Raw genomic sequence first — 57,671 nt, forward strand, 5'->3', positions numbered from 1 at the left:
GCTGGAACCGTCTGATCGTGGCGCCGATCTGGATGAAGGACCGTTTCCTGAAAATGATCGAAAGAGAAGCGGAGCATGCCAAGAAGGGAATGCCTGCCCTGATCGTGGCGAAGATGAACTCCCTTTGTGATCCCAAGATCATTGCGGCACTGTATCATGCATCCTCCTGCGGCGTGCAGATCTATCTTCTGATCCGTGGAATCTGCTGTTTGCGAGTGGGAATTCCAGGAGTCAGCGAGAACATTCACGTGCGCTCCATTGTAGGAAATTTCCTGGAACACAGCCGTATTTTCTACTTCAAAAACGGCGAGAGTGATGAGATTTACATGGGAAGTGCAGACTGGATGCCCCGTAACCTGGACCGTCGTGTGGAGATTGTTTTCCCGGTTGAGGACGAGCGGATCAAGGACGAGATCAAGCATGTTCTGGATCTGGAGTTCAGGGATAATGTGAAGGCTCATATTCTGCAGCCAGATGGAACTTATGAGAAGACAGACAGACGCGGAAAGGTGCAGATCAATTCCCAGATGGAATTTTGCAGGGAGGCCACAGAAAAAGCACGTGCCCTGAAGAAAAAGGAGAAGCATGAGAACTCCAGAGTGTTTATTCCGGCAGAGCCTGCAGAGGATATTGAGGAGTAAAAAATAGGTGGCTGCCGCGGAAAAATGAGCGGCAGCTAAGAATGTGAAACAGGGAGCAACGGTGAAGTGCGGGGATGATTTTTCAAACACGCTCTAATGACGGTTGTTCCCTTGTTTTGTTTCTAGGAAAATATTCGCAGAGCAAGAAACTGTCCGATGGAGCGTAAGTACGGCGTCCGCATATCTTTTTATACAACAAAAAAACTTCCGAATCACTTCGGAAGTTCCTAGCAGCCAGTACGAGAATCGAACTCGTGTTTTCGCCGTGAGAGGGCGACGTCTTAACCCCTTGACCAACTGGCCATGTAAGCAGTTTGCTTAACATCTGTATTCAATTTGTAGGAAAATGGAGCAGCCAGTACGAGAATCGAACTCGTGTTTTCGCCGTGAGAGGGCGACGTCTTAACCCCTTGACCAACTGGCCATGTAAGCGGTTTGCTTAACATCTGTATCAATTTGTCGGAAAATAAAGCAGCCAGTACGAGAATCGAACTCGTGTTTTCGCCGTGAGAGGGCGACGTCTTAACCCCTTGACCAACTGGCCTTGTCAACCGACTTGCATAGTATAGCCTACTTTCCGGAAGAATGCAAGTACTTTTTTCAAATTTTTTTAAATTTTTTCAAAAACTACGAAAAAACCCGGGAAACATGCGGGTTTCCGGGCACAAAAATTTTTCAAAAATTTCTTTCAAAAGACAAAAAAGCACTGTGGGCGGCCTGGAAAATTTTCTGCTTGCAAAATTACCATAAAGTGGGGTATTATATAGAACGAATGTTTGAACATAAGATAAGACCAGAAGAAGCGGACAGTTGTGTCCGCTTTTCATAACCATTGAAATGATGATGATATCAGGGGCCAAAGGTCTTTTGTCCCTAATTTGAAATCTATGCTGTCAAAGCAAAGAAAGGAAATAACACCATGGCAAAGAAAGACACTTACGACGCGGGGAGTATTTCCGTCCTGGAAGGACTGGAGGCTGTCCGGAAACGTCCGGGAATGTACATCGGAAGTGTATCCCGGAAGGGTCTGAACCATCTGATTTATGAGATTGTGGACAATGCGGTAGATGAGCATCTGGCTGGTTACTGCTCCAATATAGAAGTAACCCTGGAGAAGGACGGCTCCTGTACCGTAAAGGATAACGGACGAGGAATCCCTGTTGATATGCATGCAAAAGGCGTATCCGCAGAGCGTCTTGTATTTACCACGCTTCACGCTGGAGGCAAATTCGACAATTCTGCATACAAGACAAGCGGCGGTCTTCACGGCGTTGGATCTTCTGTTGTAAACGCCCTGTCTACCTATCTTGACATTAAGATCAGCCGTGACGGCTATGTGCATCACGACCACTATGAGAGAGGCGTTCCGACCATCGAGCTGGAGGAGGGACTTCTCCCCAAGCTTTCCAGAACCAGACAGACCGGAACCTGCGTCAATTTCCTTCCGGACCCGGAGATTTTTGAGAAAACAAGATTTTCCTCCACAGAGGTAAAAAGCCGTCTTCATGAGACTGCTTACCTGAACCCGGAGCTGACCATCCATTTTATGGATCTTCGCGGGAACACGCCGGAGGACATTACTTATCATGAGCCGGATGGAATCGTAGGCTATATTAAAGATCTGAACCATAATTCAGAAGCTCTTCACGAGCCAGTGTACCTGAAAGGGGAAGCGGACGGAATCCAGGTGGAAGCTGCATTTCAGTACACCAATGAATTCCGTGAGAATGTACTGGGCTTTTGCAACAATATTTACAATGCAGAGGGCGGCACCCATCTTACTGGATTTAAGACAACCTTTACCACCGTTATGAACAGCTACGCCCGTGAGATCGGCGTCCTGAAGGAAAAAGATGCCAACTTTACAGGTGCGGATATCCGTAACGGGATGACTGCCGTAGTTTCCATCAAGCACCCGGAACCCCGCTTTGAGGGACAGACCAAGACCAAGCTTGACAACCAGGACGCTGCCCGTGCAACAGGAAAAGTGATGTCAGAGCAGCTGGTGCTTTATTTCGACCGTAATCTGGAAACCCTTAAGACCATTTTGTCCTGCGCAGAGAAGGCTGCCAAGATCCGCAAAACAGAGGAGCGTGCCAAGACCAATCTTCTCACCAAGCAGAAATATTCTTTCGACTCCAACGGCAAGCTGGCCAACTGTGAGAAAAAGGATCCTTCCCTTTGCGAGATTTTCATTGTAGAGGGAGATTCCGCAGGCGGCTCCGCCAAAACAGCCAGAGACCGTAACTACCAGGCCATTCTTCCCATTAGGGGAAAAATCCTGAATGTTGAGAAGGCAACCATTGACAAGGTGCTGGCCAATGCGGAGATCAAGACCATGATCAATGCCTTTGGATGCGGATTTTCCGAAGGATACGGAAATGACTTTGATATCACCAAGCTTCGCTATGACAAGATCGTGATCATGGCAGATGCGGACGTGGACGGTGCCCATATTTCCACCCTTCTTCTGACTTTGTTCTACCGGTTTATGCCGGAGCTGATCTATGAGGGACATGTCTATATTGCTATGCCGCCTCTTTACAAGGTTATGCCAAAGAAGGGCGCGGAGGAGTACCTGTACGATGACAAGGCGCTGGAAAAATACCGCCGCAGCCACAAGCCGGGAAGCTTTACCCTTCAGAGATACAAAGGTCTTGGAGAGATGGATGCCCAGCAGCTCTGGGAGACCACACTGAACCCAGAGACCAGAAGAATGAAGCGTGTGGAAATTGAGGATGCCCGTATGGCATCCAGCGTTACAGAGATTCTTATGGGAAGCGATGTACCGCCGCGAAAAGCATTTATTTATGAGCATGCCACAGACGCAGAACTGGATATATAAAGAAGCGCACGCCTGGGAGGCCCAAAATGCCTGCAGGCTGCATCAGAGAGGAATATAAGCGATGGAAACAAAACAGGAAAATGTAATTGCCACGGACTATGCGGACGTGATGCAGAAATCCTATATTGATTATGCCATGAGCGTTATCATTTCCAGGGCACTTCCGGATGTGCGGGACGGCCTGAAGCCGGTACAGAGAAGAACCCTGTATGATATGTATGAGCTTGGAATCCGTTATGACCGACCCTACCGTAAATGCGCCCGTATTGTGGGAGATACCATGGGTAAATATCATCCACACGGCGACAGCTCTATTTACGAGGCACTGGTGGTGATGGCCCAGGATTTTAAGAAAGGCAAGATCCTGGTAGACGGCCACGGAAACTTCGGCTCTATTGAAGGCGACGGTGCCGCTGCCATGCGATATACAGAAGCAAGGCTGGAGAAGCTGACCCAGGAGGTTTTTTTGACTGATCTGGACAAAAACGTGGTAGACTTTATGCCAAACTTCGATGAGACAGAGAAGGAGCCTGTGGTGCTTCCGGTAAAGGTTCCCAATCTTCTGGTAAACGGAGCAGACGGCATTGCAGTTGGTATGGCAACCAGCATTCCCCCTCACAATCTGGGAGAGGTTGTGGATGCGGTGAAAGCTTACATCAAGAATAATGACATCAGCGTCAAAGGCTTGATGCGTTATCTGAAGGGACCGGATTTCCCAACAGGAGGCCTTGTGGTTAATAAGGACGACCTTCTGAATATTTACGAGACCGGTTCCGGCAAGCTCCGTCTTCGCGGAAAAGTAGAAGTGGAGAAATTAAAGGGCGGCCGCCAGCAGCTGGTGATCACCGAGATCCCTTATACCATGATCGGAGCCAACATTGGAAAATTCTTAAATGATGTGGCATCCCTTGTGGAGACTAAGAAAACTACAGATATTGTGGATATTTCCAACCAGTCCTCCAAAGAGGGAATCCGCATTGTGCTGGAACTGAAAAGGGACGCAGATGTAGAGAACCTTACCAACATGCTCTACAAGAAAACCAGACTTGAGGATACCTTCGGGGTAAACATGCTGGCTGTTGCAAACGGCCGGCCGGAGACATTAAGCCTGAAGCAGATCATCGAGCATCATGTGGATTTTGTGTTTGAGGTAACCACCCGCAAATACAAAACCCTTCTTGGGAAAGAACTGGAGAAAAAAGAGATTCAGGAAGGTCTGATCAAGGCCTGCGATGTGATCGACCTGATCATCGAAATCCTTCGTGGAAGCAAGAACCGGGAGCAGGTAAAGAAATGCCTGGTGGAGGGCATCACAGAGGGAATCAAATTCAAGTCCAAGGCAAGCGAGAAGGCTGCGAAGAATCTGAAATTTACAGAGAACCAGGCAACTGCCATTCTGGAGATGCGTCTGTACCGTCTTATCGGACTGGAGATTGAAGCGCTTCAGGCGGAGTATGATCAGACCATGAAGAACATTGCTTCTTATGAAGATATTCTGAACAACTATGATTCCATGTGCAATGTGATCATCGAGGAACTGGATGGAATCAAAAAAGAGTATGGCACAAAGAGACGCACCGTTATTGAGAACGCAGAGGAAGCTGTATACGAAGAGAAGAAAATGGAAGAGACAGAAGTCTGCTTCCTTATGGACCGCTTCGGCTATATGCGTGTTATTGACAGGAATGCCTATGAGCGCAACAAAGAGGCAGCCCATGCAGAGAACAAATTCGTATTCACCTGCATGAATACAGATAAGATCTGTATTTTCACAGATATGGGTCGGATGCATTCCATTAAGGTTGTGGATATTCCGCTGGTACGCTTCCGGGATAAGGGAACTCCGGTTGATAATCTGAGCAACTATGACAGCACCCAGGAGCAGATCCTTTATGTGGTCCCTGTGGGACAGGTGAAGCTTTCCAGCCTTCTGTTTGTCACAAAGACTTCCATGTGCAAGCTTGTGGCTGGAAGCGAGTTTGATGTTTCCAAGAGAACCATTGCTTCCACAAAGCTTGGGGAAGAGGATGCGCTGATCTTTGTAGGACCTGCAGATGAGATGGAGCAGATCGTTTTCCAGAGCCAGGGCGGCTATTTCCTTCGCATTCTGAAAAACGATGTATCTGCAATGAAGAAAACCTCCGTGGGTGTAAGAGGCATGAAGCTTGCAGAAGGGGATGTGCTGGAGCACGCTTACCTCATCGAGCCCCGCCAGGAATACACCATCACCTATCACGACAAGCCTTACTCTCTGAATAAGGTAAAGCTTGCCAAGCGTGACACCAAGGGCACAAAACCCAGAATTTGAAAATAGCCCTTGCAATTTGGATATAAAGGTGTTAGAATGAAGAAAATCAGAACTTGTTGACAGAGGAGTGGGCGTGAGCCCACTCCTTTTGCTGATAAGGATCGCTGTGCGGCACGAAAAGCGTTACTGGTCAGGAGTGAACAGTAATGTTTGCTGCGGGCTACAGCCACTGACATGGAAAGGCAGGTGGGAAAAATGAGCAGAAAAGAAGAGTACGAACAGAAAGCAGAAGCAATGCTGGCACCCATCGTTGAGAGCAACGGATTCGAGTTGGTCGATGTAGAATATGTGAAGGAAGCAGGAACCTGGTACCTGCGAGGCTACATTGACAAACCCGGCGGAATCACAGTGAATGACTGCGAGACAGTAAGCAGAGCTTTCAGCGACAAGCTGGACGAGGATGATTTCATCGAAGACAGCTACATTATGGAGATCAGCTCTCCGGGACTTGACAGACCGCTGAAGAAAGAAAAGGATTTTGCCAGAAGCATTGGCAAACTGGTAGAAATCAGAACCTACCGGCCAATCGAAAAGCAAAAAGAATTTTGCGGTGAACTAGCAGCATATGATAATAACAGTGTGACCATCGACGAGGAAGGAACTCCCCGCACCTTTGACAAGAAGGACATTGCACTGGTACGTCTGGCAATTGATTTCTAAAAGGACCTGTCGCTTTTGCGGCAGTCTGATGAGCGATTAAACTGGAAAGCAAAAAGGAGGAAATAAGAAAAATGAACAAGGAGTTAATGGGTGCTCTGGATGAACTGGAACGCGACAAAAACATCAGCAAGGAAACTCTGCTGGATGCCATTGAGCAGTCCCTGATCCAGGCATACAAGAATCATTTTGGAAAAGCTGACAATGTACACGTAACCATCAACAGAGAGACCGGTGATTTCAGCGTATTTGCAGACCGTACCGTTGTGGAGTTTGTAGACGATCCTGCAGAAGAGATTTCCCTGGTGGAAGCACAGAAGCAGAACACCAATGCTGAGATCGGCGACATTATTAAGGTTCCGATCCATTCTGACAAATTCGGCCGTATCGCCACACAGAATGCGAAGAACGTTATCCTTCAGAAGATCCGCGAGGAAGAGCGCAAGGTTCTCTTTGACCAGTACCACGGCAATGAGAAAGAGGTTGTAACCGGTATCGTGCAGCGTGTGGTTGGACACAATGTGAGCGTAAACCTTGGAAAAGCAGACGCTATCCTTGGTGAGAACGAGCAGGTAAAGGGTGAGACCTTCAAGCCTACTGAGAGAATCAAAGTGTACATTCTGGAAGTGAAGGATACCCCGAAAGGACCGCGCATCCTGGTATCCAGAACACATCCGGGCCTTGTAAAACGTCTTTTTGAATCCGAAGTAGCAGAGGTAAAGGACGGAACTGTTGAGATCAAGAGCATTGCACGTGAGGCTGGATCCCGTACCAAGCTTGCTGTATGGAGCAACGATCCTGACGTAGATCCGGTTGGAGCATGCGTTGGTGTAAACGGAGCCCGTGTCAGCGCCATCGTAAACGAGCTTCGCGGCGAGAAGATCGACATCATCAACTGGGATGAGAACCCGGCCATTCTCATTGAGAACGCATTAAGCCCGGCGAAGGTAATCGCTGTTATGGCGGATCCGGATGAGAAGACTGCACTGGTTGTAGTACCGGATTACCAGCTTTCCCTTGCAATCGGCAAGGAAGGACAGAATGCCCGCCTTGCAGCCCGCCTGACAGGCTTTAAGATTGATATCAAGAGTGAGACTCAGGCAAGAGAATCCGGCGACTTCTATGATTATGATGAGGAAGATGACGAGTACTACGATGAGGATGAGTACGAGGAAGCCTCCGAAGAAGCAGCTGCAGATGAGGAGGCAGAAGCTCCTGCCCAGGATGAGTCTGAGGTAACTGAGGACGCAGCAGAGAATGAAGACGAAGAATAAGATTCCCATGCGCCAGTGTACTGGCTGCAGAGAAATGAAAAATAAAAAAGAAATGATCAGGGTATTAAAAACCGCTGAGGATGAGATCGTTCTGGATGTTACAGGCAAGAAAAACGGTCGGGGAGCCTACATCTGCTTTTCCCGGGAATGCCTGGAAAAAGCAAGAAAGAACCACGGACTGGAGCGTTCTTTGAAGGCGTCTATTCCGGAAGAGGTTTATGAAAGCCTTGAGAAGGAGTTTGATAGTATTGGAGAACAATAAAGCATTATCCCTGATCGGACTGGCAACGAAGGCGGGGAAAACCGTCAGCGGAGAATTTTCCACCGAGAAATCCGTGAAGACAGGCAAAGGATACCTGGCCATTGTAGCAGGGGATTCTTCCGAGAATACAAAGAAGAAGTTCCGGAATATGTGTACCTACTACGAAGTGCCTTTATACATCCTTTCTGACAAAGAGGCCCTTGGCCATGCCATGGGCAAAGAATTTCGTGCCAGCCTTGCCGTGCAGGATGCCAATTTTGCACAGGCTATCATGAAAGTTCTGGGAAAAGAAGGCAGAGAGTGCTGAAAACCTGACACCAAAGAGGAAAAAGTATTCCCGGGAATGCTTTTAAGAGTTCCTGGTGAATAGTTTGGATTCTGGTGAAAGGGAGGCATGGCAGATGACCATCAAAAGGAGCATGTCTGCACAGGACGAAAGACCATTAAAACGAGTAGATAAGAAAAACAGACCTAAAAAAGAGATAGATACGGGAAAGGAGAAAGGAATAACATTGGAGACTCCTAAGACAGAAGAGCAGAAAGTATCAGTAAAGAAAGAAGGCGACGGTGCAGAGGCACCGAAGAAGAAAAAGAATATTATCCGCGTATACCATGCACAGAATGCAAGTGACGGCGGAAAGAACAGAAAGAAACCGGCAGGAGAGAAGAAGGCCCGTCCACAGGGCGCCCGTCCTGCAGCACAGGCAGGCACACCAGCCAAAGCTGAAGCACCTGCAAAGCCAGTGGCACAGACAAGCGCACCAAAGGCAGAGCAGCCTGTAAAGGCCCAGAGTGCACCAGCTAAGACTGAGGCTCCAAAAGCTGTAGCACAGGCAAGCGCACCAAAGGCAGAGCAGCCTGCAAAGACTCAGAATGCACAGCCGGCCAAAGCGCAGAATGAAGCATCTGCAAAACCGGCAGGCCAGCAGAACAGAAATGAGAATGGATCACGCCAGGGCGGCCAGAATTCTGATAACAGAAACGGCCAGCAGGGCGGACGAGGTTTCCGTCAGGGAGAGAACCGCGACAACAACCGTGACAACCGAGGCGGAAACGGCGGCAGATTCGGTCAGGGAAGATCCCAGGGCGGCCAGGGACAGTTCCGCGGAAACAGAAACGGTGACGGCCAGGGAAGACCTGCAAGACAGGGCGATTCCCAGAACAGAGGCCCGCGTCAGGGTGATGGAAACGGACGTAATTTCCGTCAGGGAGATAATCGTGACAACCGTAATGGAAATGGCGGCAGATTTGGCCAGGGAAGGCCACAGGGCGGCCAGGGACGTTTCGGAGGCAAGGACGAAGGACGCAGTGAGGGACGCTTCGGCGGACAGAACCACCAGGGCGGCCAGCGTTCCGGCGGCGCAAGAAGAAGCGGAGGATCCGATGCCATCTTCACACCGGAGCTGACCAAGACATCCAAGGACAGCAAGCGTGAGCGCGACAGAGAGAATAAGAACAAGAAGAAAGATTTTGATAAGACCTCAGGCGGCGGACACAGACCGAACCAGGGCGGAAGAAATCAGATGTCCAGAATTCCGAAAGCCCTTCAGAAGCCAGCTCCGCAGCCAAAGCAGGAAGAGAAGAAGCCGGAGATCAAGGAGATCACAATTCCGGAGAAGCTTACCATCCGCGAGCTTGCTGAGGCTATGAAGATGCAGCCATCTGCAATCGTGAAGAAGTTGTTTATGGAAGGCCAGATGGTAACTGTAAACCATGAGATCGATTTCGAGCAGGCAGAGGAGATCGCTCTTGGATTTGATATTATTGCAGAGAAAGAGGAGAAGGTAGACGTTATCGAGGAGCTTCTGAAAGAGGAAGAGGAAGATGAGTCCACAATGGTTTCCAGACCGCCTGTAGTCTGCGTTATGGGTCATGTTGACCATGGTAAAACCTCCCTTCTGGATGCAATCCGTAAGACAAATGTAACAAGAGGCGAGGCCGGCGGAATCACACAGCACATCGGTGCTTATGTAGTTGACATCAACGGCCAGAAGATCACCTTCCTTGATACACCTGGACATGAGGCATTTACTGCCATGCGTATGCGTGGAGCAAACTCCACAGATATCGCAGTCCTTGTAGTAGCAGCAGACGATGGTGTCATGCCTCAGACTGTAGAGGCGATCAGCCATGCAAAGGCAGCTGGCGTAGAGATCATCGTTGCCATCAACAAGATCGATAAGCCAAGCGCAAACATCGAGCGTGTAAAACAGGAGCTTTCCGAGTATGAGCTGATTCCGGAAGACTGGGGCGGAACTACCCCGTTCGTACCGGTATCTGCAAAGACTGGTGAGGGAATCGATGACCTTCTTGAGATGATCCTGTTAACTGCAGAGGTTTCCGAGCTGAAAGCCAACCCGAACCGTGCAGCAAGAGGTCTTGTCATTGAGGCTCAGCTGGATAAGGGTAAAGGACCGGTTGCCACCATCCTTGTACAGAAGGGTACCCTTCATGTAGGAGATTTTATTGCAGCAGGCGCATGCAGCGGTAAAGTACGTGCCATGATGGATGATAAGGGACGCCGTGTAAAACAGGCTGGCCCGTCTACTCCGGTAGAGATCCTTGGCCTTGGCGATGTGCCAAACGCAGGTGAGGTTCTCATGTCCTTTGAGAACGATAAAGAAGCAAAGAACTTTGCAGCAGCATTTGTTTCCGAGAACAAGAACCGTCTTCTTGAGGAAACCAAAGGCAAGCTTTCCCTGGATAATCTGTTTGACCAGATCCAGGCAAGCGATCTGAAAGAGCTTCCGATCATTGTCAAAGCCGATGTTCAGGGTTCTGTAGAGGCTGTTAAGCAGAGTCTTGTGAAGCTTTCCAATGAGGAAGTTGTAGTAAGAGTGATCCATGGCGGTGTTGGTGCCATCAATGAGTCCGATGTCAGCCTTGCTGCTACCTCAAATGCCATCATCATCGGATTTAACGTACGTCCGGATACCACAGCGAAGCAGCTTGCTGAGCAGGAGGGCGTAGACCTTCGTCTGTACAAGGTTATCTACCAGGCAATCGAGGATGTGGAAGCTGCCATGAAGGGTATGCTGGATCCGGTATTCGAGGAGAAGGTAATCGGCCATGCAGAGGTTCGTCAGCTGTTCAAGGCTTCCGGTGTCGGAACCATCGCAGGAAGCTATGTGCTTGACGGTACCTTCCAGAGAGGCTGCAAGGTCCGCATCAGCAGAGGAGAGGACCAGATTTACGAAGGCGAGCTGGCTTCCCTTAAGAGATTTAAAGATGATGTCAAGGAAGTTCGTGCGGGATATGAGTGCGGTCTTGTATTCCAGGATTTCAACGACGTAAAAGAAGAAGACAAAGTAGAAGCATATATTATGGTTGAGGTGCCGCGCTAGAGCCTGTTTGAAAAATAAAAATTGGGGGCAATGGGTATTTGCTCCCAATTTTTCATATGCTACGGGCGCACCTGTATAGGAGAGACCAATCATGAGAAAAAACAGTATCAAAAATACCAGGATCAATGCAGAGGTTCAAAAAGAACTGAGCAATATCATCCGCGGTGAGATCAAGGACCCGCGCATCCATCCCATGACATCTGTGATGGCTGTGGAGGTTGCACCGGACCTTAAGACCTGCAAGGCTTTTATCAGCGTGCTTGGCAGTGAGGAATCCAAGAAATCCACCATCAGCGGCCTGAAAAGCGCAGAAGGCTACATCCGCCGTCAGCTTGCAAAGAACCTGAATCTTCGCAACACTCCGGAGATCCGTTTTATCCTGGACGAGTCCATTGAGTACGGCGTAAATATGTCCAAGCTGATCGATGATGTGATTGAGCATGATCACTTAAGAAGCGGCGAGGAAGAAGCAGCAGACGCAAACGAGGAATAGTTCAGCAGAAGAGTGTGAAACTACAGTGTGCATGATTTTTGTGCATCGTGAAACGGCGGCCAGCGGTCAAGTGGCTGGCCGCCGCGATGAGAATAATGAGGTGAAGGAATGGAAAGAATCGAAGAAATCCTGGATGGTGTGAAGACTATGGGAATCGGCGGACATGTGCGCCCGGACGGCGACTGCGTAGGTTCCTGCATGGCACTTTATCTGTATATCAAAAAGTGGTATCCGAAGATTCACGCAGACATTTATCTGGAGAAGCCAAAGCCGGTATTCGGACATATTGCCTGCATGGATGAAGTGAAATATGAGGCAGGGGAAGAGAAGGAATATGATCTTTTTGTAACCTGCGACGTAAGTGCACTGGACCGTCTGGCTGTGGCAAGGGAGCATTTTGCCCATGCGAAAAAGACAGTCTGCATTGACCATCATATCAGCAATCCGGGCTTTGCAGATACCAATCATGTAAAGGGCGAGATCAGCTCCGCAAGTGAGGTACTGTACAGCCTTCTGGACAAAGAGAAGATCGACCTGGACATTGCAACTGCCATCTATACGGGAATGATCCACGACACAGGCGTGTTCCAGTATTCTTCCACATCCCCGGACACCATGCGCATTGCAGGTGACCTGATGGCAAAAGGTGTGGATTTCTCCAACATTATCGACCAGTCCTTTTACCAGAAGAGCTATATCCAGAACCAGGTTATGGGACGTGTGCTGGCAGAGAGCATTATGCTTCTGGACGGCAAATGCATTGTGGGCTACATGAAAATGCGTGATATGGAGTTCTACGGCGTACAGCCTGCTGACCTGGACGGAATCGTAAGCCAGCTTCGCCTGACAAAGGGCGTGGAAGTGGCAATGTTTATCTATGAGCATGCAAGCCAGCTGTTCAAGGTGTCACTTCGTTCCAATGGAAAAGTGGATGTAAGCAAGATCGCATCCTACTTTGGCGGCGGCGGCCATATCAGGGCTGCAGGCTGCGACCTGGCTGGCTCCATGTATGATGTAATCAACAATATTTCAGAACAGATCGAAAAACAGCTTTTAGGACAGGATGAGTAATGGCAGAATTTCAGGGAATTATTGTAATTCATAAAGAAAAAGGCTTCACCTCTCACGACGTGGTTGCCAAGCTTCGGGGAATCCTCCATATGAAGAAGATCGGCCATACAGGCACTCTGGACCCGGATGCAACAGGAGTGCTTCCGGTGGCTCTTGGAAAAGGAACCAAGCTGGTGGATCTTCTTACAGACAAGGAGAAAACCTATGAGGCTGTGCTTCATCTTGGCATCACCACAGACACCCAGGACATGTCGGGGGCAGTCCTGAAGGAAAGGGAGGTGTCTGTCACAGAGGAAGAAGTAAAAGAAGTGCTGAGAAGCTTTGTAGGGGAGCAGATGCAGGTTCCGCCTATGTATTCCGCCCTGAAGGTGGATGGAAAGAAGCTTTATGAGCTGGCAAGAGAAGGCAAAACCGTAGAGAGAAAGGCACGTCCGGTGTGCTTTTATGAGATAGAGCCGCTGGAAATCCATCTTCCCCTGGTGAAAATCCGGGTAACCTGCAGCAAAGGAACCTACATCCGCACCCTGTGCCATGATGTGGGGGAGAAGCTTGGCTGCGGCGGCTGCATGGAAGAGCTGCTCCGCACAAAGGTGGGCAGATTTTCCCTGGAAGAGAGCCACACCCTTTCAGAGGTACAGGCAGCTATGGAAGAAGGAACCATCCAGGATCAGATCTATCCGGTGGAACAGGTTCTGGCGGATTATCCCGCAGTTTATGCGGATTCCTACGGGGACAGGCTTTTGTTAAACGGCAATCCGCTGTCTGAGAATCTGGTAAGTCCCCAGCACAAAGAGGGCTGGGTGCGCATGTATGCCAGTGACAAAACATTTACAGGTATTTTTCAGTGGGATAAGGGGAAAAAGAAATATTATCCGGTAAAGATGTTTTGACAGGAGGATATATGGAATACCTGAAGATAGAGGGTGAGTTTCCGAAACTTGCCAACTGTGCAGTAACAATGGGAAAATTTGACGGGATCCACCGCGGGCACCGCAAGCTGGTAGAGAAGATCAAGGAGCGAAAGGCACTTGGGGAGCAGGCAGTCCTGTTTGCCATCGATGCTTCCAGCAACATGATCCTGACCAGTGCGGAGCGGGCTTCCCTTCTTGAAAAGCTTGGCGTGGATGTGCTGGTGGAATGTCAGCTGGATGACAGGATCCGGCATATGAAGGCTGAGAATTTTATAAAAGAGATTTTGATGGGAGATCTGGGGGCTTCCTATGTGGTAGTCGGGGAAGACAACCGTTTCGGCTTTGAGCGCAAAGGCACCCCAAAGCTTCTGGAAGAATTTGGAAGCAAATATGGCTTCCAGGTGGAAATCCTCTCCAAGGAGATGGACGGCCGCCGGAAAATCAGCAGTACCTTTATCAGGGAAGAACTGAAAAAGGGAAATATGGAAAAAGTAAGCTCTCTGATGGGAGCGGATTATTTTGTGGAGGGCCAGGTAGTCCACGGGCGTGGGATGGGGCATAAAGTCCTTCTTCCCACCACCAATCTTGTTCCCCCAAAGAGTAAGATCCTGCCGCCAAACGGCGTGTACGTGACAAGCTCCTATTTCGGGGAAAAGGTTTACCACGGAATCACCAACATTGGCTATAAGCCTACGGTAGGTGAGAGCTTTGTTGGTGTGGAGACTTATCTTTTTGACTGCGAGGAAGACCTCTACGGAGAAAACTGCCGTGTTGATTTTAAAAAGTTCCTGCGTCCTGAGAGGAAATTTTCCTCTCTCGAGGCGTTAAAAGCCAGACTTCTGGCAGATGCCGAAGATGGCAGGGCTTATTTTAATGAGGGAGATCATAATTAATGGCAGAAATCATACTTGGATTAATGGGCGGACTGGGACTTTTCCTGTATGGAATGCGCCTGATGAGCGACAGCCTGGAAAAGGCCGCAGGAGCCAAAATGCGAAGTATTCTGGAATTTTTTACCAAGACTCCCCTTCGTGGGATCCTGGTAGGAACCTTTTTTACCGCAATTATCCAGTCCTCAAGTGCAGCCACGGTTATGGCAGTGAGCTTCGTCAACTCGGGGCTTATGAACCTGTATCAGGCTGCGGGCGTGATTATGGGAGCCAACATCGGTACGACCATTACCTCCCAGCTGATCGCCTTTAACTTATCGGAGCTGGCGCCTGTGATCATTATGGCAGGAATCTTCATGCTGATGTTTTCCAGGAAGACCAGGGTTCAGAGAGCCGGCGAGGTGCTGGTGGGCTTTGGCATTTTGTTCATGGGGCTTACCTCCATGTCCTCTGCCATGAGTGTTCTGAAGGAATCCCCGCAGGTGGTAAATGCCATGGGTTCCCTGAACAGCCATTCCCTGGCACTTGTTACAGGCATGGCAGTAACTGCAGTACTGCAGAGCTCTTCTGCAACTGTGGGAATTATCCTGCTGCTTGCTAACCAGGGACTTCTGGATATGCGGATCTGCTTCTTTATTATCCTGGGCTGCAACATTGGAGCCTGCGTGTCTGCCTTGATCGCGGGACTTAGCGGGAAACGGGATGCCAAGAGGGCAGCTCTGATCCATCTGTTTTTTAATATCATCGGCACTGCCATCATGTATGTGGTGATTTCCATTGGGCTGGAGCCCATCACTCATTTCATAGAAACCATTTCCGGACACAATCCGGGACGTGAGGTGGCAAATGCCCATACCTTGATCAAGATCGTGGAGGTGCTGATGCTGGCACCCTTTACCAGACAGATCGTAAAGCTTACCGGCTTCTTTGTAAAAAAGGAAGAGACAAAGAACCAGGATGGCTTCTGCCTGCAGTATATTGGGGAAAAATCCGTTTATTCTCCCACAACGGCAGTGTTTGATGCTATTCAGGAGATGAGCCGCATGGGACAGCTGGCCGTTACCAATCTGGAACGCGCTATGAATGCCCTGATCACCCTGGACGAGGCGGATATCGGGGAAGTTTATGTGGTGGAAAAGCAGATTGATTTTCTCAACCATGAGATTACCAGCTATCTGGTCAAGGTGAACCAGACCACCCTTCCGGCAGAGGATGCCAAAAGCATTGGCGGCCTGTTTCATATTGTAAATGATATTGAGCGCATCGGAGACCATGCGGAAAACGTTGCAGATGCGGCAAAAGTGAGGCTGAATCAGAAAATTGAGTTCAGTCCCCAGGCAAGGGCAGAGCTTTCCGCCATGCTGGATCTGGTTATTAAGGTCACGACTTATTCACTGGATATGTTTGCACATAACAATCTGACCCATATGCAGGATATTCTGGATCTGGAGGATCAGGTGGACCAGATGGAAAAGGATCTGCAGGAGTCCCATGTTCTGCGTCTGACAAGGGGAGAATGCACGGCAGAGGCGGGAATGATCTTTTCGGATATTATTTCCGGCCTGGAAAGAGTCTCAGACCATGCCACAAATATTGCCTTTTACCTTTTGGATGAGGATCATGTGGAACGGCAGAAGGAGAAGCGGGAAGACCGCTGGAAAGATTTCTGAGTAATTTTGTGAAAAAGTGGTTTACAGAAGTTTTTTGGTATGCTATACTAGGCAAGGTGTGAACAGGAATTTTTTTGTTCACCATACAAGAGAACAGCCCATATTCAGGGGTTGGAGACTCCGACCGTCTCTTAATATGCGGCGATTACGTCCCCGCAGGAATACCTGCATGGGAGACCACTAAAATATAAGGAGGAAATCAAAATGATTTCAAAAGAAAAGAAAGCAGCAATCATGAAAGAGTATGCAAGATGTGAGGGAGATACTGGTTCACCAGAGGTACAGGTAGCTGTTCTTACTGCAAGAATCCAGGAGCTTACTGAGCATTTACAGAACAACCACAAGGATCATCATTCCAGACGTGGTCTGCTGAAAATGGTAGGTCAGAGACGTGGACTGTTAGCTTACTTAAAGAAAACAGACATCGAAAGATACCGTGCACTGATTGAGAAATTAGGCTTAAGAAAATAATTAGTATGCGGAAGGGGCGGATTTCCATCCGCCCCATTTTAAGATGTAAAGCCAGAATTTCCGAGACTTCTGAAAAGGACATTTGGTCTGAAGTGTGTTTTTCAGTCGTTTCGGACTTGTGTTCTGGCAGATGAAGATTTTATATTGAAAAGGAGAGAAGACATGTACAAAAGTTATTCCATGGAATTAGCTGGAAGAACACTTACCGTAGATATCGGACGTGTTGCGAAACAGGCCAATGGCGCAGCACTGATGCATTATGGTGATACCACCGTACTTGCTACAGCAACTGCTTCCAAGGAGCCAAGAGAGGGAATCGACTTTTTCCCGTTAAGCGTTGAATATGAAGAGAAAATGTACGCCGTAGGAAAGATCCCGGGCGGTTTCAATAAGAGAGAGGGAAAGGCAAGCGAGCATGCGATCCTTACCTCTCGTGTTATCGACAGACCGATGCGTCCTCTGTTCCCGAAGGATTACAGAAATGACGTCACACTGGTAGACATGGTTATGTCCGTTGATCCGGAGTGCAATCCGGAGATCCCGGCTATGCTTGGTTCTTCCCTTGCAACCTGCATTTCCGATATTCCGTTTGATGGTCCATGCGCAACTACACAGATCGGTCTTATTAATGGAGAGTTCATTGTGAACCCTACACTGGCACAGAAGGATGTTTCTGACCTTCAGCTGACCGTTGCTTCCACAAGAGACAAGGTTATCATGATCGAGGCTGGTGCCAATGAGGTTCCGGAGGATCAGATGATCGAAGCCATCTATAAGGCACACGAAGTAAACCAGGAAATCATCAAATTCTTCGACCAGATCATTGCTGAGTGCGGCAAAGAGAAGCACAGCTATGAGTCCTGCGCAGTTCCGCAGGAGCTGTTTGACGCCATCAAAGAGATTGTTCCTCCGGAAGAGATGGAGGTTGCGGTATTCTCCGATGACAAGCAGACAAGAGAGAACAACATCGCACAGATCACAGACAAGCTGAAAGAGGCTTTCGCAGAAAAAGAAGAGTGGCTTGCAGTTCTTGGCGAGGCGGTTTACCAGTATCAGAAAAAGACCGTTCGCAAGATGATCCTCAAGGATCACAAGCGTCCGGACGGCCGTGCCATCACACAGATCCGTCCTCTGGCTGCAGAGGTTGACATCATTCCGAGAGTACATGGCTCTGCTATGTTTACCCGTGGACAGACTCAAATCTGCACCATCACGACTCTGGCACCTCTTGCAGAGGCTCAGAGACTTGACGGACTTGACGAGTTCGAGACAACCAAGAGATATATGCATCATTACAACTTCCCGTCCTACTCTGTAGGTGAGACCAAGCCGTCCAGAGGACCGGGACGCCGTGAGATCGGACATGGAGCACTGGCTGAGAGAGCACTTGTTCCGGTACTTCCAAGCGTAGAGGAATTCCCATATGCGATTCGTACAGTATCCGAGACTTTTGAGTCCAACGGATCTACTTCCCAGGCAAGTATCTGTGCGTCCACTATGTCCCTTGAGGCAGCCGGCGTACCGATCAAGAAACCGGTTGCAGGTATTTCCTGCGGTCTGGTTACAGGTGATACAGATGATGACTATATCGTTCTTACCGATATCCAGGGTCTTGAGGACTTCTTCGGCGACATGGACTTCAAGGTAGCCGGAACTCATGACGGTATCACTGCAATCCAGATGGATATTAAGATCCACGGTCTTACAAGACAGATCGTAGAGGAAGCAATCAGACGTACCAAGGAAGCAAGAGAGTATATCCTCAATGAGGTTATTGAGAAATGCATTCCTGCACCTCGTACTTCTGTTGGCAAATTTGCTCCGAAGATCATCCAGATCCAGATCGATCCTCAGAAGATCGGTGATGTGGTTGGTCAGAGAGGAAAGACAATCAACACCATTATCGAGCGCACAGGCGTGAAGATCGACATCACAGACGAGGGTGCTGTATCTATCTGCGGTGTAGACGATAAGAATATGCAGGAAGCAAAGCGCATGGTTGAGATCATCGCTTCTGACTTCGAGCAGGGACAGATCCTTACCGGACAGGTTGTAAGCATCAAAGAGTTCGGTGCATTTGTTGAGTTTGCACCTGGCAAAGAGGGAATGGTTCACATTTCCAAGATCTGCAAGGAGAGAATCAACCGTGTAGAGGATGTTCTCACACTTGGTGATAAAGTGACTGTAATCTGCCTTGGAAAAGACAAGATGGGAAGAATGAGCTTCAGCATCAAGGATGTTCCGGCAGATGCCAAATAAGAATAAGATTTCACATTGCTGAGAGAATTTTAAGCAGCGATAATTTTAGAATGCCGGACAAAATGCCCGGCATTCTTTATATCTTGTAGGCATCATCCTGATACGAGAGATAAAAACGCGTTTAGGGCATGCACTGAATGAAATAAGGTAGGTGCAGCATAGGGCCTGCACAGCATGAATTATGTGATTTACAGGAGGAATTATGAAGAGAATCGGGAAATTTCATAAAGTAAGTAAAGAGCGCTTCGTGGCAGACTGGATGGATGCTTTTGAGGGTGCCACTGTGGAGGAAGCAGAGAAGATTTACGAGGGAATCCGTCTGCCAAGACGTGCCACAGCAGGAAGTGCGGGTTATGATTTCTTTTCCCCGGTGGATTTTACTATCAAGCCGGGTGAGACAGTCAAGTTCCCAACAGGAATCCGTGTGGAGATGGATCAGGAGTGGGTGCTGAAATGCTATCCAAGAAGCGGTCTTGGATTCAAATACCGCCTGCAGCTGAACAATACCGTTGGAATTATTGACAGCGATTATTTCTATTCTGACAACGAAGGCCATATTTTCGCCAAGCTGACCAATGACACCAATGAGAATAAGGTGGTGGAGTTAAAGGCGGACACCGGATTCATGCAGGGAATCTTTGTGGAGTATGGAATCACAGTGGATGATGATGTGACAGATGTGAGAAACGGCGGATTCGGAAGTACTACGAAGTAAGAAAAATCAGTGAGCAAAGTCCGCGGGAAATGTGAGTAAATCAGCGGATTTCGAATATTATAAACCATAAAAGCAGGCAATGTGAAAGAGTTATCAATCACAGAGCCTGCTTTTTGATTGCTTAAAAATTTTTGAAAAAGAAAATCCGGGAAATTACTCTAACGGTATTCCGGCAGCCTCTGCCTCTTTCGCATTCTGCAGTACTGTGTCAAATGCGATGGCAGCCTTATTGTACTCCTCGTCGCTCTCGATATTGGAAAGCATAGGAGCGCCTGTCTCGGTGCGGGCGAAGGAATACAGATAAACCTCGCCGTCGTGGTTCTGTCCGTTCTCATCAAGTGGAAGAAGGGCAATATACTCCTTGGCATCTACCGGGAAAATGGTCAGGATGGCGCATTCTACCTCGGTGTCGTCCTCCATGGTCAGGGTAATGGTGCTGTGCTGGTTCGGATCTGTGCTGCAGCCGCCGCAGGTGGAGCAGTCAGAACCGCCGCAGGATGCGCTGCTTCCACAGCTTCCGCAGGAATTATTCACATCTAAATCACTCATTTGAAATACCTCGCTTTATTTTTGATCAAACTGCCCAAGGCGCCTTAGAGCCTGTTTGAAAAATCATTCCTGCAGAAAGCCTTTTTCAAACACGCTCTAGGGCAGGGCAATTCGTGAATATTAAGATTGTACCAGAAAAATAAGGTTTTGTGAATAGGGAAAACTGTGTTATAATGAAGAAAGTGTTAGAATATAATTATTGTTCACAGACAATAACGGACAAAGAGTGTGATTGTGAAATATGTGAGCAATAACCATAATTTTTACAGATTGGAGAATAACATGAAGCTTGTATCATGGAACGTAAATGGAATCCGCGCATGTATCACCAAGGGCTTTGAGGAGAGCTTTGCAAAGCTGGACGCAGATATTTTCTGTCTGCAGGAGACCAAATGCCAGGAGAATCAGGTGAAGCTGGAACTTCCGGGCTATCATCAGTACTGGAACTATGCCAACCGCAAAGGCTATTCCGGAACCGCCGTATTCACGAAGAAGGAGCCGCTGTCCGTGACCTACGGACTTGGAATAGAAGAGCATGACAAGGAAGGCCGTGTGATCACCGCCGAGATGGAGGATTTTTATCTGGTGACCGTGTACACGCCCAATTCCCAGTCCGAGCTTCGCAGGCTGGAATACCGCATGGAATGGGAGCGGGATTTCCTTGCCTATCTTCTGAAGCTGCAGGAGAAGAAGCCTGTGATCTGCTGCGGGGACATGAATGTGGCACACCAGGAAATCGACCTGAAGAACCCCAAGACCAATCGGATGAATGCCGGCTTCACAGACGAGGAGCGTGCCTGCTTTACCAAAGTGCTGGAAGCTGGATTTATCGATACCTTCCGCTATTTTTACCCGGATCTGGAGGGCGCGTATTCCTGGTGGTCTTATCGTTTCAAGGCTAGGGAGAAGAACGCCGGATGGAGAATCGACTATTTTATTACGTCTCCATCGCTGAAAGAAAAGCTGGAAGATGCGAAGATCCACAGCGACATTATGGGATCTGATCATTGCCCGGTGGAACTGGATCTGAAATTTTAGATTCAAACAAGCTCTGGCAGGAAAAAAGCCTGAAACATTTAGCCGGGACGGGACATCAGACAAAGACAGGAGGGCATTAAAAGTGGCAATACCGGGAAATAAGAGCGTGGTTGTAACATCCGGTTCTCCCCTTTTACTTGGGGCAAGCCAGATGATCGATGGATATAATTTTGCAGTGGAAGCAGATGAGGACGCCAAGGTCTTTTTGCTTCTTTACAGAAAGAATGGAAAGGAGCCATTTTACGAGCTTCTTCTGGATGAGAAATACCGGACAGGACGTATTTTTTCTGTCTTTATGAAAAAATTAAATGTAAACAGCCTGGAATACAATTTTAGGATCAACGGGGAAATCTGCCTGGATCCCTGTGCCAGCAGAATCAGCGGAAGAGAGCACTTCGGGGCTCCCTGGGATACCGATCCCCACAAGGTACGCTGCGGATTCTGGTCCGGGGAAGGGTACGACTGGGAGGATGAGAAATCACCGGAAACGGATTTCGGGGACATGATCCTTTACAAGGTCCACGTCCGGGGTTATACCAAGCAGTCCAAGCTTCCTGCGAAGCTTCGGGGAACCTTTGAAGGCCTGATCCAGATGATCCCATACTGGCAGGAACTTGGAATTAACACCGTAGAGCTGATGCCTGCCTATGAATTTATGGAAATCAGCCGGCAAAAGGAGCCGGAGGGGCTGGTTTCCACAAAGGGCAAGAAGGATGAAGTAAACTACTGGGGCTATGGAAATGGACTCTATTTTGCGCCAAAGCGCTCTTACTGCGCAACGAAAGATCCCCACAGGGAATTCTGCGATATGATCAAGGCTTTCCATAAGGCGGGAATCAGCTGTATGATGGAAATGTATTTCCCGGCGGAGGCCAATCCTCTGATGGCTCTTCGGGCGCTGCAGTTCTGGAAACAGAATTACCATGTGGACGGCTTCCATGTGTTAGGCGCGGGGGCACCGCTTGCTCTGATCATGAAGGATGGCCTGCTTGCAGGAACCAAAATTCTGGCAGACGGAATGGACACAGCTACTCTTTATAAGAACCAGAAACAGAAGAAACGCTGCTTTGCAGAGTACAATCTGGGCTTTTTGCAGGATATGAGAAGATTCCTAAAAAGCGATGAGGATATGGTCCCGGCGGTGCAGTACCGGATCCGTCACAATCCGGATGACCACGGGGTGATCAATTACATTACCTGCCAGGACGGTTTTACTTTGAATGACCTTGTTTCCTATAATTACAAGCACAATGAGGCAAACGGAGAGGGCAATAACGACGGCTGCAGCTATAATTATTCCTGGAACTGCGGCATAGAAGGGCCAAGCCGGAAGCAGTGGATCCGTCAGATGCGGGAGCGCCAGATGCGGGCTGCCTTTGCAATGCTGCTGTTTTCCCAGGGGGTTCCCATGATTTACGGCGGCGACGAGATCGGCAATTCCCAGGAGGGCAATAACAATGCCTACTGCCAGGACAATCCCATTGGCTGGATCGACTGGCGGGGCCTTCGGAAAAATGCCAGCATGCTTGCCTTTGTGAAAAAGACAGTGGCTCTTCGAAAAGCCCATCCGGTTCTCCATATGAACGAGAGCATGAAAGAGGCAGATTATCTGGGCAAAGGTTTCCCGGACCTGTCCTTCCACGGTGAGCGGGCATGGTTCTGCAATATGGAAAACACCAGCCGCATGATCGGCATGATGCTGTGCGGGGAGTATGCACGGCAGGCAGATGGAACTGGAGATGACTTCCTCTATGTAGGCTTTAATTTCCACTGGGAGACAAGAAGCATGGCCCTTCCCAATCTTCCGGAGGGAATGGAGTGGAAGAAAGTAATGGATACCGGAGATCTGACCTGCGATGGCTTTTACGGGGAAAATGGCCAGGTTTATGAAAGAAGCGTGGAAATTGGCCCCCGTACTGTGGTGGTGCTTCAGGGCGTGAAGAAACCGGAACCGGAGAAGAAACATAAGGGAAAAGGAAAGAAAAGCGAAAATCCGGTATTATCAGATGCTGGAAAAGGAGCGCTGCCTGGGAATTTCGTGAAAGAAGAAAGTGTGGAAATCCCGGCAGCAGATGAGGCGAAACCAGAAAAGCCTGCAGATTCAGCTGAAAATGTAAATGGAAAGGAGGCTGGATGAGGATGCATCCGTGGCTTCACTTTAAAACAATTACCAAGCATAAGCTTATGGTCATGAGATACTGCTTCCGCATCGGGCTTTACAAGCAGGGACTGCTTCACGACCTTTCCAAGTATTCCCCGGCAGAGTTCCTGGTGGGCTGCAAATATTATCAGGGGACAAGAAGCCCAAATAACGCGGAGCGGGAGGACATCGGCGTGTCCACTGCGTGGCTGCATCATAAGGGCCGTAACAAGCACCACTATGAGCATTGGGTGGACTATGCCATAAACGATCCGGAGCACGTGATCATGGGGGCCAGGATGCCCCGCAGATATGTGGCAGAGATGGTGATGGACCGGATCAGCGCCTCCAGAACTTATCTTGGAGATGCCTATGACAATCACCAGCCGCTTGAATATTTCCTCAAAAGCAAGCCTAAGCTGTGGTTCGTCCATCCCCAGACAAAGAAGGAATTAGAAGGGCTTCTTCGCATCCTTTCTGACAAGGGCGAAGACAAGGCTCTGTGGTACATCAAAAATGTGTATCTCAAAAAAGGAAAAAAATAAATAATATAGCTTGCGCTTTTATACTCTTCTGTGGTAAAGTAGTAAATATGTAATTTGGCTGTCTGCAGACAGCAGCAACAGAGGAGGAGAAAAAGTGGTTACTACAACAGCAATAATTTTGACAGCTTTTGTGTTTTACCTGGCAATGATGATCGTCATTGGCGCGGTTTACATGAAAAAGACCTCCAGCTCAGAGGATTATTTCCTTGGAGGAAGAGGACTGAACGGATGGGTGGCAGCACTTTCCGCACAGGCCTCTGATATGAGCGGGTGGCTTCTGATGGGGCTTCCGGGAGCAATTTATTCTCTGGGATCCGGGCAGATCTGGATTGCGGTGGGACTGTTTATCGGCACCGTTCTGAACTGGGTATGCATTTCAGGAAGACTTCGTAAATACACCATCGTGGCTAATAATTCCATGACTATCCCGGCATTTTTTGAGAATCGGTACCGTGATAAGAAAAAGATTCTGCTTCTGATCTCATCTATTGTTATCGTAGTCTTTTTTCTGGTATATACAGCATCTGCCCTGGCAGCAGGCGGAAAACTGTTTAACACCGTATTCGGACTGGATTACCATGTGGCACTTGCCATTGGAGCAGCAGTTATCCTCTGCTACACCTTTATGGGAGGATTTATGGCAGTGTGCGTCACAGACTTTGTACAGGGTACTCTGATGCTTATTGGCCTTCTGGTCGTACCATTGGTAGCATATTTCCTGCTTCCTGGCAATCTGACAGATCTGATCACACAAAGTGGTGTCACTGGGGGCGCAAATGCTTACCTGAATCCTTTTATAAATGGAGACAGACCATATACCTTTGTGGAAATCTTTTCCCAGCTGGCATGGGGCTTCGGATACTGCGGAATGCCTCATGTTCTGGTAAGATTTATGGCAGTCAGAAGTGAGAAAGAGCTGAAGAAGTCTTGGGTGATCGCCATTATATGGGATTTACTTTCTCTGACAGCTGCATTTGCCATTGCGGTCATCGGCAGAGCTTACCTGCTTCCAACCATTCTTGGTGAAAATGGAGCTGCTTCTTCTGAAAGCGTATTTATTGAAATGATTCGCAAGGTATTTACTTCTCAGCTGGCACTGCCATTTATCGGCGGACTGTTCCTTTGCGGAATTCTGGCAGCAATTATGTCTACCGCAGATTCCCAGCTTCTGGTAACGGCGTCTGCAGTGTCTGAGGATCTGTATCATAACTTTATCAAGAAGGATGCAGATTCTAAGGAGATTTTAAGGGTAAGCCGTATTACGGTTATTGTGATCGCAATAATTGCTTTTGCAATCGCATGGGATCCTAACAGCAGCATTATGGGACTGGTGTCCAATGCATGGGCAGGTCTTGGAGCCGCATTTGGACCGATTGTGGTAATGTCTCTGTTCTGGAGAAGAACCAACCTTCAGGGTGCCATTGCAGGAATGGTGACAGGCGGTCTTACCGTTATCATCTGGGACTATATCCCGCTGGTGGGTGGACAGACACTTGGAACCTATACAGGGCTTTATTCTCTGGCAGTAGGTTTCCTTCTTAGCCTTGTGGTGATCGTGATAGTCAGTCTTCTTACAAAAGCGCCTTCCAAAGAAATTACAGATGAGTTTGATAAGGTTGCTGCGAAATAATAAAGTTCAAATCTAAAACTTTTATAAAAAAAGGTAGTCCTGACAGTAAAGGGCTACCTTTTTTTCTGAAAATTTGTTATAATGATATTATCTTTAGTCGGAAAGGGGCAACACAAGATGAAAAAATATGACTATTTGATCGTAGGAGCCGGACTGTTTGGAGCTGTATTTGCCCATGAGGCCACCAAAAAGGGAAAGACCTGTCTGGTAATCGACAAGCGTGATCATATCGGAGGCAACATTTACACAGAGGATGTGGAGGGAATCCAGGTGCACAGATACGGCGCACATATTTTCCACACCTCCAAGAAGGAAATCTGGGACTATGTGAACCAGTTTACAGAGTTTAACCATTTCGTGAATTCACCTATCGCAGTGTATAAGGACGAGCTGTATAACCTTCCGTTTAACATGAACACCTTCCATCAGCTGTGGGGTGTGAAGACACCTGCACAGGCCAAGGCGAAGATCCAGGAGCAGATCAGCCGCATGCACATCACGCATCCGAAGAACCTGGAGGAGCAGGCTCTGGCGCTGGTAGGACAGGATGTGTATGAGAAGCTGGTAGAGGGCTACACAAGAAAGCAGTGGGGAAGAGAGTGCAAGGATCTTCCTGCATTTATCATTAAGAGACTGCCGCTTCGCTACACCTATGACAACAACTATTTCAAAGATCCTTACCAGGGTATCCCCAAGGGCGGATACACACGCATTATCAAGAAGCTTCTTGAGGGCGTACAGGTATGCTTAAAGACCGATTTCTTTGACAACAGGGAAGAGCTTAGCGCACAGGCAGACAAGATCCTGTTTACCGGAATGATCGATGAGTTCTACAACTACTGCTATGGCGAGCTGGAATACCGTTCCCTGCGCTTTGAGACCGAGGTTCTGGATATGGGCAATTATCAGGGCAATGCGGTTGTGAATTATACCGATTATGAGGTGCCGTACACCAGAATTATTGAGCACAAGCACTTTGAGTTCGGCACACAGCCGAAGACCGTGATCACCAGAGAATATCCGGCAGCATGGGAGAAGGGCAAGGAGCCTTATTATCCGATCAACGACCCCAAGAATGACGAGCTGTTTGATAAATATGAGCGCCTGGCACTGGAAGAGAAGAATGTGCTGTTTGGCGGACGCCTTGGCATGTACCGCTATATGGACATGGATAAGGTCATTGAGGAGGCTCTGAATATGGCTGAGACAGAGCTGACCTACGAAGAGGCATAAAGGAGAGAATTATGGATACCCCAACTATCACACAATATTACAGAGAAGCAGACCCGGCGAAGCGTCTGGCGCTTTTAAATATGTCCATTGAGGCAGGAGAGGAGCCAGAGCTGAATAAGATCCGCAGGGAGCTTTGGGACATCCGTTATCAGGACAAATCCGAGCTTGGAGGGGATACCCGTGCAGACGGCCTGATCGCGCTGTGGATGCTTATGGAGTTTAACCGGGACAGCGCCAAGCGTTTTATGGGCGTGCGCGGCGGCCGCAAGGAGATCTTAAAGCAGATGGATAAGATGAAATTTCAGGAGATCCGCGCCAAAGGCAAGGATTACGAGGATATGCTTTACCGGGAGTGCTGCCATATGGTGAAGACTTATATGGAGTTAAGTGAGTCTGACAAGGCATACAACAGCACGTTGTTCGGTATTCTCAAGATGAGCAGCGAGCAGGCGAAGGACAAGCTGAAAGCTGACATTTACCACACCGCAGTGGAGCTTCCCCAGACACTGAAGCTGGAGGAAGAATTGGGTATGATTACACGGGCTGCCCGTGAGATGTATGAGCTTCATTTCCCGGGAGAGGGAAGCCTGAGAGCCTGAAAGATTCCTGCATCTGTATGCCGCAGGAATCTGAATATGAATAAGTATCTGATTAATACCGCAGCAGTCTCCGGATCTGGAGCTGGCTGCGGTATTTATTATGCAGTTCCAGGCCAAGGCTGGCTTCGCAGGCTGCAAGAAGAGAATCATAGTAGGTGAACTGATAAATGTTGCCGGCGATCTGCATGCAGTTGTAGTTCAGAAGGGACGATATGATCTGATCCCTGGAAAAGGTGAAATCCAACTTTGCCTCAAGGAGGCGCAGAATGGTAAAGGCAGTAAAGCTGATGATAACCTGGGCGCTGACTGCCTGTCCAACCTCTTCAGAAGAAGCTGCCGGCATAGTGCTTTTGGAAATGGCAAGGGCAGATTCCATGTATGTATAAAATTCTGAGGCGGTATCTTCCACGGATGGCCGGAAGACAAATTCCTCAGGGCTCTGCCCACTTAGATGATCCCGGCTGATGCGCCTTGCCGCGTTGGAAATCGACTGGTTCAACATAGTACCACGGATAGAAAGGTCATATGCAAGAGGAATTCCCTGCTGATCTGTGAGAAACTCCATGTGGATGGCAGAGGCACTTTGCCGGGAAACTGATTTTCTCGCAGAAGCACTGCCGGTTTGGCGTGAAAATGCATAATCTGCTTCTTCATGGTGTATTCTGCTGAAATTACGGGAAATTACATTGGCAGAATGGTCATACAGCCATTTCTGAATGTCTCTTTGGTATTTCTGGATGAGCTGGAGTGCCTTTAAGAGGTCTTCCTCCTGAAATGGCGTCAGATTCTCGAAATAAGGCACCTGATTTATGGCGTCCTTCCATGGAAGCTGCGGATAGAGGATCTGGGAAATGATCAGCAGGCGGAAGATTTCTTCTATATTGTAGGAAAGGGAGAGATTCCATGTTTTGGTGCGCCAGAAAATATCAAGCTGCAGTTCCTTGTAAATGTGCTCCAAAACGCCGTAGCCTGCATTTTTCAAAGTGCGCTCGCCTGGGGAGAGGGCAGCAGTAAGGTCTACGTAAACCACAGAATTCTTCTTCTCTTCCCGTTCCTGGTTCATGTCTGCCACAACCTTTTCAAAGTGGGCAATGGGATCTGGAAATTCCTTCCGAAGCTCCTCCAGATAACCAAGGCCCATAATGGTTTTTTGTCTGGTGGCTTTTTTCTCTTTATCATAATAGGACTCTGTGATGGCCAGATAAGTGCCTTTTGGCTTTGGGGTTTTCTTTAGAAACATATGTGCGGCCTCCTTTTTTCTTTTATTTTACCATGAATTCGAAAATACAACAAGATACATCATAGAAAATGCAATAATTTTTTAGAAAAAGGCATTTCCAGGCAGGCAAGGTAAATTTAAGGGATTTGCTATTTAACATATTCTGTGAAAAAAGTCGATTGACAACCAGCTATTTGTATGTTATACATAATGTACTGACGTTAGGAAAGACTAATCAAATGGAAGCAAAAAGAGGGGATTCGTTCCCCCCTTTTTTTACTGCCTGTATTAGAATTAGCTAACTAAAGTTGCAGAACAAGAAAAAGAGTTCGGGGGAACAAGTATGATTGATAAAGACTTGCTAAGACTTCTGGGTGATAAGAAGAAGTACATTGTATATACGGTCATCAGTATGGTGATCGGGCTATGTGCCAATCTGGGAATCACCATGTGTATCTGCCAGGCAATCCGTCTGATGCTGGAACACGCAGCACCGGGGGACTATGTGCCGACGCTGCTGATCGGCATCGCGGCTTTGGTAATCCGCTATGTCTGCACCAGATGCACAGCCCGTCTGAAGGATAGTATCGGACGTGAGGTAAAACGGGATCTGCGTGCCAGCACCTACAACAAAATAATCTGTCTGGGTATGAAAAGCACCAGTGAAATGAGTATGGCAGGTCTGACCCAGGTAAGTATGGAAGGCATCGAGCAGTTGGATCTGTATTTTTCCAATTACATTCCTCAATTTTTTTATGCCATGCTGGCCCCGGTAATCTTATTTATTGTAACCGTAAGGCTGGATGCAAAAGTAGCTATTGTGCTGCTGTGCTGCGTGCCGTTGATTCCGGTGTCTATTATTGCGGTGTCCAAGTGGGCAAAGAAAATCTTTGCCAAATACTGGGACAAGTATACTGCCATGGGAGATTACTTCCTGGACAGCGTACAGGGCTTAAAAGAACTGAAGATTTTTAAGGCAGATGCCAGACAGCATGAAAAAATGAATCAGAATGCAGAAGAGTTCCGTGAGATTACCATGAAGGTTCTTACCATGCAGCTAGCCAGCACCACCATTATGGATCTGGTGGCTTACGGCGGAGCGGGAACCGGAATTGCATTTGCAGTAAGAGACCTGGCAGACGGAAAGATCACCGTGATGTCTGCAGTATTTCTGATGCTGGTAGCTGTAGACTTTTTCCTTCCCCTTCGTGCCTTCGGAAGTGCCTTCCATGTGGCCATGAACGGTGTAAGTGCAGGGAAGAAGATTATTTCCCTGTTGGAAATGGAAGAACCCAAGTGGGGAAGCGAATCCGTAACCGGAAATGAGGTTGTGCTGGATCACGTAAGCTTTTCTTATGATGGAAAAAGAGAAGTATTAAAAGATGTGAACATGACTTTCCCGGAAAAAGGAATGACTGCGATCGTAGGTGAGTCCGGTTGCGGCAAATCCACCATTGTAGGATTGATGAATGAAAACCTGATACCGCAAAAAGGCTCTGTATCAGTGGGAAACACAAAACTTGGCCAGCTGTCACGGGCAGACTATTATAGCCATCTGGCTGTGGTCAGCTGTAATACCTATATTTTTAATGATACTGTGCGAAACAACTTCTGTCTGGCATCTCCATGGGCTACGGACGAGCAGATGGAAGCTGCCTTAAAGAAAGTGAATCTGTGGAAATTCATAGAAGAAAACGGTGGGCTGGACAAGAGCATTTCCGAGGATGCAGCCAATATCTCCGGCGGACAGAAGCAAAGACTGGCACTGGCTGTAAATCTTGTGGCAGATAAAGACATTTACATCTTCGATGAAGCCACCAGCAACATCGACATCGAAAGTGAAGAGATCATTATGAAAAACATCAAGGCACTTTCCAAAGAAAAGAATGTGATCGTCATTTCCCACCGTCTGGAAAATATCGTACCTGCTGACCGGATCTATTATCTGGAAAGCGGAAAAGTAAAAGAATGTGGAAATCACCAGTCCCTGATGGAGGCAAAGGGTGGCTATGCAGTGCTTTACCGCAGACAGAAAGAACTGGAAAAGGGATATGTGGAGGTGAGCGCATGAATCAGGTAAAACAGACACTTCGAAGAAGTGGAATCAGTATTATGGCCCATCTGATCAGTCTTCTGGGAAGCTTTGCGGCAGTCCTGATCCTGGCTGTCATAAACGGAAGCATCGGTTATCTTTGCGCCATGAGCGTAACACTGTTCGGCGCACTGGGCGTAGCCAAGGCACTGGGGGAACCTATCTGGCTTTCTTATGAATGGATCATCGCTCTTGCAGTAGGATGCGGAATTCTTCGCGGACTGCTTCGCTATATTGAGCAGTACAGCAACCATTACATTGCCTTTCATCTGCTGGCCATTTTGAGAGACAAAATTTTCGGCGTACTTCGAAAGCTCTGTCCGGCCAAGCTGGAAAGCAAGCAAAAGGGAAGCATCATTGCCATGCTCACATCTGATATTGAAACACTGGAAGTATTTTATGCCCATACCCTGTCACCAATCTGCATTGCCATTCTTGTATCTTTTAGCGTATGTTTGTTTACCTGGCTTGCGGCAAGCCCGTGGCTGGCACTGGTGGCATTGATTGGTTATCTGGTGATCGGCATTGTGGTGCCTATGATTTCTTCCGCAGCATTAAAAGAGCCTGGTGTTACCTATCGAAGAGAGTTTGCTTCTTTTAATGCCTATTATCTGGATAGTATTAAGGGAATTAAAGATATTTTATTCCACAATGCAGGAGAAAATAGAGAGCAGGAAGTTAACCGCAGATCAGAATGCCTTCTGGAAGAGACAAGAAAAATGAAAGAGGAAACCGGAAAAGCGTCAGCAATCACAGAACTGGCTGTTTCCGTTTTTGTAATGCTCACATTGATCGCAGGAATCGTTCTGGTCTATACCGGCAATTTGACTTCTGGAAAAATGATCATTGGCGTGGTTGCCATATTTGGAAGCTTCGGACCGGTAGTGGCCATCTCCGCTCTGCCTGGTAATCTGACCCAGACCTTTGCCAGTGGCGACCGTGTCCTGAATCTTCTGGAGGAGGCACCTGCTGTAGAAGAAATCACAGATGGAAAAAATATTACATACGAAAATCTGGAAGTGAGGAAGCTTTCCTTTGCCTACCAGAAAAATGAACCTGTCTTAAAAGATGTGTGTATGCAGGCACAAAAAGGCGAGATCGTAGGAATCATCGGAGAAAGCGGCTGCGGAAAATCCACACTGTTAAAGCTTTTGCTTCGTTTCTGGTCAAAAGACAGCGGGGAAATCCTGTTTAACGGAACCGACATCGAAAAGATCAACAGTGACAATCTTCTGGACAATGTGACCATGGTAAGCCAGGTGACCTATCTGTTTGACGATACCATCGAAGAAAACTTAAGGATTGCAAAGCCGGATGCTACCCAGGTGGAAATGGAACAGGCCTGCCGTCTGGCATCGGTGCATGACTTTGTTATGAGTCTTCCAAATGGCTATCAGACGAGAGTGGGAGCCATGGGAGATGCCTTATCCTCCGGTGAAAAACAAAGACTGGGACTGGCAAGAGCATTCCTTAGCGGACGGCAGCTGATTCTGCTGGACGAGCCAACCAGCAACGTGGACAGTATCAATGAGGGAATCATTCTCAAGGCACTGGCACAGCAGAAGAGCAAAAAGAGCATTATTCTGGTTTCACACCGGGAATCCACAATGGCTATTGCAGACCGGATTTATAAAGTGGAAAACGGTTATATGACAGAAGCTACAAAATAAAAAAGAGAGGAACCTAAAATGAAGAACAGCGCATTTAGAACCATGATAGTAACAGGAGTACTGTGATGTCCGGCGGAAGCGGCCAGACAATGGAAGGAAAGATCACAGGCGTTCAGGCAGTATCTGTAACACGTAAGGTGTGCGGAATGGCAATGTCCAATGTAGAACTGTCCTTAACCTATGGCCTTACCCCAGCTGTACAGATGGACGCTGCAGCAGAAGAAGCAAAAGTGGAAACAGAAGAAGCTACAGAAGAAGCTACAGAAGAAGCTGCAGAAGAAAAAGCTGAGCCAGAAACAACCTCTGCAGAAAAAGAGCAGTAAAGAAATTTAACCAACCATATGGCGGCTGTCCGATTACATCGTGCAGCCTGCCATACTTTTTATTCTTGCGCCTGAAATTTTAAATATAAGATGGAAGAAAACAGGAAAGTATGATATATTAGTAGAAAAGGAGAAATATGTGACATTGAGGTTTGAATGGGACGAAGAAAAGAATCAGATTAATCAGAAAAAACATAAGATATCCTTTGAAACAGCAGCATACGTATTTGAAGATGAAAATTACATTGAAATGTACGATTTCGAACATAGTATAGAGGAAGACCGTTATATAGCAATTGGGTGTGTCGGTGATGTATTATTTGTTGTTTTTACTGAGAGAAAAGACAATATCCGGCTAATATCCGCAAGGCTTGCGACAGAGACTGAAAGGAGGCTTTATTATGACCAGAACATTTACTATTGAAAAAGGACAGAAACCAACACAGGAACAGCTGAAAGAGGTTATGGAAGCCAAAAAGTATCCAATCGTAGCAGATGAAGATGCCCCGGAATTATCTCCTGCAATGTATAAAGCTTTAAAAAGCTGTGTGATACAACGCAACAGAAAGAAAAATGCATAGCCAAAATGACAGGGATCCGGCATTGCCGGGTCCCCAATTATTTATATTGCGCTTATCAGCGCGAAGATGGTATAATATACCTTATGAATAAAGTCCGGGCATAGTTTTTGCAGGCCTGGATAAGATATGATAGAAAATAAAACCGATCTGGCGGCATTGTCTCCAGACTGGACTTTCGGAGGAAAAAATGAAAACAGAAAACATTCCTGCATACGAAGTTGTAAAACAAGAAAATCTTACAGACATCCATTCCACAGGCTATCTGCTCCGCCACAAGAAAACCGGAGCAAGACTGATCCTGATCGAGAACGATGATGAGAACAAGGTATTTTCTATTGCGTTCCGCACCCCTCCTGCCAACAGCACGGGAGTTCCCCACATTCTGGAGCACAGCGTACTCTGCGGTTCCCGCGAGTTCCCGCTGAAGGATCCATTTGTAGAATTGGTAAAGGGTTCTTTGAACACCTTTTTAAATGCCATGACCTACCCGGACAAGACCTGCTATCCGGTAGCAAGCTGCAATGACCAGGATTTCCAGAACCTGATGCATGTGTATCTGGATGCTGTTTTTTATCCCAATATCTATAAGAAAGAAGAAATCTTCCGTCAGGAAGGCTGGAGCTATCATCTTGAGAATAAAGAAGGTCCTTTGACCTACAATGGCGTTGTATACAATGAGATGAAGGGAGCATTTTCTTCCCCTGACGAGGTTCTGGACAGGCAGATTAAGAGCAGCCTTTTCCCGGATAATACTTATGGCGTGGAATCCGGAGGCGACCCGGAGAATATTCCAGAGCTTTCCTATGAGGAGTTCCTGAATTTCCACCGCACGTATTATCATCCTTCCAACAGCTATATATATCTTTACGGAAATATGGATATGGAGGAGAAGCTGCGTTTTATCGATGAAAAATATCTTTCCGCTTTTGATGCCCTTGCTGTGGATTCCCGCATTTTGGAGCAGGCTCCATTTTCTCAGGTGAAGGATCTTGAGGAAGAGTATCCTGTGGCTGAGAATGAGGAAGAAGAGGATAATACTTATCTTTCCTTTAATATGGTTGTGGGAAATGCTATGGACAGCATGCTTGGAGTAGCATTTGATGTGCTGGATTATGCACTTCTTAGCGCTCCGGGAGCTCCGCTGAAGAAAGCACTTCTGGATGCACAGATTGGTAAGGATATTTATGGCTCTTATGACGATGGAGTTTTGCAGCCATTCTTCTCTATTGTGGCAAAAGGTGCCAAGACCAGCCAGAAAGAAGAATTTGTATCCACTATCCGAAAATGTCTTCAGGACATTGTGAAGAATGGAGTTGACAAAAAAGCGATTCTTGCGGGAATCAATTATATGGAATTCCGTTACCGCGAGGCTGATTTCGGTTCCTATCCAAAAGGACTGATGTACGGTCTTGATATTTTGGGAAACTGGCTCTATGATGATGAAAATCCTTTTGCCCAGGTGAAGCTTCTTGCCATTTATGACAGACTGAAGGAAGCAGTTAACGAGGGATACTTTGAAGAAATTATCCGGAAATGGCTTCTTGATAATACCCACGGCACCATCCTTACCCTGATTCCAAAGCGTGGCCTTGCTGCCAAAAGAGAGAAGAATCTGGAGGAGATGCTTGAGAAGTACAGAAGCAGCCTTTCTGATGCAGAGCTGGAGGAACTGGTAAGAAAAACAAAAGCTCTTGAAGCATATCAGGAATCTGAGGAGAATCCGGAGGATCTGGAATGCATCCCTATGCTTAAACGCTCCGATATCCGAAGAGAGGTTGAGGGATTTTCCAACGAAGAGCTTGCAGTGGACGACAGCCTGTTTTTGTATCAGGATGTATGTACCAATGGAATCGGCTATGTGAATGTGATGTTCGAAATCCGGGATATGGAAGTGGAGAAGGTGCATTACCTTGGTCTTCTGAAATCCGTTCTTGGCTATGTGGACACCAAGGACTACACCTACGGACAGCTGTTCAATGAAATCAATGCCAGAACAGGTGGAATCCAGTGCGGTGTCGATGTTTTTGACAAGGCAAATGATCCGGAAGTATTCCGCACCATGTTCACTATCCGAGGCAAAGCGCTTTATTCCCAGATGGATTTTCTTTTCCAGATGATGGGAGAGATCTTAAATACATCCAGGCTTACGGATATCAAACGTCTCCGTGAGATCATCGGAGAACTCAAGTCCAGAGGACAGGCTTCCCTGATCGGCGCAGGCCATCAGACTGCTGTGCTCCGCGGCAGCTCCTACGCATCTCCTATGGCGAAATTCCAGGACGAGATGGCTGGAGTGGGCTATTACAAATTTGTGGAGGATCTGGATAAGAACTTCCAGGAGAAAAAAGACGAGATCGTGGCAGGACTTCTGAATGCAGTGGAGGAGATCATCCGCCCGGACAGCTTTATGGTAAGCTACACAGGAGAAAGAGAATCTGTGGAGCAGATCCAGAAGCTTTGCGGGGAACTGAAAAAGAGCCTTCCACAGCGTACCAGCCAGGTTCCTTCCGTTTCCATTACCTGTGAGAAAAAGAATGAGGGCTTCAAGACCTCCGGCCAGGTGCAGTACGTGGCAAAATGCGGAAACTTTGTAAAGAAGGGCTACGCTTATACCGGTGCCCTTGAGATTCTGAAGGTGGCTTTAAGCTACGATTATCTCTGGATCAACCTTCGCGTGAAGGGCGGCGCATACGGCTGCATGAGCGGATTCAGAAGAAGCGGTGAGAGCTATTTCGTGTCCTACAGAGATCCTCACCTTCGCCGTACTCTGGAAGTTTATCAGGGCGTACCGGAGTATGTCCGCACCTTCCAGGCAGATGAGCGTGAACTGACCAAATACATTATCGGAACCATCAGCGGCAAGGATGTTCCAAGAACACCGCAGTCCCAGGGGGCACTTGGCAGAATGGCATATTTCCGCGGCCTGACTGTAGAGATGCTGCAGAAGGAAAGAGATCAGATCTTAGACGCCACAGTGGAGGACATCCATGCACTGGCACCGCTGATCGAAGCCATTCTTGCAGACGACCAAATCTGCGTTGTGGGAAGCGAGAGCGCAGTGGAGAAGGCGAAAGACGTATTTATGGAGACAAAGCCGCTGGTAAGCTGCTAAGTACAGCGCAGCAGATAAAAGGTACCTTTTGCCTGCTGCGTCCATTTGTTAAGAAAGAAGAGGATATATTTTCATGACACCAGATTTTAAATCCGGATTTGTAGCAATTATCGGGCGTCCGAATGTGGGCAAGTCTACCCTGATGAACCATCTCATCGGGCAGAAGATCGCCATCACATCCAAGAAGCCCCAGACCACAAGGAACCGTATCCAGACCGTTTACACCTGCGACAAGGGACAGATCGTTTTCCTGGATACTCCTGGTATCCATAAGGCGAAAAACAAGCTTGGGGAGTATATGGTAGCAGTGGCAGAGCGCACCTTGAAGGAAGTGGATGCCATTATGTGGCTGGTAGAGCCTTCTACCTTTATAGGAGCAGGTGAGCGCCACATTGCAGAGCAGCTTCAGAGTGTTGGCGTGCCTGTTATACTGATCATCAACAAAATTGATACAGTAAAGAAGGAGGAAATCCTTCCTGCAATTGATACTTACCGCAAAATCTGTGATTTTGCAGAAATCATTCCATGCTCTGCATTGCGTGGGCAAAATACAGATGACATTATTGACAGCATTCTGAAATATCTTCCCTACGGACCGATGTTTTATGATGAGGATACAGTAACAGACCAGCCTCAGCGCCAGATCGTGGCAGAGGTGATCCGTGAGAAGGCACTCCATGCTCTGGATGCAGAGATTCCTCACGGAATTGCAGTGGCAATCGATAAGATGAAGGAGCGTCCTGGCAAAAATCCTATAGTGGACATTGAAGCCACTATTATCTGCGAAAGAGATTCCCATAAAGGAATCATTATCGGAAAAGGTGGTGCCATGCTGAAAAAAATCGGCAGCAATGCAAGATTTGAGCTGGAACGCATGCTGGATTCAAAGGTAAACCTGAAGCTTTGGGTAAAAGTGAAGAAGGACTGGCGTGACAGTGACTTTATGATTAAAAACTTTGGATATGACAAGAAGGAAATCTGAATATGAGTGATCTGATCACAGTGCAGGGAGTTGTATTATCTGCCCAGCCTGTGGGAGAATATGACAAAAGAATTGTACTCCTTACCAGGGAACGGGGGAAGATTTCTGCCTTTGCAAAGGGGGCAAGAAGACAGAACAGCCCCTTTATGGCAGCGGCCAACCCTTTTGTGTTCGGGAATTTTACTCTCTTTGAGGGGCGAAGCAGCTACAATCTGAATCAGGTAACCGTGACCCATCATTTTGTAGAACTGGCATCCAGGCAGCCTGGGATTTACTATGGCTATTATTTCCTGGAGCTTGCAGATTATTTCGGAAGAGAGGGTACGGATGAGAAGAATATGATGAATCTTCTCTATCTGACTGTGAAAGCACTTTTGAATCCGGAACTGGATGACAGGCTGGTGCGGTGCGTTTTTGAATTGCGGACCATGGCAGAGCAAGGACTGATGCCGGAGCTTTTTCACTGTGTGAACTGTGCAGAGGAACTTGCAGGAAAGGAGAAGCTTTTCTTTTCTTTGGCAGCTCACGGGATCTTGGATGAAGATTGTCTGAGACGGGCAGATGCTGCTGAGGCAAGAAGCGCAAGCAGGATTTCTCAGGCAGCACTTTATACGATGCAGTATATTGTCAGCAGCCCCATGACCAAGCTGTATAGTTTTACTGTGACGGAGGAGGTATTGCGGGAATTGGAGCGCCATATACGCGCCTATGTAGCTGCAAATACAGATAAAAAATTTAAAAGTCTTCAGATTCTTGAGGTTATGATATAATCTCAGAAATTTGAAGGAATAATGGAAGTACGCGTTATAACTTTACAAAAGAGAAAGTTGCGAGTATAATAACAACATCATCTATCAAACAATGAGGAGAGATATCATGGAAAAAACAATGGACAAGATTATTGCTCTGGCGAAAGCAAGAGGATTTGTTTACCCGGGTTCTGAGATTTATGGCGGCCTTGCCAATACATGGGACTACGGAAACCTTGGCGTAGAGCTTAAAAATAACGTAAAGCGTGCATGGTGGCAGAAATTCATTCAGGAATCTCCATACAATGTAGGTGTTGACTGTGCCATTCTGATGAACCCGCAGACCTGGATCGCTTCCGGACATCTTGGCAGCTTCTCCGATCCTCTTATGGACTGTAAAGAATGCCACGAGCGTTTCCGTGCAGACAAGATTATCGAGGACTACAGCCAGGAGAACGACATTACACTTGAGAGCTCTGTAGACGGCTGGTCCCAGGAAGAGATGAAGAATTTCATCGAGAAACACAATGTTCCATGTCCTTCCTGCGGAAAACACAATTTCACAGATATCCGTCAGTTCAACCTGATGTTCAAGACCTTCCAGGGTGTAACAGAGGATGCTAAGAATACTGTATATTTAAGACCGGAAACAGCTCAGGGTATTTTCGTAAACTTCAAGAACGTACAGAGAACCTCCCGTAAGAAGATTCCGTTTGGTATCGGCCAGATCGGTAAATCCTTCCGTAACGAGATTACACCTGGAAACTTCACCTTCCGTACCCGTGAGTTCGAGCAGATGGAGCTTGAATTCTTCTGCGAGCCAGACACAGACCTTGAGTGGTTTGCATACTGGAAGAGCTTCTGCCTGAACTGGCTGCATTCTCTTGGCCTGAAGGATGAGGAAGTTCGTTACCGTGACCATGACAAAGAGGAGCTGAGCTTCTACAGCAAGGCTACCACAGACGTTGAGTTCCTTTTCCCATTTGGATGGGGCGAGCTCTGGGGAATCGCTGACAGAACAGACTATGACCTGACTCAGCATCAGAACGTATCCGGACAGGATCTTACTTATTTCGATGATGAGAAGAAGCAGAAATATATTCCATATGTAATCGAGCCGTCACTTGGAGCAGACCGTGTGGTTCTGGCATTCCTTTGCAGTGCATATGATGAGGAAGTTCTGGATGCAGAGAAGAATGATGTTCGTACAGTTCTTCATTTCCACCCGGCACTTGCTCCGGTTAAAATCGGTGTACTTCCCCTTTCCAAGAAGCTGAATGAGGGTGCTGAGAAAATTTATGCTCAGTTATCCAAGAAATATAACTGTGAGTTTGATGATCGCGGAAACATCGGTAAACGTTACAGAAGACAGGACGAGATTGGTACTCCATTCTGTGTAACCTATGACTTTGATTCCGAGACAGATGGAATGGTTACTGTACGTGACCGTGATTCCATGGAGCAGGTTCGTATTAAGATCGACGAGCTGGATGCTTACTTCGCAGATAAATTTACATTCTAAGATGAGGAAAACCCATTTAGCTGCACTGTGAATTGTTTAATGCGGTCAGGCATTTTGTAATGCGCGGACGGACCAATAAAGTGAATAAAAGGGGGCTGACTTTCTATCTGTATGGGAGGTTAGTCCCTTTCATCTGTTATGAAATACCATGGATGAAACTTAGCTGGATATATTTATGGTGTTGTCCGTAGTGGCAGTTAAGTTCTTTGGATTTTGGGAGTTATGAGGAAATGAAGAAACAACGTTGGACGTGTATTGATATTTTGAAATGTCTTGCTGCTCTTGCTGTTGTGGAGATTCATAAGCCACTGAAGGTGCAAAGCGGAGCGGAACTTTTGATTCTGTGTCGGTTTGCAGTGCCGGTTTTCTTTATGATCACTGGTTTCTTTTACTCAGAAACAGTGGCACACAGGCGGGAGCTTAAGCAGATTGGAAAAATCCTTACGATTACCATAGGAGCTAATCTGTTTTACTTGATCTGGAAGGTTCTGTTGGCTCTGGAAAATGGAAATAATATAAAAGATGCACTGCTGGCCAGGTTTGAAGAAAGAATGCCAGAAGATTTCATTTTATGGAATTTTTCCCCACTGTCCCCACATTTGTGGTATTTACAGGCGCTTGTGTATGTGCTGGTGATCGCATTTATTGTAGAACATTTAGGCTTAAGGAAGCTTGCATATCTGGCAGTTCCGGTACTGTTGGCAGGAAACCTGATAAAGGGAAATTATTCTCTGCTCCTTCTGGGAAAAGATTATTGCCATGTTTATTATGCGAGAAATTTTCTGTATTGTGGCCTGCCCTTTTTCTGGCTGGGCTGCCTGTTTGGAGAGAGAAAAGAAGCTTTGGAGGGCTGTCTTGACAAAAAGAAAATGACATTGCTTTTGGGCGGTATTCTGGTTTTCTGGAACATGGCACTTATGGAGCAAAGATGGCTTACGAAAATGAATGCTCTTGGAACAGAAGAAGAGTATGGTGGAACCATTTTTCTGGCAGTCTGTATCTTCCTTCTTTTTATAGGATGGCAGAATTTTTATAAGGAAAATGTGGTAACCCGGATAATGGCAAAAATCGGGAAAGATTATTCTATGCTGATCTATGTTTTGCATTATGCGGTGCTGCAGGCGCTATCAAAGTGCTTTAAAGGCAGGCATACTATGCTGGCAAGAGGATACAGACAGTATGGGATGATGTTTGTTTTTGCGGCTACCGTGGTATTGGTGGCGGCTTATGGAGTTGCGAAGAGAAAATTGAGGGAGAATTCTACTGTTAAAGTAGGGAATGCTGTACTGGAGCGTGTTTGAAAAAACATTCCTGTAAGTAGACAATAAAAATATCCTGAACAAGTGATAAAATCTGTGTAATGGGCAGTGCACTTGTCAGGATATTTTGTATTTTTATATTGTTTGCAGGCTGCTTTGAACAACAGTATTTGCAGTTTGTGTGCAGAAGGCCTTTTTAAAACGGGTTTTAGAACACCTCAATGGTATACGCAGTCTCAAACATCTCGTCCATTTTCAGATGGTTGATAAATGGTTTTTCAGAAAGATCCCCTGTAAATCCACAGTCATCACAGCGGCCCATCCATGGCTCCAGGCATACAAAGGGTGCGTCCTGGGAAGCGGACCAGATGCCGAAGTTCGGGAAGCCCAAGCAGCGCATTTCCAGATAAGGAGTGCCGTCCGGAAGTGCAATTCCGGCCTTGGTGATCTGGTTGTCAAATACCAGCGCATCATGGTCAAACATATGGTCATCAATCTGACAGGTACCATTCTCCAGTTTGAGAGTGGCTTCTTCATCTGCCTTGGCTGTGCCGGTCTCAGGATCCAGAAGAAGGTAGGTAAGGCTGTCCTGTCCGTCAAAGGTCAGGCGGTAATCGCTTCTCTTGGTGTCTGGCAGAACCGGGACATTAAACGCCGGATGTCCGCCGATGGCGAAATACATGTCCCCTTCGCTGTTGTTTGCCACCTTCCAGCTGACGGTAAGAGTGCGGCCCTTCAGAATGTGGCGGATGCGCAGCACGAAGTCAAAAGGATAAACCTTACGGGTGTCTTCGGTAGAACGGATCTGATGGGTCACGGAATCCGGTGTGGAATCAATGCAGGTGAAATCCGTATCCCTGGCAAATCCGTGCTGCTTGGAAGCATATTCCTGTCCGTGAATGCGATAATGGTTGTTGTAATGCTTTCCTACATTAGGGAATAGAACCGGCGCATGACGTCCCCAGAATTTGGGATCTCCCTGCCAGATCACTTCCCTGTCTTTTTCTTTATCATAGATACTTACAAGCTCAGCGCCATGGTCGTCGATGGTCACTTTCAGAAAATCATTTTCGATAATTCGTTTCATGATGAAAAACCTCCGTGTGTGATGTTGGGTATATTATACTACGGCGGGTGAAATTTGTATATCCTATTTAAATATATATGTATTTTATATTTATGTGCAAAATGATAATATAATTGTATGGATACCTTGAAAAGAACGGAAACAAACTTTAATTGCGAAGCTATTCATTATCTGCTATATTTTATGGTAGAGATAACGGAGGAGAAACATGATACATATAGCTATTGTAGAAGATGAAGAGAAGTATAGAAAACAGCTGAGGGAATATATTGAACAGTATTGTGAGAAATCCGGTAAGCAGATACAGACTTCTTTTTTTCAGGACGGGGAAGACATAATCGAAAATTATACAGCGGATTTTGACCTGATTTTCATGGATATTCAGATGCGCTTTATGGATGGAATGACAGCTGCCCGTGAAATCCGAAAATTAGACAAAAAAGTAATTCTGATGTTTATTACCAGCATAGCAACCTACGCCATTGAAGGTTATGAAGTAGATGCTCTGGATTATATTCTGAAACCATTGTCCTACAATATGTTTGAGCAGAAGCTGAACCGTGCTCTTTTAAGAGTGGATGGACAGGAAGAACATTATTTTCTCATTCAGACAAGTGAGGAAACATTAAGGATTAAGGTAACGGAGATCCATTATATAGAAAGCCACAGCCACATTATGGCCTATCATCTTCCTGACAGAATCCTGGAAAGCAGGGGAAGATTAGATGATCTTGAAGAACAGCTTTCCCCCTATGGATTTTACCGCAGTAACCGGGGATATCTGATCAATCTTCATTATGTGACCGGGGTTTCAGACGGCTGTTGTATAATAGACGGAAACATGCTTCCGGTAAGCCGAAGGAAAAAGGCAGAGTTCATGGAGAAGCTGTCACAGATACTTTAATTTTACCCAGAGGAGGTCTTAGCATGGAAAAAATGCCGCTTCTTGGTGCGCCGGGGTATTATTGTGCCCTGGGTTACTGGATGGCAGCTGTATTATTTGGCTATGAGAATAAAAGGAAACATACAGCCGGCATCACCGTACTGCTGCAGATTGTATTTCTTGTCTGCATCATAATCTTTTCAGTTGTGACGGACACAAACCTTGCAATTTATTTTTTGCCCTGCTTTGCGTTTGCCATATTGCTGCTGTTTTTGATGCTGTATCTGACATGTGAGATGCCGCTGAATAATATATGCTATTTTACAATCCGGTCATTCATTCTCGGAGAATTTACATCGTCCCTGGAATGGCAGCTGGAAATCTATTTCCGTGAGAAAATCGCGCCGGGAAATACAATCCTTTTTAGCGCTGTTTTCTTGCTGGCAGTACATAGCGGTTCTGTGGTGATCGTAAATCTCTTCGAGAAGAGATACAAAGAGAGCAACTTCAGGCTGCACATCGGGAAAAAAGAACTGGCACATGCATCCCTGATCGCAGTATCCTTTTTTCTCTTCAGTAATATCAGTAATATATTTAAGAATACACCCTTCAGCAGCAGTGTCCTGTCGGAAATTCTTCTGATCCGGACGCTTGTAACCTTGGGAGGGGTTATTATGCTGTATGCCTATCATATGCAGCTGCAGGATATTAAGGATAAACTGGAGATTCAGATGCTTCGGCAGACTATGGATGCACAGTATGCCAATTATCAGATGTCCGAGCAGAGTGTTGCTCTGATCAATCAGAAATATCATGACCTGAAACATCAGATCGAATTTCTGAAATCTGATATTTCCTCCGATGAGAAAATGCAGTATCTGAATGAAATGGAACAGGATATCCAGGCTTTTGAAGCGCAGAACCATACGGGAAACCACATTCTTGACACAATCCTTACTGCCAAAAGCCTTCAGTGCCAGAACGAAAATATACAGCTCACCTGTGTGGCAAATGGAAAATATATTGAATTCATGAATCCCATGGATATCAGTGCGCTTTTTGGAAATATGCTTGATAATGCAATCGAAGGTGTTTCTAAAGTAGAAGAGAAAGACAAGCGCTGGATTCATGTAAGTATACGCAGAAAAATGGATTTTTTGGTCATTTGTGTAAGCAATAGCTATCAGGGGGACATTTCATTTTCTCATGGAATGCCGGTCACACAGAAAGAGGATAAACGTTACCATGGATATGGCACCAAGAGTATCCGGAATATTGTCAGTCAATATGGCGGGACAGTAGTTTTTCGCGCTGAAAAAGGATGGTTTGAAGTGAAAGCTACATATGATTTTAATTCACTGAATCAAGCAGGTCAGCTATAAACTGGTCTGCTTTTTTTGTCTTTATTTACCATTGGGGACACAAAGGATGCCATTGGGGTAATTTCCCGCAGGAGTACTTGAGATATGCTATAAAAGATACATAAAATATATTCCTGGGAAGAATTTTTTACATCAATTATTGAGGAGGAGAAAATAATGCCCCATGCAAAATTATGGAGAGGTATGGCAACCACAACTGCGTCACTTCTGATTCTTTCACTTGGAACATCAGCAATAGCTGACAGCAGAGCTGGTTTTTTGAATGCCCAGCTTGGTACTAGCAACTATAAAACAATTAAAACGGATACAAAAAGTGCTGGAGATGGTTCTTATTTTGATTCTGAGTTTTCAGAGCTTGAGGATCTGATTCAGGAAGAACAGAATGTGGCAGAACAAATCGGTCAGGAGGGATGCGTGCTCTTAAAAAACACAGATCAGGCATTACCCCTGAATGCGGAAAATGAAAAAGTGACACTTTGGGGACTGAACAGCACCAATCCTGTTCTGGGAGGCCTGATCGGTTCCTCCGCAGCAGTCAATCAGGATGCCGGACAGAAGTCCTATGGTCTAAAAGAAGCGCTTCAGGAAAAAGGCTTTGAACTGAATCCTGAAATGGAAGAATTTTATAACAGTTCTGCAATGGACAAATATAAAATGAAAGCTGCCTTTTTCGGAAATGAGGTTCCGGGGCATGCGCTGGTTCCAGCATTTATGCCAACCTATGAAAATCCGTCAGAATATTTCGTAGGTGAGGCACCAGTCAGTGTCTATACAGAGGATATATTAAAAACAGCAGATGATACAGCCGCGGTTGTTGTGATCTCCAGAGACAGCTCAGAAGCCGCGGATTACAGCACAGATATGAAATGTTCCTCTCCAGATGACAGTTTTGAACGTCCTCTTGCTTTATCACAAAATGAGAAAGATATGCTCTCATTGGCAAAGAGCCACAGCAAGAAGGTAATCGTGCATATCAATTCAGATAGTCCTATGGAAATCGACGAATTAAAAAATGATGCAGGAATAAACTCCATTCTTTGGACAGGAGAGCCTGGCATCAATGGATTTCTTGGAATCGCAGATGTAATAGCCGGAAATGTAAGCCCTTCCGGTCATTTGCCGGATACCTATGCAAAAAATGCCACATCTTCTCCGTCTATGGTGAATTTCGGAGTATATACCTATGAAAATAATTCACAGAACAGTAAGGAGTTAAAAGATACAGACCGAGGTGATTGGTATGTGGTTGAGTCAGAAGGCATTTATGTGGGATATAAATATTATGAAACACGCTATGAGGATTACATACTGAAACAGGGAAATGCAGATGCAACAGAAGGTTCTACTACAGGAGAAGCCTGGAAGTATGAGGATGAGGTAACATATCCGTTTGGATATGGTCTGTCTTACACTACTTTTGAGCAGACGCTGAAAAGTGTAGAGGTGAATCCGGGAAGCACAGGAACCGCTGTAGTCTCCGTAAAAAATACCGGTGCTTATGCAGGAAAATGTGTTGTACAGCTTTATGTGCAGGCTCCTTATACAGAGGGTGGTCTTGAAAAGGCTTCTGTACAGCTGCTTGATTTTGAAAAAACACCTGTTCTTGAGCCTGATGAAAGTACAGAAGTAACCATAAATTTTGATCCGCAGTATATGGCAAGTTATGACCAGAATGCAGAAAAGAATAATGGAACCAAAGGCGCGTGGGTTCTTGAAAATGGAGACTATTATTTCTCAGTAGGAAACGGTGCCCATGAAGCATTGAATAATATTCTTGCCAAAAAAACAGGCAGCACGGATGACCTTATTACAGCTACAGAGGAAGAAATAGTAAACAGTGACAATGCTTTTCTCTGGACTGTTGATGAGACAGATTCTGAAACCTATTCTGCAAATGTGGAAAATGCTCTTCAGAGTGCAGACCTTAATAATTTTATCGAAGATGCAGTTACCTATACCACAAGAGCCGACTGGAGCAAAGGATGGGAGACCGTAGAGGGTATTACAGCTACAGAAGAAATGCTAAAAGGACTTACCAACCATACCTATGAGCTTTCCGAAAATGGAGAAGGACTTGAGTGGGGAACAGAAGGTGCTCTGAAGGTTTGTGACTTTATTACCACAGATGAGGATGGAAATTATACAGGAGTGATTGATTTTAACGATCCGTCCTGGGACACTCTGGTGAATGAAATCTCTTTGGAAGAAGCAATTGCATTTATTGAAGGAAACGGAGACGGACTGCAGAGTATTTCTTCTGTCGGTTATCCAAGCAACGGAAGAAATGACGGACCGGTCGGCTTTGCATATGACCAGGTTCCCGGATATTCCCAGAAATGGAGTGCATCTGATTCCGGCGAAGCAACTTATGTATCAGATGAAAATCCATATGCTTCCTATTCTATGGCTGTCATGCCTACAGAACCGGTTGTTGCAGCAACCTTTAATAAAGAACTGACGGAGCGTGAAGGCGAGATTTTGGGTGAGATCAGTCTCTGGTCCAATATTCCTGCAATTATGGGACCGGGACTCTGCCTGCACAGAAATCCATATAATGCACGAAATCATGAATATTATTCAGAGGATGCCATGCTTACCAATCTTCTTGGAACAGCATTGTGTAAGGGTGGTGCTTCTAAGGGGCTTATGATGGAGCCAAAACATCTTGCTTTTAACCACCAGGAAATGAACCGTACCGGTGTTTCTACATTCCTCACAGAACAGGCCGGACGTGAAAATGAGCTTCGCGGATTCCAGGGGGCATTACAAAGCAATTATGCCATGGGAATCATGACTGCATTTAACAGAATCGGAACGATATACAGTGGAGCTTACGAAGGCGTTCTGGTACAGATCGTGAGAAATGAGTGGGGTTATACCGGATGGATTACCACAGACCTGATCAACGGCGCTGAATATCAGAACTGGCGTGATGTTATTTTTGGCGGAGGAAGCGATGTGTTATCAAATCATTCAACGTTTGCAGAAACATCGCTTGGAACAATGTCTGATAATACAAAGACGATCCAAAAAGACACAAGCTTCCAGGAAAAAATGAAGGCCGGTCTGAAATATTACCTGTATACCACAGCGCGCAGCAATGCCATGAATGGAATTACCAGTGATACAGAAACGGTTTATGTAAAAACCTGGTGGCAGAATACAATTCTGGGTGTGGAAATCGGACTGGGCATACTGACAACTGTATTTGGAATTTTATATGTTTTACAATTATGGAAAAAGAAAAAGGAGCAGGCGTAATTATGAGGGAACATCTTGCAAATCATACATTTGGATTTTATCTGTCAATATCAGCCGGTATTTTATCTGTTGTCAGCCTGCTGTTTTATCTTGGAGCCGACAATCAGGGAGCTGCTGTGCTGCCGCTGATCGTATGCTCAATTCTTGCAGAAGTGGCAGGAATTGCGATTAACAGATTTACCGGCAAAGCCGGAGTGCTTATGCTGATACCAACTGTGAATGCATTGCTTTTTTCGGCGGCTATTATTTTAAGTATCATTCCGCAGGTTGACAGTTTGGGATATCTGGTTTCAGGTTTATACAGTTTTGAAGATATGAAAGCATTTATCCTTTATGCAGTATTTGCGATTCTTACATGGCTGGGATATCTGGCGGCATCCTTTATGGATATGCAGAAATAAAATATTTGAAGGGGTTTGGCTTATGTTACGTATTAATGAATTTAAAATCGAAAATCTGTCATCAGATTGCTTTACAGACAATCCGGCACCTGTATTTTCTTTTTCCATGATAAGCTCAGAGAAAAATGTTTTACTGAAAAAGGCAATTCTGTCTGTGAATAACTGGATGGAAGTGTTTGAGAGACAAACCGGGCTTGTTTATGAAGGACCTGAGCTGACTCCCTTTACCAAATATCTGGCAATACTGGAAATTACGGACGATCATGGGGAAACTGCGAAAGCTTCCCTGGAATTTGAAACCGGTTTTATGGAAAGTAAGTGGAAGGCTGCCTGGATAACAGATGGTTCCTATCAGTTTAAAGAGCGGAAAAAATCGCCAAGACCGATGACCTTCAAAAAGGATTTTTCCATAAAAGGAGAAATTGAGCAGACGAGAATTTATTCTACAGCTCTTGGAATCTATGAACTGGAACTCAATGGGCGTAAAGTTGGTGATGAATATTTTGCACCTGGCTATACCTCCTATAAAAATCAGCTGCAGTATCAGATGTATGATATTACAGAATATCTTCAAAAGCAGAACCTGCTTATGGTAATTGTAGGTGGAGGCTGGGCTGTGGGTTCATACACCTACAAAAGAATGAACCGGATTTATGCAAAGCGTCAGGCATTTCTTGGGGAAATACATATCCGGTATAAGGACGGCAGCCATGAGATCATTGGCACAGATGAGACATGGAAGGTTACAGAAGAGGGAAATTTTCTGGAAGCAGAGTTTTATGACGGAGAAGTCTATGATGCAACTGTGAAGCTGGAAAACAGTTCTTTTCATAATGCCGATATTGAAAAAATGAAAATCGAACCACAGCTTCTGGTACAGTATGGAAGCCCGGTAAAAGCGCACGAGCAGTTTGAACCCGTATCCTGTGAGTTATCGCCATCCGGTATGCTGATCTATGATTTTGGCCAAAATATGGCGGGCGTGATTGAGGCTGACATACAGGGCAGGGCGGGGGAAAAAATAGTTTTTTATCATGCAGAGGTTCTTTTAAACGGAGAACTCTATACTAAGCCGCTGCGCAGTGCAAAGCAGCAAGCTGTCTATATCTGTAAAGAAGGCAGTCAGCAGTACTCTCCCCGTATGACCTATATGGGATTTAGGTATGTAGGAGTAAGTGGTATTTCGGCAGACAAAATAAAATTAAAGGCAACCGCGTTGTATTCTGACATTTCAAAAAACGGCAGTTTTTCCTGTTCCGAGCCGATGCTGAATAAGCTTCAGGACTGTATTGAATGGAGTGCAAAATCTAATTTTGTAGATATTCCGACGGATTGTCCGCAAAGGGATGAACGCCTTGGCTGGACCGGTGACATTGCGCTTTTTGCATCAACAGCCGCTTATAACTTTGATATGAGTCGTTTTTTTGATAAGTGGCTGAAGGATATGCGGGCAGAGCAGAATCCGGGAGGCGGGATTCCCATGATCATCCCTATGGTAAAAATTCCGGGGCAGCTTGAAATGCTGTTCCCGTTAGCTGTGGATCACTGGGGGGACGCCTGTATTCTTGTGCCGTGGGCCGAATATATGGCCCGGGGTGATATAGAGCTTTTGAGAAAAATGTATCCTTCTATGAAAAAATATATAAAAGCCTGTAAATTCTGGGCAGGACTTTTTTCTGCGCAGAAAAAGAAGAGGATATGGAGTCTGCTGTTTCATTATGGGGACTGGTGTGCACCGGATATGACCTATAAAGAGTGGATGAAGCGGGGGAAATGGACCGGAACTGCCTGTCTTGCACACTCATCTGCAATACTTTCGGAAATCGCAGGGATTTTGGGAGAAAAAGAGGATGAAGAGGCTTACCGGAAACTGAGCCTGGAAACGGCTCAGGCTTATCGGAATATTCTGATGAATGAAAATTGCCATATAAAAGGCGGCGATTTTCAAACCGGATTTGTTTTGCCGCTGCAGTATAATATGCTTTTTGAAAAAGATAAAAAGAGGGCAGCAGCAAATCTGGTAAAACTGATCCGTGATAATAACTATAACATAAAAACCGGATTTCCCGGAACGCCTTATGTACTTTTTGCCCTGGCAGACAATGGCTATCTGGAGGATGCATACAAAATGCTTCTTACAGATACCTGTCCATCCTGGCTCTATGAGGTGAAAGCAGGTGCGACAACTATGTGGGAACGGTGGGATGCACTCCGGGAGGATGGCAGCTGTAATCTGGGAGAGGACAACGGAAGCGGTGGAATGGTATCCTTCAACCATTATGCAAATGGCGCAGTGGGAGATTTCTTTTACAGGCGTATTCTGGGAATCGAAGCTGTCGAAGGCGGGTACAGAAGGTTTCGGATTGCCCCGCTGCCTGGTGGCGGTCTTGACTTTGCAAAAGGGGATGTGAATACTCCGTATGGATATATCCGATGCAGCTGGATTATAGAAGATGGAGGCTTTAAGCTGACAGCAGAGATTCCTGCCGGAACTCAGTGCGAGATCGTACTTCCGTCTGGCAGAAGTTTTACAGAAGGAAGCGGCAGTTATTGCTATGAGGAGAAGATAGGATGAAATTTTTTCAGGATAAAAAGAGCACACATAAATTTTCAGGCGTTTTCAGAAGCCGTATACAAGATGAGAATGTTACAATGCCGGAATTGGCACTGGGATATTTCCTTGGTCCATTTTGTGCACTGCTGGCAAATGCCATATTTGTATCATTCCTTAATCGTTTTTACACAGATATATTGGGAATGAAGGGGCTGTTTATTACAATGCTTCCTCTTGTGTCCACGGTTTTTGTGATCATTGGCAATCTGAAAATGGGAACCATGATCGATAAAACGCATACAAAAGCCGGAAAAGCAAGGCCATATCTGCTGATATCGGCACCGCTTATGCTGTTATCCATATTTTTGATCTTTTCTGTTCCGACAGGAAATGACTCAGGACAATTATGCTGGATCGCAATTTCCTATAATCTTTTCTTTGCTGTTGCATATCCTGCATATTTTGTGGCGCATAGCATGATGATCCCTCTTTCTACCAGAAAGTCCAATCAGAGGGGAAAGCTTTCTATTGCGTCTCAGGTTGCAAACCTTGGGTCTACCGGATTGTTTGCAACCATGCTTTTCCCCATGCTTTTGTATCCGCTCTTGAAGAATCAGAAGGCATGGCTGATTTGTATGGGAACGATCGGTGTTATTGCCTGTGTGGGAATCATGCTTGAATTCCTTTTTACCAGAGAACGGGTTACGGAAGAACTTAATGTGGAAAATGAGGAAAAAGCAGGAAAAACGGTGTCCATAAAGAAACAGCTGAAGGCTGTGGTGTCTGACAGGTACTGGTGGATGATTATTTTGTTTTATCTGTTTTTTAACATGGCTGCTGCCTTTAAAAATTTATCCATGAGCTATTACTGCGATTATATCCTTGGAAGCTATCAGGATGGAATCACACAGACGGCAGTTGCGGCAATCAGCGGAATTCCCATTGCGGCAGGAGCATTGTTTGCATGGCCTCTTGCAAAGAAAATGGGGAAAAAGAATTCCATTGTTGCAGGGCTGATCCTGTCTGGTGTCGGCGGATTGTTTGCCATGACAGATATGAGTAATTTTAAGGTGGTGGTTTTGGGCGTTTTTGTCAAAACCCTTGGAACGATTCCTGCATGTTATGTTATGATGGCTCTTTTTGCGGACGTTCTGGATTACCTGGAGCAGAAAAACGGCTTCCGCTGTGACGGTCTGTCCATGTCAATTTATAGCATTATCATGGTGGGAATTTCCGGAGTTGTTACAGCGGTTTTTAATGGACTTATCTCTGCTTCCGGTTATATTCCTCCGGCATTGGTGAAGAATGCCATGGTTGCGGCAGAGCAAAACGGCATCACCAGGGGGATTTTTTCGTTGTGTTTTTTGGGGGCAGAAACTATTGTTAATTTATTGCTTGCGGTTATGCTCATTTTCTGTAATGTGGAAAAGAAAATGCAAAAATATGTTAGAAAATAAAACAAAAAAAGACACATTATACGCGAATTAGTCAAAAGGAATAAAGGATAATCACGCATATGCGAAAATATAGATATAAAAATGAGAATAAACAACAAATAAATATGCAAAATACACAATAATACATTGACTTTGCCATGCGCGTTTGGTAGACTATACAATTATAAGGCGCAAAAAAGAAAATATCCTGACGCCGATGATCAATTGGAATAGAGGAGGAATACCATAATGGCAAAGAAAAGAAATATTATTGTAGGACAGTCCGGAGGCCCCACATCTGTAATCAATTCCAGTCTTGCTGGCGTATACAAGAACGCAGTAGAGCGCGGCTTTGACAAGGTATATGGAATGCTTCACGGAATTCAGGGCCTTCTTGATGAACAGTATATCGACCTTTCTACTCAGATCCATTCCGAGCTCGATATCGAGCTTCTGAAGAGGACCCCGTCTGCTTTTCTTGGTTCCTGCCGCTATAAGCTTCCGGAGATCCACGAAGACAGAGCCATCTATGAGAAAATATTCGAGATCCTGAACAAACTGGAAATCTACGCATTCATTTACATTGGCGGAAATGATTCCATGGACACCATCAAGAAGCTTTCCGATTACGCCATTATCACCGGACAGACCCAGAAATTCCTTGGCGTACCAAAGACCATTGACAACGACCTTGCACTTACCGACCACACCCCTGGCTTTGGAAGTGCAGCCAAATACATTGCAGCTTCCACCAAGGAAGTGATCCGCGACGCGGAAGGCCTTACCTATAAGAAAAACATGATCACCATCATGGAGATCATGGGAAGAAATGCCGGCTGGCTCACAGGTGCCACCGCCCTTTCCAAGTCTGAGGACTGCGAAGGACCGGATCTGATTTATCTGCCGGAGGTTCCTTTTGACATCGAGAAATTCCTTGCCAAGGTAAAAGATCTCCTGAAGAAAAAATCCTCTGTTGTCATCGCAGTATCCGAGGGAATCAAGCTGGCTGACGGACGCTACGTATGCGAGCTTGGAAGCGTAGGAGACTACGTGGACGCATTCGGCCACAAGCAGCTTCAGGGGACCGCCACCTATCTTGCCAACTTCCTGGCAGCAGAGTGCGGCTGCAAAACCCGTGCCGTAGAACTCTCCACCCTTCAGAGAAGCGCTTCCCACATGGCATCCCGGGTGGATATTGATGAGGCCATGATGGTTGGCGGTGCTGCAGTAAAGGCAGCAGACGAAGGGGATACCGGCAAGATGGTAGTTATCGACCGTGTATCCGATGATCCGTACATGGCAGCCACCGGAATTTACGATGTGCACCGCATTGCGAATGAAGAGAAGCTGGTTCCGAGGCACTGGATGAACAAAGAGGCCAATAATGTGACCAAGGACTTCATCGACTACATCAAGCCTCTGATCCAGGGGGATTATCAGCCGATCATGGTGAACGGCGTTCCCCGTCATCTGGTGCTGAATACTGGCAGAAAAAAGAAAAATTAACAAAATGAGAAAAAATTGACTGTTTTTTACCAGAATAACCTTGACGAATGACGAATAAGCCTATAAAATAACTATGTGCGTATAAAACATAGTTTTATGTTCAATGAACAAATATTTAGGAGGAAAATGTAAAATGGCAAAATGGGTTTACATGTTTACAGAAGGTAACGCTGATATGAGAAACCTTCTGGGTGGTAAAGGTGCCAACCTTGCTGAGATGACAAACCTTGGACTTCCTGTTCCGCAGGGATTTACAATCACTACTGAAGCTTGTACTCAGTACTATGAGGATGGAAGACAGATCAACGACGAGATCATGGGTCAGATCATGGAAGCAATCACCAAAATGGAAGGAGTTACCGGTAAGAAATTCGGTGATGTCGAGAATCCACTGCTTGTTTCCGTTCGTTCTGGCGCAAGAGCTTCCATGCCAGGTATGATGGATACTATCCTGAACCTTGGTTTAAATGAGGACGTTGTAGCTGTATTATCTGAGAAATCCGGCAACCCGCGTTGGGCTTGGGACTGCTACAGAAGATTTATCCAGATGTACTCTGACGTAGTTATGGAAGTTGGTAAGAAATATTTTGAAGAGCTTATCGACAAAATGAAAGCTGACAGAGGCGTTACTCTTGACGTTGAGCTTACAGCTGATGACCTTAAAGAACTTGCTATGCAGTTCAAGGCTGAATATAAAGAAAAAATCGGTTCTGATTTCCCATCTGACCCGAAGGAGCAGTTAGTTGGTGCAATCAAAGCCGTATTCCGTTCCTGGGACAACCCACGTGCCAACGTATATCGTCGTGACAACGATATCCCATATTCCTGGGGTACAGCTGTTAACGTACAGATGATGGCATTTGGTAACATGGGTGATGACTGTGGTACTGGTGTTGCATTTACAAGAGACCCAGCTACAGGAAACAAAGGTCTGTTCGGTGAGTTCCTTACCAATGCACAGGGCGAGGACGTAGTTGCTGGTGTTCGTACACCTATGCACATCGCTGAGATGGAGCAGAAGTTCCCGGAAGCATTCAAGAAATTTACAGAAGTTTGCCATACTCTGGAGACACACTACAGAGATATGCAGGATATGGAGTTCACTGTTGAGCATGGCCAGTTATACATGCTGCAGACACGTAACGGTAAGAGAACCGCTCAGGCTGCTCTGAAGATCGCTTGTGACCTTGTTGATGAGGGAATGAGAACAGAGGAAGAAGCAGTAGCTATGATCGATCCTCGTAACCTTGATACACTTCTTCATCCTCAGTTCGACGCTAAGGCTCTGAAAGCTGCTACACCAATGGGCAAAGGTCTTGGAGCTTCTCCAGGAGCTGCTTGCGGTAAGATCGTATTCACAGCTGATGACGCTGTAGAGTGGGCTGAGAGAGGCGAGAAGGTTGTTCTTGTTCGTCTTGAGACATCCCCAGAGGATATCACAGGTATGAAATCTGCACAGGGTATCCTGACAGTTCGTGGCGGTATGACATCTCACGCAGCAGTTGTTGCTCGTGGTATGGGTGAGTGCTGCGTTTCCGGATGCGGCGACATCGCTATGGACGAAGAGAATAAGAAATTCACACTTGGCGGAAAAGAGTTCCATGAGGGAGACTTCATTTCCATCGATGGTACAACAGGTAACATCTACGACGGAATCATCCCGACTGTAGACGCTACAATCGCTGGTGAGTTCGGACGTATCATGTCCTGGGCTGACAAGTACAGAACAATGAAAGTTCGTACAAACGCTGATACTCCTGCTGACGCTAAGAAAGCAGTTGAGCTCGGTGCTGAAGGTATCGGTCTTTGCCGTACAGAGCATATGTTCTTCGGTGAGGGACGTATCGATGCATTCCGTGAGATGATCTGCTCCACAACAGCTGAGGAGAGAGAAGCAGCACTTGCTAAGGTTCTTCCATATCAGCAGGAAGACTTCGAAGGTCTGTTCGAGGCTCTCGAGGGCAACCCTGTAACAATCCGTTTCCTGGATCCGCCGCTTCATGAGTTCGTTCCTACAGAAGAGGAAGACATCAAGAAGCTTGCTGATGCTCAGGGCAAGACTGTAGAGGAAATCAAGACAATCATTAGCTCTCTTCATGAGTTCAACCCAATGATGGGACATCGTGGATGCCGTCTGGCAGTTACCTATCCTGAGATCGCTAAGATGCAGACAACAGCAGTTATCCGTGCAGCTATCAATGTAAAGAAAGCTCACGCTGACTGGAATATCTGCCCAGAGATCATGATCCCGTTAGTAGGCGATATCAAAGAGCTTAAATATGTTAAGAAGTTTGTTGTTGAGACAGCTGACGCTGAGATCGCAGCAGCAGGCGTAGATCTGAAATATGAAGTAGGTACTATGATCGAGATCCCACGTGCAGCTCTTACAGCTGATGAGATCGCAAAAGAAGCTGACTTCTTCTGCTTCGGTACCAACGACTTAACTCAGATGACATACGGATTCTCCCGTGATGATGCTGGTAAATTCCTTAACGCATACTATGACGCTAAGATCTTCGAGAACGACCCATTTGCAAAACTGGATCAGGTTGGCGTTGGTAAGCTTATGGATATGGCTATCAAACTTGGTAAGCCGGTTAACCCGAACCTTCACATCGGAATCTGTGGAGAGCACGGTGGAGATCCGTCTTCTGTAGAGTTCTGCAACAAGATCGGTCTTGACTATGTATCCTGCTCACCATTCCGTGTACCGGTAGCTCGTCTGGCAGCAGCTCAGGCAGCAATTGCTCAGAAGAACAAATAATTCATTCTTGTGAGAGGGTAAAGTGATCTATCCTGTAAAAGGGTAAATCGCCCAACCAACTAAATAAATTTGTCCAAGCGTAAAAATTGACCTTGATGGACTGGAATTTCCAGCCCGTCAGGGTCTTTTTTGATTTATAGAGTGGTGGAAATCTTGACTTAAGTGATTTTTTTCAGTAAAATTTGTATTTTAATTTTGGGAAAACCGCAATATAATACAAGAGGTGCTTATGCGTAAAATTGGCTACAAAGATCGGTGCGAGAAAAAAACATTGTTCGAATGCAAAGAAGTATGCAGAGCTATTAGAAAGACTGTCAGAAATGGATTCACATTCTTGAGGGCGTAAAAAATCTTGTGTCTTTGGAAAGTAAATCTTTTTGATAAGAATTAGATATGTAAAATTTTGCTGTCGACTTTAAGATTTTAGTGTTGTCGAATCTGTCTTTCTATTTATAGTATAACCATGTGAGAAGGTTTTATACACATTTTTTGATTTTTTTGTATGACAAATAAGACATTGTATTGATTGCTTTTTTCGTGGGCGCTGCCCACACCCGACCTCTGGAATAGAGTAGGGAAATTCTGGCAATAATACAAATGCCGACGGAATAGAAAGGAAGCGGGAATGGTCAGCTTTGGAGCAAATCCATTCCTGCTTTTCTTTTCTCTACAGATAGTTGGTAAGCCGTTCTCCATACAAGACAATCAACTAATTCAACACCTGATCCCAGTTCCGATATCTCTGTATCCATTTCCTGACTACGTTTTCGCTGGCAAGATACAGCATCTTTTCCAGTGCTGTATCGCTTGGAAATAAACTCTTGGTTTTTGTGACTTTCCGGTATTGACGGTTCAATCCCTCTATGATGTTAGTTGTGTACATAATACGTCTGATACCATTTGAAAACTGGAAAAAGGAACTTACATCTTCCCAATTATTTTCCCAGTTGCTGACAGCATAGGGATATTTCTTTCCCCATTTCTCCTTAATGTTCTCCAGTTCTGATAAAGCTGCTGTTTCATTTGGAGCATTATATACTGCTTTGAAATCTGAGGAAAACTTTTTCAGATCATTGAGCATTCCAAGCCAGAACTTGCTGGTTTCATTGGCTCCTACTGTGATGCTGAGGATATCTTTGTACCCTTCCACTGTAACACCGAGAACAACATAAGCAGCACAGCTTAAGATCCTGCCATCCTCCCGGACTTTATAATGAATACAGTCCATAAAGACAAACGGATAAACCGGATTCAGAGGACGTGACTGCCACTCCTTGACCTGAGGAAGGATCTTATCGGTGATCTTGCTGACCATTTCTTTTGTTGTCTGTCTGCAAATCTCC

43 protein-coding genes, 3 tRNA genes and 1 pseudogene (2 of these 47 cut by a window edge) are annotated in these 57,671 nt (G+C 46.3%); 40 read left to right on the forward strand and 7 right to left on the reverse strand.

The features are described 5' to 3' along the window. On the forward strand, nucleotides 1–641 hold the end of the coding sequence (locus tag OCV70_RS13630; RefSeq protein ID WP_173765757.1) for an RNA degradosome polyphosphate kinase. 1,519 nt of this gene lie to the left of the window's left edge; 641 of the gene's 2,160 nt are visible here — the last part of the coding sequence; its start codon lies beyond the left edge, outside the window; it ends in the stop codon at nucleotides 639–641. Nucleotides 642–872: 231 nt separating this feature from the next. On the opposite strand, the gene OCV70_RS13635 is transcribed toward OCV70_RS13630, so the two are convergent. From OCV70_RS13635 to OCV70_RS13645, 3 genes are all read right to left on the reverse strand, one after another. Continuing rightward, nucleotides 873–944: transfer RNA gene (locus OCV70_RS13635), tRNA-Glu, on the reverse strand. A 49-nt stretch (nucleotides 945–993) separates the two neighbouring features. Next, nucleotides 994–1,065: transfer RNA gene (locus OCV70_RS13640), tRNA-Glu, on the reverse strand. Nucleotides 1,066–1,113: 48 nt separating this feature from the next. Further along, nucleotides 1,114–1,185: transfer RNA gene (locus OCV70_RS13645), tRNA-Glu, on the reverse strand. A gap of 375 nt (nucleotides 1,186–1,560) precedes the next feature. On the opposite strand from OCV70_RS13645, the gene OCV70_RS13650 reads away from it, so the two are divergent. From OCV70_RS13650 to OCV70_RS13720, 15 genes are all read left to right on the forward strand, one after another. Continuing rightward, nucleotides 1,561–3,486: a DNA gyrase/topoisomerase IV subunit B gene (locus OCV70_RS13650; protein WP_173765759.1), complete on the forward strand. Its 1,926-nt coding sequence runs from the start codon at nucleotides 1,561–1,563 to the stop codon at nucleotides 3,484–3,486. 61 nt (nucleotides 3,487–3,547) lie between these two features. Beyond that, complete coding sequence (locus tag OCV70_RS13655; protein WP_262579778.1) at nucleotides 3,548–5,794, forward strand: DNA gyrase/topoisomerase IV subunit A; 2,247 nt, start codon at nucleotides 3,548–3,550, stop codon at nucleotides 5,792–5,794. A gap of 195 nt (nucleotides 5,795–5,989) precedes the next feature. Beyond that, nucleotides 5,990–6,454: a ribosome maturation factor RimP gene (locus OCV70_RS13660; RefSeq protein ID WP_021926470.1), complete on the forward strand. Its 465-nt coding sequence runs from the start codon at nucleotides 5,990–5,992 to the stop codon at nucleotides 6,452–6,454. Nucleotides 6,455–6,525: 71 nt separating this feature from the next. Continuing rightward, nucleotides 6,526–7,725, forward strand: a complete 1,200-nt coding sequence (nusA, locus tag OCV70_RS13665; protein WP_021926471.1) for a transcription termination factor NusA — start codon at nucleotides 6,526–6,528, stop codon at nucleotides 7,723–7,725. Continuing rightward, nucleotides 7,709–7,987: an RNase P modulator RnpM gene (gene rnpM, locus OCV70_RS13670; RefSeq protein WP_021926472.1), complete on the forward strand. Its 279-nt coding sequence runs from the start codon at nucleotides 7,709–7,711 to the stop codon at nucleotides 7,985–7,987. The genes nusA and rnpM overlap by 17 nt, the downstream gene beginning before the upstream one ends. Continuing rightward, a complete protein-coding gene (locus tag OCV70_RS13675) occupies nucleotides 7,974–8,294 on the forward strand; it encodes a L7Ae/L30e/S12e/Gadd45 family ribosomal protein (RefSeq protein ID WP_021926473.1) in 321 nt (106 codons plus the stop codon). The genes rnpM and OCV70_RS13675 overlap by 14 nt, the downstream gene beginning before the upstream one ends. A 94-nt stretch (nucleotides 8,295–8,388) precedes the next feature. Continuing rightward, a complete protein-coding gene (infB, locus tag OCV70_RS13680) occupies nucleotides 8,389–11,331 on the forward strand; it encodes a translation initiation factor IF-2 (protein WP_117853478.1) in 2,943 nt (980 codons plus the stop codon). 91 nt (nucleotides 11,332–11,422) lie between these two features. Beyond that, a complete protein-coding gene (gene rbfA, locus OCV70_RS13685) occupies nucleotides 11,423–11,824 on the forward strand; it encodes a 30S ribosome-binding factor RbfA (RefSeq protein WP_021925744.1) in 402 nt (133 codons plus the stop codon). A gap of 108 nt (nucleotides 11,825–11,932) precedes the next feature. After that, nucleotides 11,933–12,895: a DHH family phosphoesterase gene (locus OCV70_RS13690; protein ID WP_021925745.1), complete on the forward strand. Its 963-nt coding sequence runs from the start codon at nucleotides 11,933–11,935 to the stop codon at nucleotides 12,893–12,895. Then, a complete protein-coding gene (gene truB, locus OCV70_RS13695; protein WP_021925746.1) occupies nucleotides 12,895–13,785 on the forward strand; it encodes a tRNA pseudouridine(55) synthase TruB in 891 nt (296 codons plus the stop codon). The genes OCV70_RS13690 and truB overlap by 1 nt, the downstream gene beginning before the upstream one ends. 11 nt (nucleotides 13,786–13,796) lie before the next feature. After that, nucleotides 13,797–14,699, forward strand: a complete 903-nt coding sequence (locus tag OCV70_RS13700) for a bifunctional riboflavin kinase/FAD synthetase (RefSeq protein ID WP_117853476.1) — start codon at nucleotides 13,797–13,799, stop codon at nucleotides 14,697–14,699. Continuing rightward, on the forward strand, nucleotides 14,699–16,366 hold the full coding sequence (locus tag OCV70_RS13705) for a Na/Pi cotransporter family protein (RefSeq protein WP_021925748.1): 1,668 nt from the start codon (nucleotides 14,699–14,701) through the stop codon (nucleotides 16,364–16,366). Before OCV70_RS13700 ends, OCV70_RS13705 begins: the two co-directional genes overlap by 1 nt. Before the next feature lie 204 nt (nucleotides 16,367–16,570). Beyond that, a complete protein-coding gene (gene rpsO / locus OCV70_RS13710) occupies nucleotides 16,571–16,837 on the forward strand; it encodes a 30S ribosomal protein S15 (protein WP_117853474.1) in 267 nt (88 codons plus the stop codon). A gap of 162 nt (nucleotides 16,838–16,999) precedes the next feature. After that, nucleotides 17,000–19,096 carry a polyribonucleotide nucleotidyltransferase gene (locus tag OCV70_RS13715; protein ID WP_117853471.1) on the forward strand — a complete coding sequence of 699 codons (2,097 nt, stop codon included), beginning with the start codon at nucleotides 17,000–17,002 and terminating at the stop codon, nucleotides 19,094–19,096. Nucleotides 19,097–19,298: 202 nt separating this feature from the next. Further along, entirely contained in the window at nucleotides 19,299–19,811 is a 513-nt protein-coding gene (locus tag OCV70_RS13720; protein WP_021925353.1) for a dCTP deaminase/dUTPase family protein, read from the forward strand. Nucleotides 19,812–19,964: 153 nt separating this feature from the next. Here the strand turns inward: OCV70_RS13720 and OCV70_RS13725 are convergent, their stop codons facing one another. Then, nucleotides 19,965–20,360, reverse strand: coding sequence for a DUF1292 domain-containing protein (locus tag OCV70_RS13725; RefSeq protein ID WP_021925354.1), 396 nt, complete (start codon nucleotides 20,358–20,360; stop codon nucleotides 19,965–19,967). Nucleotides 20,361–20,642: 282 nt separating this feature from the next. Here OCV70_RS13725 and OCV70_RS13730 point away from each other — a divergent pair, with 282 nt between their 5' ends. From OCV70_RS13730 to OCV70_RS13755, 6 genes are all read left to right on the forward strand, one after another. After that, entirely contained in the window at nucleotides 20,643–21,398 is a 756-nt protein-coding gene (locus OCV70_RS13730) for an exodeoxyribonuclease III (protein ID WP_021925355.1), read from the forward strand. Nucleotides 21,399–21,480: 82 nt separating this feature from the next. Next, complete coding sequence (locus tag OCV70_RS13735; RefSeq protein WP_262579779.1) at nucleotides 21,481–23,535, forward strand: Type II secretory pathway, pullulanase PulA and related glycosidase; 2,055 nt, start codon at nucleotides 21,481–21,483, stop codon at nucleotides 23,533–23,535. A gap of 2 nt (nucleotides 23,536–23,537) precedes the next feature. Next, nucleotides 23,538–24,083 (forward strand): DUF5662 family protein, encoded by a 546-nt coding sequence (locus tag OCV70_RS13740; protein ID WP_021925357.1) that lies wholly within the window; start codon nucleotides 23,538–23,540, stop codon nucleotides 24,081–24,083. Between the two features lie 94 nt (nucleotides 24,084–24,177). Next, nucleotides 24,178–25,713, forward strand: coding sequence for a sodium/proline symporter PutP (gene putP, locus OCV70_RS13745; RefSeq protein ID WP_117853468.1), 1,536 nt, complete (start codon nucleotides 24,178–24,180; stop codon nucleotides 25,711–25,713). 117 nt (nucleotides 25,714–25,830) lie between these two features. Beyond that, complete coding sequence (gene glf, locus OCV70_RS13750; protein WP_021925359.1) at nucleotides 25,831–26,946, forward strand: UDP-galactopyranose mutase; 1,116 nt, start codon at nucleotides 25,831–25,833, stop codon at nucleotides 26,944–26,946. Nucleotides 26,947–26,957: 11 nt separating this feature from the next. Continuing rightward, nucleotides 26,958–27,545 carry a DUF6553 family protein gene (locus tag OCV70_RS13755; RefSeq protein ID WP_262579780.1) on the forward strand — a complete coding sequence of 196 codons (588 nt, stop codon included), beginning with the start codon at nucleotides 26,958–26,960 and terminating at the stop codon, nucleotides 27,543–27,545. Nucleotides 27,546–27,597: 52 nt separating this feature from the next. Here OCV70_RS13755 and OCV70_RS13760 read toward each other — a convergent pair whose 3' ends face one another. Further along, the gene (locus OCV70_RS13760) at nucleotides 27,598–28,785 is read right to left on the reverse strand and encodes a hypothetical protein (RefSeq protein ID WP_262579781.1); all 1,188 of its coding nucleotides are present in this window, start codon (nucleotides 28,783–28,785) and stop codon (nucleotides 27,598–27,600) included. Nucleotides 28,786–29,107: 322 nt separating this feature from the next. Here OCV70_RS13760 and OCV70_RS13765 point away from each other — a divergent pair, with 322 nt between their 5' ends. The 10 genes from OCV70_RS13765 to OCV70_RS13810 all read left to right on the forward strand — a co-directional run bounded on the left by OCV70_RS13765 (nucleotide 29,108) and on the right by OCV70_RS13810 (nucleotide 41,096). Beyond that, nucleotides 29,108–30,835 (forward strand): ABC transporter ATP-binding protein/permease, encoded by a 1,728-nt coding sequence (locus OCV70_RS13765; RefSeq protein ID WP_117853463.1) that lies wholly within the window; start codon nucleotides 29,108–29,110, stop codon nucleotides 30,833–30,835. Beyond that, entirely contained in the window at nucleotides 30,832–32,526 is a 1,695-nt protein-coding gene (locus OCV70_RS13770; RefSeq protein ID WP_117853461.1) for an amino acid ABC transporter ATP-binding/permease protein, read from the forward strand. Before OCV70_RS13765 ends, OCV70_RS13770 begins: the two co-directional genes overlap by 4 nt. Before the next feature lie 65 nt (nucleotides 32,527–32,591). Further along, nucleotides 32,592–32,849 (forward strand): hypothetical protein, encoded by a 258-nt coding sequence (locus OCV70_RS13775; protein ID WP_117853458.1) that lies wholly within the window; start codon nucleotides 32,592–32,594, stop codon nucleotides 32,847–32,849. A 145-nt stretch (nucleotides 32,850–32,994) separates the two neighbouring features. Continuing rightward, nucleotides 32,995–33,273 (forward strand): BrnT family toxin, encoded by a 279-nt coding sequence (locus OCV70_RS13780; protein ID WP_202031031.1) that lies wholly within the window; start codon nucleotides 32,995–32,997, stop codon nucleotides 33,271–33,273. Then, on the forward strand, nucleotides 33,251–33,430 hold the full coding sequence (locus OCV70_RS13785) for a hypothetical protein (protein WP_021925365.1): 180 nt from the start codon (nucleotides 33,251–33,253) through the stop codon (nucleotides 33,428–33,430). Before OCV70_RS13780 ends, OCV70_RS13785 begins: the two co-directional genes overlap by 23 nt. Nucleotides 33,431–33,617: 187 nt before the next feature. Continuing rightward, entirely contained in the window at nucleotides 33,618–36,542 is a 2,925-nt protein-coding gene (locus tag OCV70_RS13790) for an insulinase family protein (RefSeq protein ID WP_262579782.1), read from the forward strand. Nucleotides 36,543–36,615: 73 nt separating this feature from the next. After that, nucleotides 36,616–37,524 carry a GTPase Era gene (era, locus tag OCV70_RS13795; RefSeq protein WP_195587716.1) on the forward strand — a complete coding sequence of 303 codons (909 nt, stop codon included), beginning with the start codon at nucleotides 36,616–36,618 and terminating at the stop codon, nucleotides 37,522–37,524. A 2-nt stretch (nucleotides 37,525–37,526) separates the two neighbouring features. Beyond that, the gene (recO, locus tag OCV70_RS13800; protein WP_195587724.1) at nucleotides 37,527–38,294 is read left to right on the forward strand and encodes a DNA repair protein RecO; all 768 of its coding nucleotides are present in this window, start codon (nucleotides 37,527–37,529) and stop codon (nucleotides 38,292–38,294) included. Nucleotides 38,295–38,400: 106 nt separating this feature from the next. Continuing rightward, nucleotides 38,401–39,795, forward strand: a complete 1,395-nt coding sequence (locus OCV70_RS13805) for a glycine--tRNA ligase (protein WP_117853454.1) — start codon at nucleotides 38,401–38,403, stop codon at nucleotides 39,793–39,795. A gap of 230 nt (nucleotides 39,796–40,025) precedes the next feature. Beyond that, nucleotides 40,026–41,096 carry an acyltransferase family protein gene (locus tag OCV70_RS13810; protein ID WP_195587726.1) on the forward strand — a complete coding sequence of 357 codons (1,071 nt, stop codon included), beginning with the start codon at nucleotides 40,026–40,028 and terminating at the stop codon, nucleotides 41,094–41,096. Nucleotides 41,097–41,262: 166 nt separating this feature from the next. Here OCV70_RS13810 and OCV70_RS13815 read toward each other — a convergent pair whose 3' ends face one another. Further along, the gene (locus OCV70_RS13815) at nucleotides 41,263–42,141 is read right to left on the reverse strand and encodes an aldose 1-epimerase family protein (protein WP_173765788.1); all 879 of its coding nucleotides are present in this window, start codon (nucleotides 42,139–42,141) and stop codon (nucleotides 41,263–41,265) included. 208 nt (nucleotides 42,142–42,349) lie between these two features. Here OCV70_RS13815 and OCV70_RS13820 point away from each other — a divergent pair, with 208 nt between their 5' ends. The 8 genes from OCV70_RS13820 (at nucleotide 42,350) to ppdK (ending at nucleotide 56,328) form a co-directional block, all read left to right on the forward strand. Further along, nucleotides 42,350–43,045, forward strand: coding sequence for a LytR/AlgR family response regulator transcription factor (locus tag OCV70_RS13820; protein ID WP_117853447.1), 696 nt, complete (start codon nucleotides 42,350–42,352; stop codon nucleotides 43,043–43,045). A gap of 23 nt (nucleotides 43,046–43,068) precedes the next feature. Further along, on the forward strand, nucleotides 43,069–44,406 hold the full coding sequence (locus tag OCV70_RS13825; protein WP_021924675.1) for a sensor histidine kinase: 1,338 nt from the start codon (nucleotides 43,069–43,071) through the stop codon (nucleotides 44,404–44,406). 156 nt (nucleotides 44,407–44,562) lie between these two features. Continuing rightward, nucleotides 44,563–47,667 (forward strand): glycoside hydrolase family 3 C-terminal domain-containing protein, encoded by a 3,105-nt coding sequence (locus tag OCV70_RS13830; protein WP_262579783.1) that lies wholly within the window; start codon nucleotides 44,563–44,565, stop codon nucleotides 47,665–47,667. A 2-nt stretch (nucleotides 47,668–47,669) separates the two neighbouring features. Continuing rightward, entirely contained in the window at nucleotides 47,670–48,068 is a 399-nt protein-coding gene (locus OCV70_RS13835; protein WP_021924674.1) for a hypothetical protein, read from the forward strand. 22 nt (nucleotides 48,069–48,090) lie between these two features. Next, nucleotides 48,091–50,643, forward strand: coding sequence for a glycoside hydrolase family 78 protein (locus OCV70_RS13840; RefSeq protein WP_262579784.1), 2,553 nt, complete (start codon nucleotides 48,091–48,093; stop codon nucleotides 50,641–50,643). After that, entirely contained in the window at nucleotides 50,640–52,079 is a 1,440-nt protein-coding gene (locus OCV70_RS13845; RefSeq protein WP_021924672.1) for an MFS transporter, read from the forward strand. The genes OCV70_RS13840 and OCV70_RS13845 overlap by 4 nt, the downstream gene beginning before the upstream one ends. Before the next feature lie 228 nt (nucleotides 52,080–52,307). Then, nucleotides 52,308–53,564: a 6-phosphofructokinase gene (locus tag OCV70_RS13850; protein ID WP_117853443.1), complete on the forward strand. Its 1,257-nt coding sequence runs from the start codon at nucleotides 52,308–52,310 to the stop codon at nucleotides 53,562–53,564. 133 nt (nucleotides 53,565–53,697) lie between these two features. Continuing rightward, entirely contained in the window at nucleotides 53,698–56,328 is a 2,631-nt protein-coding gene (gene ppdK, locus OCV70_RS13855) for a pyruvate, phosphate dikinase (protein WP_117853440.1), read from the forward strand. A gap of 709 nt (nucleotides 56,329–57,037) precedes the next feature. Here the strand turns inward: ppdK and OCV70_RS13860 are convergent. Further along, a pseudogene (locus tag OCV70_RS13860) lies at nucleotides 57,038–57,671 on the reverse strand (transposase); it runs 162 nt beyond the window's last position.

This window comes from Blautia acetigignens, from assembly GCF_025566865.1.
GTDB lineage: Bacteria > Bacillota > Clostridia > Lachnospirales > Lachnospiraceae > Blautia_A > Blautia_A acetigignens.

What these genes read in the sequence shown, in the direction of transcription:
- OCV70_RS13810 (WP_195587726.1), top strand. Translation starts at nt 40,026, where the DNA reads ATGAAGAAACAACGTTGGACGTGTATTGATATTTTGAAATGTCTTGCT.
- OCV70_RS13770 (WP_117853461.1), top strand. Translation starts at nt 30,832, where the DNA reads ATGAATCAGGTAAAACAGACACTTCGAAGAAGTGGAATCAGTATTATG.
- OCV70_RS13805 (WP_117853454.1), top strand. Translation starts at nt 38,401, where the DNA reads ATGGAAAAAACAATGGACAAGATTATTGCTCTGGCGAAAGCAAGAGGA.
- OCV70_RS13715 (WP_117853471.1), top strand. Translation starts at nt 17,000, where the DNA reads ATGTACAAAAGTTATTCCATGGAATTAGCTGGAAGAACACTTACCGTA.
- ppdK (WP_117853440.1), top strand. Translation starts at nt 53,698, where the DNA reads ATGGCAAAATGGGTTTACATGTTTACAGAAGGTAACGCTGATATGAGA.
- OCV70_RS13850 (WP_117853443.1), top strand. Translation starts at nt 52,308, where the DNA reads ATGGCAAAGAAAAGAAATATTATTGTAGGACAGTCCGGAGGCCCCACA.
- OCV70_RS13815 (WP_173765788.1), bottom strand. Translation starts at nt 42,141, where the DNA reads ATGAAACGAATTATCGAAAATGATTTTCTGAAAGTGACCATCGACGAC.
- era (WP_195587716.1), top strand. Translation starts at nt 36,616, where the DNA reads ATGACACCAGATTTTAAATCCGGATTTGTAGCAATTATCGGGCGTCCG.
- glf (WP_021925359.1), top strand. Translation starts at nt 25,831, where the DNA reads ATGAAAAAATATGACTATTTGATCGTAGGAGCCGGACTGTTTGGAGCT.
- OCV70_RS13740 (WP_021925357.1), top strand. Translation starts at nt 23,538, where the DNA reads ATGCATCCGTGGCTTCACTTTAAAACAATTACCAAGCATAAGCTTATG.
- OCV70_RS13650 (WP_173765759.1), top strand. Translation starts at nt 1,561, where the DNA reads ATGGCAAAGAAAGACACTTACGACGCGGGGAGTATTTCCGTCCTGGAA.
- OCV70_RS13760 (WP_262579781.1), bottom strand. Translation starts at nt 28,785, where the DNA reads ATGTTTCTAAAGAAAACCCCAAAGCCAAAAGGCACTTATCTGGCCATC.
- OCV70_RS13660 (WP_021926470.1), top strand. Translation starts at nt 5,990, where the DNA reads ATGAGCAGAAAAGAAGAGTACGAACAGAAAGCAGAAGCAATGCTGGCA.
- recO (WP_195587724.1), top strand. Translation starts at nt 37,527, where the DNA reads ATGAGTGATCTGATCACAGTGCAGGGAGTTGTATTATCTGCCCAGCCT.
- OCV70_RS13700 (WP_117853476.1), top strand. Translation starts at nt 13,797, where the DNA reads ATGGAATACCTGAAGATAGAGGGTGAGTTTCCGAAACTTGCCAACTGT.
- OCV70_RS13820 (WP_117853447.1), top strand. Translation starts at nt 42,350, where the DNA reads ATGATACATATAGCTATTGTAGAAGATGAAGAGAAGTATAGAAAACAG.
- OCV70_RS13785 (WP_021925365.1), top strand. Translation starts at nt 33,251, where the DNA reads ATGACCAGAACATTTACTATTGAAAAAGGACAGAAACCAACACAGGAA.
- OCV70_RS13755 (WP_262579780.1), top strand. Translation starts at nt 26,958, where the DNA reads ATGGATACCCCAACTATCACACAATATTACAGAGAAGCAGACCCGGCG.
- nusA (WP_021926471.1), top strand. Translation starts at nt 6,526, where the DNA reads ATGAACAAGGAGTTAATGGGTGCTCTGGATGAACTGGAACGCGACAAA.
- OCV70_RS13825 (WP_021924675.1), top strand. Translation starts at nt 43,069, where the DNA reads ATGGAAAAAATGCCGCTTCTTGGTGCGCCGGGGTATTATTGTGCCCTG.
- OCV70_RS13835 (WP_021924674.1), top strand. Translation starts at nt 47,670, where the DNA reads ATGAGGGAACATCTTGCAAATCATACATTTGGATTTTATCTGTCAATA.
- truB (WP_021925746.1), top strand. Translation starts at nt 12,895, where the DNA reads ATGGCAGAATTTCAGGGAATTATTGTAATTCATAAAGAAAAAGGCTTC.
- OCV70_RS13725 (WP_021925354.1), bottom strand. Translation starts at nt 20,360, where the DNA reads ATGAGTGATTTAGATGTGAATAATTCCTGCGGAAGCTGTGGAAGCAGC.
- OCV70_RS13845 (WP_021924672.1), top strand. Translation starts at nt 50,640, where the DNA reads ATGAAATTTTTTCAGGATAAAAAGAGCACACATAAATTTTCAGGCGTT.
- rpsO (WP_117853474.1), top strand. Translation starts at nt 16,571, where the DNA reads ATGATTTCAAAAGAAAAGAAAGCAGCAATCATGAAAGAGTATGCAAGA.
- OCV70_RS13830 (WP_262579783.1), top strand. Translation starts at nt 44,563, where the DNA reads ATGCCCCATGCAAAATTATGGAGAGGTATGGCAACCACAACTGCGTCA.
- rbfA (WP_021925744.1), top strand. Translation starts at nt 11,423, where the DNA reads ATGAGAAAAAACAGTATCAAAAATACCAGGATCAATGCAGAGGTTCAA.
- rnpM (WP_021926472.1), top strand. Translation starts at nt 7,709, where the DNA reads ATGAAGACGAAGAATAAGATTCCCATGCGCCAGTGTACTGGCTGCAGA.
- OCV70_RS13730 (WP_021925355.1), top strand. Translation starts at nt 20,643, where the DNA reads ATGAAGCTTGTATCATGGAACGTAAATGGAATCCGCGCATGTATCACC.
- OCV70_RS13765 (WP_117853463.1), top strand. Translation starts at nt 29,108, where the DNA reads ATGATTGATAAAGACTTGCTAAGACTTCTGGGTGATAAGAAGAAGTAC.
- OCV70_RS13720 (WP_021925353.1), top strand. Translation starts at nt 19,299, where the DNA reads ATGAAGAGAATCGGGAAATTTCATAAAGTAAGTAAAGAGCGCTTCGTG.
- OCV70_RS13655 (WP_262579778.1), top strand. Translation starts at nt 3,548, where the DNA reads ATGGAAACAAAACAGGAAAATGTAATTGCCACGGACTATGCGGACGTG.
- OCV70_RS13690 (WP_021925745.1), top strand. Translation starts at nt 11,933, where the DNA reads ATGGAAAGAATCGAAGAAATCCTGGATGGTGTGAAGACTATGGGAATC.
- OCV70_RS13705 (WP_021925748.1), top strand. Translation starts at nt 14,699, where the DNA reads ATGGCAGAAATCATACTTGGATTAATGGGCGGACTGGGACTTTTCCTG.
- infB (WP_117853478.1), top strand. Translation starts at nt 8,389, where the DNA reads ATGACCATCAAAAGGAGCATGTCTGCACAGGACGAAAGACCATTAAAA.
- OCV70_RS13840 (WP_262579784.1), top strand. Translation starts at nt 48,091, where the DNA reads ATGTTACGTATTAATGAATTTAAAATCGAAAATCTGTCATCAGATTGC.
- OCV70_RS13790 (WP_262579782.1), top strand. Translation starts at nt 33,618, where the DNA reads ATGAAAACAGAAAACATTCCTGCATACGAAGTTGTAAAACAAGAAAAT.
- OCV70_RS13775 (WP_117853458.1), top strand. Translation starts at nt 32,592, where the DNA reads ATGTCCGGCGGAAGCGGCCAGACAATGGAAGGAAAGATCACAGGCGTT.